This window comes from Pseudomonas sp. 34 E 7, assembly GCF_900005715.1.
Lineage (GTDB): Bacteria > Pseudomonadota > Gammaproteobacteria > Pseudomonadales > Pseudomonadaceae > Aquipseudomonas > Aquipseudomonas orientalis_A.
Window position 1 is genome coordinate 60,557 of the sequence record NZ_CVTX01000145.1, and the last position, 57,671, is coordinate 118,227.

The 57,671-nt window shown below is 59.3% G+C and carries 46 protein-coding genes (2 of these 46 running past the window's edge); 21 read left to right on the forward strand and 25 right to left on the reverse strand.

The window, feature by feature from the left end; genetic code table 11:
• The 4 genes in view from BFP96_RS14850 to mnmG are tightly spaced (at most 18 nt apart) and all read right to left on the reverse strand, a layout consistent with a single transcriptional unit that may run on beyond the window.
• Nucleotides 1–357, reverse strand: partial view of a ParB/RepB/Spo0J family partition protein gene (locus tag BFP96_RS14850; RefSeq protein WP_065894359.1) — the 5' portion only. It extends 516 nt beyond the left edge of the window; 357 of the gene's 873 nt are visible here — the first part of the coding sequence; the start codon lies at nt 355–357; the stop codon falls past the left edge of the window.
• Nucleotides 358–366: 9 nt separating this feature from the next.
• Nucleotides 367–1,164 (reverse strand): ParA family protein, encoded by a 798-nt coding sequence (locus tag BFP96_RS14855; protein ID WP_057725767.1) that lies wholly within the window; start codon nt 1,162–1,164, stop codon nt 367–369.
• An 18-nt stretch (nt 1,165–1,182) separates the two neighbouring features.
• Nucleotides 1,183–1,827, reverse strand: a complete 645-nt coding sequence (rsmG, locus tag BFP96_RS14860; protein WP_065894363.1) for a 16S rRNA (guanine(527)-N(7))-methyltransferase RsmG — start codon at nt 1,825–1,827, stop codon at nt 1,183–1,185.
• The gene (gene mnmG, locus BFP96_RS14865; protein WP_065897870.1) at nt 1,824–3,716 is read right to left on the reverse strand and encodes a tRNA uridine-5-carboxymethylaminomethyl(34) synthesis enzyme MnmG; all 1,893 of its coding nucleotides are present in this window, start codon (nt 3,714–3,716) and stop codon (nt 1,824–1,826) included. Before mnmG ends, rsmG begins: the two co-directional genes overlap by 4 nt.
• Before the next feature lie 541 nt (nt 3,717–4,257).
• Here mnmG and BFP96_RS14870 point away from each other — a divergent pair.
• The 3 genes from BFP96_RS14870 (at nt 4,258) to BFP96_RS14880 (ending at nt 8,230) form a co-directional block, all read left to right on the forward strand.
• Entirely contained in the window at nt 4,258–4,764 is a 507-nt protein-coding gene (locus BFP96_RS14870) for a sigma-70 family RNA polymerase sigma factor (RefSeq protein ID WP_065936489.1), read from the forward strand.
• Nucleotides 4,764–5,708 carry a FecR domain-containing protein gene (locus tag BFP96_RS14875; RefSeq protein ID WP_065936490.1) on the forward strand — a complete coding sequence of 315 codons (945 nt, stop codon included), beginning with the start codon at nt 4,764–4,766 and terminating at the stop codon, nt 5,706–5,708. The genes BFP96_RS14870 and BFP96_RS14875 overlap by 1 nt, the downstream gene beginning before the upstream one ends.
• Before the next feature lie 89 nt (nt 5,709–5,797).
• Nucleotides 5,798–8,230 (forward strand): TonB-dependent siderophore receptor, encoded by a 2,433-nt coding sequence (locus tag BFP96_RS14880; protein WP_065894365.1) that lies wholly within the window; start codon nt 5,798–5,800, stop codon nt 8,228–8,230.
• 8 nt (nt 8,231–8,238) lie between these two features.
• On the opposite strand, the gene mnmE is transcribed toward BFP96_RS14880, so the two are convergent.
• The 5 genes from mnmE to rpmH form a co-directional block, all read right to left on the reverse strand.
• A complete protein-coding gene (gene mnmE, locus BFP96_RS14885; RefSeq protein ID WP_065936491.1) occupies nt 8,239–9,609 on the reverse strand; it encodes a tRNA uridine-5-carboxymethylaminomethyl(34) synthesis GTPase MnmE in 1,371 nt (456 codons plus the stop codon).
• Nucleotides 9,610–9,688: 79 nt separating this feature from the next.
• Nucleotides 9,689–11,371: a membrane protein insertase YidC gene (gene yidC, locus BFP96_RS14890; RefSeq protein WP_065894368.1), complete on the reverse strand. Its 1,683-nt coding sequence runs from the start codon at nt 11,369–11,371 to the stop codon at nt 9,689–9,691.
• Nucleotides 11,372–11,373: 2 nt separating this feature from the next.
• Complete coding sequence (yidD, locus tag BFP96_RS29210) at nt 11,374–11,619, reverse strand: membrane protein insertion efficiency factor YidD (RefSeq protein ID WP_003233592.1); 246 nt, start codon at nt 11,617–11,619, stop codon at nt 11,374–11,376.
• Nucleotides 11,612–12,019: a ribonuclease P protein component gene (rnpA, locus tag BFP96_RS29215; protein ID WP_020302575.1), complete on the reverse strand. Its 408-nt coding sequence runs from the start codon at nt 12,017–12,019 to the stop codon at nt 11,612–11,614. Before rnpA ends, yidD begins: the two co-directional genes overlap by 8 nt.
• Before the next feature lie 13 nt (nt 12,020–12,032).
• Nucleotides 12,033–12,167, reverse strand: coding sequence for a 50S ribosomal protein L34 (gene rpmH, locus BFP96_RS29220; RefSeq protein WP_003213577.1), 135 nt, complete (start codon nt 12,165–12,167; stop codon nt 12,033–12,035).
• Nucleotides 12,168–12,752: 585 nt separating this feature from the next.
• On the opposite strand from rpmH, the gene dnaA reads away from it, so the two are divergent.
• The 4 genes from dnaA to gyrB are packed head-to-tail and all read left to right on the forward strand — an operon-like array spanning nt 12,753 to nt 18,946.
• Complete coding sequence (dnaA, locus tag BFP96_RS14900) at nt 12,753–14,258, forward strand: chromosomal replication initiator protein DnaA (RefSeq protein ID WP_065886701.1); 1,506 nt, start codon at nt 12,753–12,755, stop codon at nt 14,256–14,258.
• A gap of 38 nt (nt 14,259–14,296) precedes the next feature.
• Nucleotides 14,297–15,400, forward strand: coding sequence for a DNA polymerase III subunit beta (dnaN, locus tag BFP96_RS14905; RefSeq protein WP_065886702.1), 1,104 nt, complete (start codon nt 14,297–14,299; stop codon nt 15,398–15,400).
• A 20-nt stretch (nt 15,401–15,420) separates the two neighbouring features.
• Nucleotides 15,421–16,524 (forward strand): DNA replication/repair protein RecF, encoded by a 1,104-nt coding sequence (recF, locus tag BFP96_RS14910; RefSeq protein ID WP_065936492.1) that lies wholly within the window; start codon nt 15,421–15,423, stop codon nt 16,522–16,524.
• 4 nt (nt 16,525–16,528) lie between these two features.
• Nucleotides 16,529–18,946, forward strand: coding sequence for a DNA topoisomerase (ATP-hydrolyzing) subunit B (gene gyrB / locus BFP96_RS14915; RefSeq protein WP_065894369.1), 2,418 nt, complete (start codon nt 16,529–16,531; stop codon nt 18,944–18,946).
• Nucleotides 18,947–19,124: 178 nt separating this feature from the next.
• On the opposite strand, the gene BFP96_RS14920 is transcribed toward gyrB, so the two are convergent.
• The 5 genes from BFP96_RS14920 to BFP96_RS14940 form a co-directional block, all read right to left on the reverse strand.
• Entirely contained in the window at nt 19,125–19,889 is a 765-nt protein-coding gene (locus BFP96_RS14920) for a fimbrial biogenesis chaperone (protein WP_083216643.1), read from the reverse strand.
• Nucleotides 19,886–21,199, reverse strand: a complete 1,314-nt coding sequence (locus tag BFP96_RS14925) for a fimbrial protein (RefSeq protein WP_065936493.1) — start codon at nt 21,197–21,199, stop codon at nt 19,886–19,888. Before BFP96_RS14925 ends, BFP96_RS14920 begins: the two co-directional genes overlap by 4 nt.
• A 24-nt stretch (nt 21,200–21,223) precedes the next feature.
• The gene (locus BFP96_RS14930) at nt 21,224–23,863 is read right to left on the reverse strand and encodes a fimbria/pilus outer membrane usher protein (RefSeq protein ID WP_083216644.1); all 2,640 of its coding nucleotides are present in this window, start codon (nt 23,861–23,863) and stop codon (nt 21,224–21,226) included.
• 19 nt (nt 23,864–23,882) lie between these two features.
• Entirely contained in the window at nt 23,883–24,608 is a 726-nt protein-coding gene (locus BFP96_RS14935; RefSeq protein ID WP_065895230.1) for a fimbrial biogenesis chaperone, read from the reverse strand.
• Nucleotides 24,609–24,697: 89 nt separating this feature from the next.
• Nucleotides 24,698–25,225 carry a fimbrial protein gene (locus BFP96_RS14940; protein WP_065886707.1) on the reverse strand — a complete coding sequence of 176 codons (528 nt, stop codon included), beginning with the start codon at nt 25,223–25,225 and terminating at the stop codon, nt 24,698–24,700.
• Nucleotides 25,226–25,450: 225 nt separating this feature from the next.
• Here BFP96_RS14940 and BFP96_RS14945 point away from each other — a divergent pair, with 225 nt between their 5' ends.
• The 5 genes from BFP96_RS14945 (at nt 25,451) to BFP96_RS14965 (ending at nt 33,917) form a co-directional block, all read left to right on the forward strand.
• Nucleotides 25,451–28,258: an ATP-binding protein gene (locus BFP96_RS14945; protein ID WP_065936494.1), complete on the forward strand. Its 2,808-nt coding sequence runs from the start codon at nt 25,451–25,453 to the stop codon at nt 28,256–28,258.
• The gene (locus tag BFP96_RS14950; RefSeq protein ID WP_065895232.1) at nt 28,255–29,451 is read left to right on the forward strand and encodes an EAL domain-containing response regulator; all 1,197 of its coding nucleotides are present in this window, start codon (nt 28,255–28,257) and stop codon (nt 29,449–29,451) included. Before BFP96_RS14945 ends, BFP96_RS14950 begins: the two co-directional genes overlap by 4 nt.
• A gap of 91 nt (nt 29,452–29,542) precedes the next feature.
• A complete protein-coding gene (locus tag BFP96_RS14955; RefSeq protein ID WP_065936495.1) occupies nt 29,543–32,788 on the forward strand; it encodes a hybrid sensor histidine kinase/response regulator in 3,246 nt (1,081 codons plus the stop codon).
• Between the two features lie 2 nt (nt 32,789–32,790).
• Nucleotides 32,791–33,438 carry a response regulator transcription factor gene (locus BFP96_RS14960; protein WP_065897826.1) on the forward strand — a complete coding sequence of 216 codons (648 nt, stop codon included), beginning with the start codon at nt 32,791–32,793 and terminating at the stop codon, nt 33,436–33,438.
• Nucleotides 33,439–33,524: 86 nt separating this feature from the next.
• On the forward strand, nt 33,525–33,917 hold the full coding sequence (locus BFP96_RS14965) for a hypothetical protein (RefSeq protein ID WP_065936496.1): 393 nt from the start codon (nt 33,525–33,527) through the stop codon (nt 33,915–33,917).
• A 91-nt stretch (nt 33,918–34,008) separates the two neighbouring features.
• Here BFP96_RS14965 and BFP96_RS14970 read toward each other — a convergent pair whose 3' ends face one another.
• Nucleotides 34,009–34,665, reverse strand: a complete 657-nt coding sequence (locus tag BFP96_RS14970) for a NeuD/PglB/VioB family sugar acetyltransferase (RefSeq protein ID WP_065936497.1) — start codon at nt 34,663–34,665, stop codon at nt 34,009–34,011.
• A 487-nt stretch (nt 34,666–35,152) separates the two neighbouring features.
• Between BFP96_RS14970 and BFP96_RS14975 the strand changes: the two genes are divergently transcribed.
• From BFP96_RS14975 to BFP96_RS14985, 3 genes are all read left to right on the forward strand, one after another.
• Nucleotides 35,153–36,277 carry a DegT/DnrJ/EryC1/StrS family aminotransferase gene (locus BFP96_RS14975; RefSeq protein ID WP_065895302.1) on the forward strand — a complete coding sequence of 375 codons (1,125 nt, stop codon included), beginning with the start codon at nt 35,153–35,155 and terminating at the stop codon, nt 36,275–36,277.
• Nucleotides 36,278–36,395: 118 nt separating this feature from the next.
• Nucleotides 36,396–40,727, forward strand: a complete 4,332-nt coding sequence (locus BFP96_RS14980) for a glycosyltransferase (RefSeq protein ID WP_170876012.1) — start codon at nt 36,396–36,398, stop codon at nt 40,725–40,727.
• A gap of 90 nt (nt 40,728–40,817) precedes the next feature.
• A complete protein-coding gene (locus BFP96_RS14985) occupies nt 40,818–41,486 on the forward strand; it encodes a class I SAM-dependent methyltransferase (RefSeq protein WP_065886714.1) in 669 nt (222 codons plus the stop codon).
• A 26-nt stretch (nt 41,487–41,512) separates the two neighbouring features.
• Here the strand turns inward: BFP96_RS14985 and BFP96_RS14990 are convergent, their stop codons facing one another.
• Nucleotides 41,513–42,235, reverse strand: coding sequence for a response regulator transcription factor (locus BFP96_RS14990; protein ID WP_065936498.1), 723 nt, complete (start codon nt 42,233–42,235; stop codon nt 41,513–41,515).
• A gap of 431 nt (nt 42,236–42,666) precedes the next feature.
• Between BFP96_RS14990 and BFP96_RS14995 the strand changes: the two genes are divergently transcribed.
• Nucleotides 42,667–44,643, forward strand: coding sequence for a CHASE2 domain-containing protein (locus BFP96_RS14995; RefSeq protein ID WP_065936499.1), 1,977 nt, complete (start codon nt 42,667–42,669; stop codon nt 44,641–44,643).
• Between the two features lie 181 nt (nt 44,644–44,824).
• Here BFP96_RS14995 and BFP96_RS15000 read toward each other — a convergent pair whose 3' ends face one another.
• The 4 genes from BFP96_RS15000 to glyQ all read right to left on the reverse strand — a co-directional run bounded on the left by BFP96_RS15000 (nt 44,825) and on the right by glyQ (nt 49,221).
• On the reverse strand, nt 44,825–45,595 hold the full coding sequence (locus tag BFP96_RS15000) for a lysophospholipid acyltransferase family protein (RefSeq protein ID WP_065886717.1): 771 nt from the start codon (nt 45,593–45,595) through the stop codon (nt 44,825–44,827).
• Nucleotides 45,596–45,677: 82 nt separating this feature from the next.
• A complete protein-coding gene (gene gmhB, locus BFP96_RS15005) occupies nt 45,678–46,217 on the reverse strand; it encodes a D-glycero-beta-D-manno-heptose 1,7-bisphosphate 7-phosphatase (protein ID WP_170876013.1) in 540 nt (179 codons plus the stop codon).
• Complete coding sequence (glyS, locus tag BFP96_RS15010; protein ID WP_065936500.1) at nt 46,217–48,271, reverse strand: glycine--tRNA ligase subunit beta; 2,055 nt, start codon at nt 48,269–48,271, stop codon at nt 46,217–46,219. Before glyS ends, gmhB begins: the two co-directional genes overlap by 1 nt.
• The gene (glyQ, locus tag BFP96_RS15015) at nt 48,268–49,221 is read right to left on the reverse strand and encodes a glycine--tRNA ligase subunit alpha (protein WP_065936501.1); all 954 of its coding nucleotides are present in this window, start codon (nt 49,219–49,221) and stop codon (nt 48,268–48,270) included. The genes glyS and glyQ overlap by 4 nt, the downstream gene beginning before the upstream one ends.
• Before the next feature lie 81 nt (nt 49,222–49,302).
• Here glyQ and BFP96_RS15020 point away from each other — a divergent pair, with 81 nt between their 5' ends.
• Entirely contained in the window at nt 49,303–49,860 is a 558-nt protein-coding gene (locus tag BFP96_RS15020; RefSeq protein ID WP_065936502.1) for a DNA-3-methyladenine glycosylase I, read from the forward strand.
• 40 nt (nt 49,861–49,900) lie between these two features.
• Complete coding sequence (locus BFP96_RS15025; protein ID WP_065895239.1) at nt 49,901–50,788, forward strand: lysophospholipid acyltransferase; 888 nt, start codon at nt 49,901–49,903, stop codon at nt 50,786–50,788.
• Between the two features lie 124 nt (nt 50,789–50,912).
• On the opposite strand, the gene BFP96_RS15030 is transcribed toward BFP96_RS15025, so the two are convergent.
• From BFP96_RS15030 to def, 5 genes are all read right to left on the reverse strand, one after another.
• The gene (locus BFP96_RS15030) at nt 50,913–51,224 is read right to left on the reverse strand and encodes a tetratricopeptide repeat protein (RefSeq protein ID WP_065936503.1); all 312 of its coding nucleotides are present in this window, start codon (nt 51,222–51,224) and stop codon (nt 50,913–50,915) included.
• An 18-nt stretch (nt 51,225–51,242) separates the two neighbouring features.
• Nucleotides 51,243–52,616 (reverse strand): Trk system potassium transporter TrkA, encoded by a 1,374-nt coding sequence (gene trkA / locus BFP96_RS15035; RefSeq protein ID WP_065886722.1) that lies wholly within the window; start codon nt 52,614–52,616, stop codon nt 51,243–51,245.
• Nucleotides 52,617–52,638: 22 nt separating this feature from the next.
• Nucleotides 52,639–53,949 (reverse strand): 16S rRNA (cytosine(967)-C(5))-methyltransferase RsmB, encoded by a 1,311-nt coding sequence (gene rsmB / locus BFP96_RS15040; RefSeq protein WP_065936504.1) that lies wholly within the window; start codon nt 53,947–53,949, stop codon nt 52,639–52,641.
• Nucleotides 53,946–54,899 (reverse strand): methionyl-tRNA formyltransferase, encoded by a 954-nt coding sequence (fmt, locus tag BFP96_RS15045; RefSeq protein ID WP_065936505.1) that lies wholly within the window; start codon nt 54,897–54,899, stop codon nt 53,946–53,948. Before fmt ends, rsmB begins: the two co-directional genes overlap by 4 nt.
• A 68-nt stretch (nt 54,900–54,967) precedes the next feature.
• Nucleotides 54,968–55,474 carry a peptide deformylase gene (gene def / locus BFP96_RS15050; protein WP_005783383.1) on the reverse strand — a complete coding sequence of 169 codons (507 nt, stop codon included), beginning with the start codon at nt 55,472–55,474 and terminating at the stop codon, nt 54,968–54,970.
• Between the two features lie 135 nt (nt 55,475–55,609).
• On the opposite strand from def, the gene BFP96_RS15055 reads away from it, so the two are divergent.
• From BFP96_RS15055 to BFP96_RS15065, 3 genes are all read left to right on the forward strand, one after another.
• Complete coding sequence (locus tag BFP96_RS15055) at nt 55,610–56,386, forward strand: peptidoglycan-binding protein (protein ID WP_065936506.1); 777 nt, start codon at nt 55,610–55,612, stop codon at nt 56,384–56,386.
• Between the two features lie 63 nt (nt 56,387–56,449).
• On the forward strand, nt 56,450–57,553 hold the full coding sequence (gene dprA / locus BFP96_RS15060; protein WP_065936507.1) for a DNA-processing protein DprA: 1,104 nt from the start codon (nt 56,450–56,452) through the stop codon (nt 57,551–57,553).
• A 58-nt stretch (nt 57,554–57,611) separates the two neighbouring features.
• Nucleotides 57,612–57,671 carry the 5' portion of an L-threonylcarbamoyladenylate synthase gene (locus BFP96_RS15065; RefSeq protein ID WP_065886727.1) on the forward strand. The gene runs 498 nt beyond the window's last position, so 60 of the gene's 558 nt are visible here — the first part of the coding sequence; it begins with the start codon at nt 57,612–57,614; the stop codon falls past the right edge of the window.

A 57,671-nucleotide genomic window follows, 5' to 3' on the forward strand; every position in this document is an offset into this window, starting at 1 on the left:
GATGGCGGTTTCATCCGGCACGTCGCGCACCATCGCCGGGATGGTGTCCTTGCCCGCCTGCTGGCTGGCGCGCCAGCGGCGTTCGCCGGCGATGATTTCAAAGCGGCCGCCGCCAATGGGGCGCACCACGATCGGTTGCATCACCCCTTGGGCCTTGATCGAGTTGGCCAGCTCTTCCAGTGCCTGCGGGTCCATGTCCCGGCGCGGCTGGTATTTACCACGCTGAATCAGGTCCAGCGGCAGGTGCTGCAGCTCACGCTCGTCGGCCTGCACCGCTTGCTCTTCCAGCGAAGTGACGGTCGGACCACTCAGGAGTGCATCCAGTCCACGTCCGAGACCTCGTTTTTTGACGGCCATGGGGATTCCTTAAGTTGGCTGGGCTGCAGCGGTGCGTGAATTGCGACGTTGGCGACGCACCATCTCACCGGCCAGCGCCAGGTAGGCAATGGCGCCACGGGATGATTTGTCGTAGGCCAGCGCCGGCATGCCATAGCTTGGCGCTTCGGCCAGGCGGATGTTGCGTGGAATCACCGTGTCGTAGAGCTGGTCGCCGAAATGCTCCTTGAGCTGCGCCGACACATCGTTCATCAGGCTCAGGCGCGGGTCGTACATGGTCCGCAGCAGGCCTTCGACTTTCAGGTTCGGGTTGAGCAATTCGGCGATACGCTTGATGTTATCCACAAGGTCGCTCAAGCCTTCGAGCGCAAAGTACTCGCACTGCATGGGGATAATCACCCCGTCGGCGGCCACCAGGGCGTTGAGCGTGAGCATCGACAGCGACGGCGGGCAGTCGATCAGGATGTAGTCGTAATTCTCGCGGATGGGCGCCAGGGCGCTGCGCAGACGGCTTTCCTTCATCTGCATTTCCAGCAGCACCACTTCCGCCGCCGTCAGGTCGCGGTTGGCCGGCAGCAGTTGATAACCGCCGTGCTCGGAGTAGTGCATGGCCTGACCCAGGTCGCACTCGCCAATCAGCAAGTCGTAGACCGAGTTTTCCAGGCCGTGTTTATCCACACCGCTACCCATGGTGGCGTTGCCCTGTGGATCGAGATCGATCAACAGCACCCGGCGCTTGGTCGCGACCAGGGATGCTGCGAGGTTGATGCAGGTGGTGGTCTTACCCACGCCACCTTTCTGGTTCGCTATCGCGAATACCTTAGCCATTCTTGCTTGTGTTCCCAATCATGCCGTGCGGCGCAGTATCAGCAGATGGCGTTGGCCTTGGCAACCGGGTACGGCCAAGGCGTGTTCGCTATCGAGGTGGAAGTCCGCCGGCAATGCTAACAGCTCGTCGCTTGGATGGACGCCCTTCATTGCCAGCCAGCGGGTGTCGTGGTCGCCCAGGTGGCGAGTCCAGTTGCTGAAGTTCTCCATGCTGCTGAACGCCCGGGAAACAATTCCGTTGAAGGGCTGTTCAGGCGTAAAGGCTTCGACGCGGCTGTGGACAACGTGCAGGTTGTCCAGCTTGAGTTCGAGTTTGACCTGGGTCAGGAAGCGGGTCTTCTTGCCGTTGCTGTCCAGACAGGTCACTTGCGACTCGGGAAACAGGATGGCCAGTGGAATGCCAGGCATGCCACCGCCGCTGCCGACGTCCAACCAGCGACCGTTTTCGATAAACGGCATCACGCTCAAGCTGTCGAGCAGATGGCGCGAGACCATTTCGTCCGGATCACGCACTGCGGTCAGGTTGTAAGCCTTGTTCCATTTGATCAACAGGGCCAGGTAGCCCATCAGCAAGGCGTGCTGGGCTTCGGTCAGGTCGACGCCCAACTGGCGCGCACCTGTGGATAACTCTTCGGCGTGTTGCGAGGTGACCAACGAACTCAAGCGCTTTGCTCCAACTGACGGCCCGCGCCGCGTTTTTTCAAATGAATCATCAACAGCGAAATTGCTGCCGGGGTAACGCCGGGGATACGTGAAGCCTGGCCGAGGGTTTCCGGCCGAGTTATCCCCAGCTTGCTTTGAATTTCCTTCGACAGCCCGGAAATGCCGGTGTAGTCGATATCCACAGGCAGCTTGGTGTTTTCACTGGCGCGCAGGCGAGCGATCTCGTCCTGCTGGCGATCAATGTAACCGGCGTATTTGGTCTTGATTTCCACCTGTTCGGCGACCTGTGGATCTTCTGCGCCGCCGCCGGTCACTTCGACCAGGCCGGCGTAATCGATCTCCGGACGCGATAGCAGGTTGAGCAAGTTGTATTCGTGCGTCAGCGGCGTGCCGAATTTTTCGGCGATCGCATCGCCCTGTTCAGTGCCCGGGCGAACCCAGGTGCTCTTCAGGCGCTGCTCTTCGAGGGTAATGCTCTCGCGTTTTTTGCAGAAGGCCGCCCAGCGCGCGTCATCGACCAAACCCAGCTCGCGACCTTTTTCGGTCAAGCGCAGATCGGCGTTGTCTTCGCGCAGGATCAGGCGATATTCGGCCCTGGACGTGAACATCCGGTACGGTTCCTGGGTGCCCAGGGTAATCAGGTCGTCGACCAACACGCCGATATACGCTTCATCGCGACGCGGGCACCAGCTGTCTTTGCCCTGTGCTCGCAGTGCAGCGTTGGTACCGGCCAGCAAACCCTGGGCGCCGGCTTCTTCGTAACCGGTGGTGCCATTGATTTGCCCGGCGAAGAACAAGCCGCCGATCACCTTGGTTTCCAGGCTGTATTTCAGGTCACGCGGATCGAAATAGTCGTACTCGATGGCGTAGCCAGGGCGAACGATGTGGGCGTTTTCCATGCCGCGAATCGACTGCACGATCTGGATTTGCACGTCGAACGGCAGGGAAGTGGAAATCCCGTTCGGGTACAGCTCGTGAGTCGTCAAGCCTTCGGGCTCGATAAACACCTGGTGGCTTTCCTTGTCGGCAAAGCGATGGATCTTGTCTTCAATCGACGGGCAGTAACGCGGGCCGATGCCTTCGATCACCCCGGAATACATCGGCGAACGGTCGAGGTTCGCAGCAATGATTTCGTGGGTACGCGCATTGGTATGGGTAATCCAGCAGCTGACCTGTTTGGGGTGCTGCTCCTTGGAACCCATGAAAGACATGACCGGGATCGGCGTATCGCCGGCCTGTTCGGTCATCACCGAAAAATCTACAGAACGTCCGTCGATACGCGGCGGAGTGCCGGTTTTCAAGCGGCCCACGCGCAGCGGCAATTCACGCAGACGGTGTGCCAGGGCAATCGACGGCGGATCACCGGCGCGACCACCGGAATAGTTCTGCATGCCGATGTGGATAAGTCCGCCAAGGAAAGTCCCGGTGGTCAACACCACGGATTCTGCGAAGAAGCGCAGGCCCATTTGCGTGACAACTCCGCGTACCTGGTCCTGCTCGACGATCAGGTCGTCTGCGGCCTGTTGAAATATCCACAGGTTCGGCTGGTTTTCCAGGGTTTCACGTACCGCGGCCTTGTACAAAATACGGTCGGCTTGTGCACGAGTGGCACGTACGGCCGGGCCTTTGCGGCTGTTGAGCACGCGAAATTGAATACCACCTTTGTCGGTGGCCATGGCCATTACGCCGCCAAGGGCATCGATTTCCTTGACCAGATGGCTTTTGCCGATGCCACCAATGGCAGGGTTGCAACTCATGGCGCCGAGGGTTTCCACGTTGTGCGTCAGCAACAGGGTTTTTACGCCCATGCGTGCTGACGCCAGTGCTGCCTCGGTACCGGCATGACCGCCGCCGATGACGATCACTTCAAAACGGGAAGGGAAATCCACCACGCACCTCGTGCCTGCTTATGTAGGTAATCAGGAATTGTTGGTTGAAAGAGTTTTGCAGCTTATGGCGGCAAGTATAGGGACTTCGCCCTGCCTAAAGAACCCTTTGCACAAAATTTAACCAGCTGTGGATGGATCACGGACAATAGAAATTAAAAGAGAGAAATTTATTAAATCTTTGTTTTTATGTTTATTTCTACTGAGCATCTTTTCTGTGGATAGATTTCTACAGGCCTTTATCTACGTCGTGTACAGGGATTCAAAAGTCTGTGGTCATGTGCCAATGAGGGGCTTGGATAAGTGCTTTAAACCTGTGGATTAAACAGCTGGTTATCCACAGGCGGGTTTTTACTCAGGTTTCAAGCGTGGTTATCAACCGGGCACAAGGGCGGTTATTCACAGGGCTTAATCCACAGAAACGGCTGATTCAATGTCGACCGGCCCAGGGATTCAACGCGGATTCGCGGTCAAGACGGCTATTGTGGGAACACACGAGGGCAGTTAATAATAGCGATTATCATTAACCTACCTCGTCGCGCCTATGTCCCCTCCTTCACACACGGCAGCTGTGCAGCGCATCTATGAGCAACACCATTCGTGGTTACACGGGTGGCTCAAAGGCAAATTGCATAACGCCTGCGATGCAGCCGACGTGGCCCACGATACGTTCGTGCGTATCCTGGGTGGACGCGACGCCGTGCAGATCCTTGAGCCACGGGATTATCTGGCGACCATTGCAAGGGGCCTGGTGATTGATCGCTATCGCCGGCACGCCATTGAGCAGGCTTATAAGCAAACCCTGGCCGAGCGTCCTGAATCCACCGCCATCAGTGAAGAAGACAAGGCAATCATTATCGAAACCCTGGTGGCTGTGGATAAGACACTGTGCAGCTTGGGCGAACGTGCTCGACGGATCTTCATGCTGTCGCAGATCGAGGGGCTGACTTATCAACAGATCGCCGATCAACTGCGGGTGTCATTGACCACTGTGAAGAAACATATGGTCCGTGCCCTGACCGAGTGTTCACTGATCATGGCCAGCCTCTGATGCCCGCCCCTGATCGCAAGACATTCGAGGCGGCCGCCAGTTGGTATGTGCAGTTCCAGGCACAATCGCCGACGCCGGCTGATCGGCTGGCCTGGCAACAATGGCTCAATGGCGACCCTTCCCATCAGGCGGCGTGGAACCAGTTGGAGCAGTTGCAGCGCAGCCTCGGCGCCCTGCCCCAGGACTTCACACGCCGCGCATTGACCAGCACGCAGAAACGCCGCCAGGTGCTCAAGTGGATGCTGGTACTGGGCGGCAGCGGGTATTTGGGTTGGAACGTTCAACAACACACGTCCGTGGGTAACGTATGGGCCGACTACCGCACGCCTGTGGGTAAACATCGAAGGATCGAACTGGCCGACGGCACTCAGGTTGATCTCAACACCAGCACAGCCATTGATGTGATGTTCGACTCGCGCCAACGCTTGATTCGCCTGCGTGAAGGTGAAGTACTTATCCACAGTGGCAAACGTGGCGCCAATACGCCCTTGTATGTGGAGACTCGCCACGGGCGGGTTCAGGCACTGGGCACTCGGTTTACTGTTCGCCAATTGCCGGATTTCACCCGGGTCGGTGTGCTGGAAGATCGGGTCAATTTGTCCCCGGGCGATCAACCCGACCACAACAAGACCCTCGGAGCCGGGGAAAGCGCTGATTTTGATCGACACACGATTAGCCTCCCCCAGCGATATGGCGTGGCGCAAGCCGCCTGGGCGGACGGTCAATTGATCGTGCTCGATGCCAGACTCGGCGATGTCATCGATGAGTTGGCGCGCTATCGGCCGGGCGTGCTGAACTGTGATCCGGCTTCGGCTCAACTGCGCGTTTCCGGCGCGTTCCGCCTGGACTCAACCGACGCGGTACTGGCCAACCTGCAAGCGACCCTGCCGATCCGGGTGAAGTACTTCACGCGCTACTGGGTGTCGGTTAACCGGATCGGTTGATAAAAAATAATCCTCAGGGGGGTTATCTTTTTTTTATCACGCACGGCCCTTCAGGTAATCACGACGCTACCTTCAGGGCTTACCCATCTATGCGCCTTTCCATCCCGCTCCGTCAGCGACTTTCCTGCCATGCCATCACCTACGGCCTGCTGCTTGCCAGCACCGGCGGTACGTTGTTATCCACAGGGGTCATGGCCGCCAGCACCACCCAGCACTACGTCATCGCAGCCGGTCCCCTGGACAGTGCGTTAAGCCAGTTTGCCGCCCGGGCCAATGTGATCCTGTCCTTCTCGCCACAACAGACTTCACGGCTGACCACTTCCGGACTCAATGGTGATTATTCGGTGGATCAAGGTTTCGCCCTGCTGCTGCAGAATTCCGGGTTGCAAGCCGTCGCCCAGGCTCCCGGCAGCTATGGATTGCACACAGTCCCTACGGGCCAGCTCACGCTCGCACCCACCACCGTCAGTGCTTATCAACCGGATGGCTTCAATCAGGACATAGCGGGGGATGTGGGCTACAAGGCCCAGAACAGCCGGGTCGGCACCAAAACCAGTACGCCTCTGTCGCAGACACCCCGTTCGGTATCGGTGGTGACCGGGCAACGTATCAAGGATCAGAAATCGCAGACACTGACCGAAGTGCTGGGGTACGTACCCGGCATCTTCGCGCCGCCTTTTGCCGCGGGCGACGGGCTGGCGGGCGATCTCTTTTTCATTCGAGGCTTCAACGCCACGGACTACGGTTACGGCCTGTTGAGAGACGGACTACGTGTGCAAGGTAATCGGTACGACACCACCAGCGAGCCGTATGGCCTGGAGCGGGTCGAAGTGTTTCGCGGTCCTTCTTCGCTGCTCTACGGTGAGAACGCACCGGGCGGTTTGGTCAACCTGGTGAGCAAACATCCGACCGCCAACCCGCGAGGCGAGGTGCAATTGGGGTATGGCTCAAACAACCGACGCCAACTGGGTGTGGATATCTCCGGTCCGCTCAATGACAGCGACAATGTTCTCGGCCGCCTGGTAATGCTGGGCCGCAAATCCGACACGCAGACCGACCATGTACCGGATGATCGTGTTTACATCGCCCCTTCCCTGACCCTGAATTTCGACGACTACAACACCCTGACCCTCCTGGCCAACTACCAGAAGGACCACACCAACCTGGAACTCGGCCTGCCGGCTGCAGGCACTTTGCTTACTAATCCCAACGGTAAACTGTCCAAGCACACCATGCTCGGCGACCCGGATTGGAATACCTTTGAGCGCGAAGCCTGGAGCACCGGTTACGAGTTCAGCCACAGCTTCAACGACGACTGGCAGTTCCGCCAGAATTCCCGGTACATGCAGTCGCGCATCAACCGCCATGAAACCTGGCCGAGCGCGCTGAATAATCGGGGCTTCGGTACTCAGCTGAACATGACCGCCTACGATCGCTACAACAAATCCATGGTTTATTCCCTGGATAATCAGCTCGAGGGCAAATTCGATATCGGCGCACTGGAAAACACTGTGTTGTTTGGCGCCAGTTATGACCGCACCTCGTTCAACCAGGATTGGGACGCCGGTTTCGCCGGTACCATCAATGTGTATAACCCGGTGTACCTGCGCGAACCGCTCACGCCGATCGCGGTGCAAAACACCTTGCTCGAGCAACAGATGAAGGGCGCATACGCTCAGATCCAGAGCAAGTACGACCACTGGCTGTTCCTGCTCGGGGGGCGGCAGGACTGGGTCGACAGCGATTTCCGCGACAAGGTCAACAAGGCCAGCAGCACCGGCAGTCAAGACCGCAAGTTCACCTACCAAGGTGGCGTGATGTACCAGTTCGACAACGGCCTCACGCCGTATGTCAGCTATTCCACGGCATTCGTTCCGGTCCAGCAGATTTCCAATGCCGGCGCCCCGTTGAAACCCATCACCAGCAGCCAATATGAAGCGGGTGTGAAGTACGAGCCGATCGGCTGGGACACGGCGATGACGCTGTCGGTGTACGACTTGCGCAAACAGGACGACACCTACCTGGATGCCACCACCAACAGCTATCGTCAGGTGGGTGAGAGCCGCGCCAAGGGCGCCGAAGTTGAAATCAACAGCAACCTTACGCCCAACCTGAACGTAACGGCGGCTTATACCTACACTGACGCGCGGATTACCAAGGATTCCGCCACCTCCCTGGTCGAAGGGCGCCAAATGACCGGCGTTCCTCGCAATCAGGCTTCGGTATGGAGCAAATACCGTTTCCTGGAGGGTCAGCTCAAGGGCCTGTCCGTGGGGGGAGGTGTGCGTTATTTCGACAGCACTTTTTCCTACACGGCGCCGACGCTCTACGGGAAGCTGGATGCAGGCAGTGTCACGTTGGTGGATGCCGTGGTGGGGTATCAGATAGACCCGCACTGGTCAGTGGACCTGAACGCGAAGAACCTGTTCGACAAGGAGTATGTGTCCGGTTGCAACGATGCGGGGCGCTGCTATTGGGGTGACAGCCGCACCCTGTTGGGTACGGTGTCCTATAACTGGTAAAGACCTGGCTATTTGCCGATACAGAAACTGGAAAAGATTCGGCCAAGCAAGTCATCGGAGCTGAATGCGCCGGTAATCTCACCTAGCAGCTGCTGCGCCTGACGCAAATCCTCAGCCAGCAGCTCTCCGGCGCCCGCCAGGGTCAGCTGTGCTCGCCCGTGCTCCAACGCCGCACTGGCATGGCGAAGCGCCTCCAGATGCCTGCGGCGTGCACTGAAGCTGCTTTCCGAGGTCTGCTCGTAGCCCATGCAGGCCTTGAGGTGGTCACGTAGCAACTCCATGCCCTCACCCGCGGATTTGGCACTCAGGCTGATAGTCACATGGCCATCCTCGCTGGTTTGCATCGCGATGGTTTCACCCGTCAGGTCGGCCTTGTTCCGGATCAGGGTCACTTTGGCTGGGTCTGGCCGTTGCTCGAGGAATTCCGGCCACAACGCAAAAGGATCCACCGCCTCAGGGGCGGTGGCGTCCACCACCAACAACACACGGTCGGCTTCGCCAATGGCTTTGAGCGCGCGTTCTACGCCAATCTTCTCCACCTGGTCATCGGTGTCGCGCAACCCTGCCGTATCGACCACGTGCAACGGCATGCCATCAATGTGGATATGTTCGCGCAGGATGTCGCGAGTGGTACCGGCAATTTCGGTAACGATGGCTGCTTCGCGTCCCGCCAATGCATTGAGCAGGCTGGACTTGCCGGCATTGGGTCGCCCCGCAATCACCACGGTCATGCCGTCACGCAGCAATGCCCCCTGCCCGGCTTCGCGCAACACTGTGGATAACTCATCGCGGACCTTATCCAGCATTGAAAGGACATGGCCATCGGCGAGGAAATCAATTTCCTCCTCAGGAAAATCAATGGCCGCCTCGACATAGATACGCAGGCTGATCAGCTGCTCGGTCAAGTTATGCACACGCAGGGAAAACGCCCCCTGCAACGAACGCAATGCGTTGCGCGCAGCCTGTGCAGAACTGGCCTCGATCAGATCGGCGATGGCCTCGGCCTGAGCCAGGTCGAGTTTGTCGTTGAGGAATGCGCGCTCGCTGAATTCACCCGGACGGGCCAGGCGGCAGCCCAATTGCAGGCAACGTTGCAGCAACATGTCCAGGACAACCGGACCACCATGGCCCTGCAGTTCCAATACATCTTCACCCGTGAAGGAGTTTGGCCCCGGGAAGTAGAGCGCCAAGCCCTCGTCCAGCACACTTGCGTCGCCATCCAGAAACGGACCGTAATGGGCGAACCGCGGCTTCAACTCCCGTCCGCTGATCGCCTTGGCGGCCGCGCTGGCGAGCGGCCCGGAAATTCGAACGATACCGACGCCGCCGCGACCTTGAGCGGTTGCGACAGCAGCGATGGTTTCACGGGGAGCGCTCATCAGCAGGTTCCAGAAGTAAAGTGTCGGAAAGCAAAACGCCCCACTAGGGGGCGTCTTGAGTGGTTATCCACAGAGTAAATTACGCCTCGGCTTTTTTGGTAGCCGCTTCGATTTTACGTGTGATGTACCACTGTTGGGAGATCGACAACACGTTGTTGACTACCCAGTACAGTACCAGGCCCGCTGGGAACCACAGGAAGAAGAAGGTGAAGATGATTGGCATCATTTTCATTACCTTGGCCTGCATCGGGTCCGGCGGAGTCGGGTTCAGACGCTGCTGGATAAACATGGTTGCGCCCATGATGATCGGCAGGATAAAGAACGGGTCCTTGATCGACAGGTCGGTTATCCACAGCATGAACGGTGCCTGGCGCATTTCCACGCTTTCCAGGAGTACCCAGTACAGCGACAGGAATACCGGCATCTGTACCAGAATCGGCAAGCATCCACCCAGCGGGTTGATCTTCTCTTTCTTGTACAGCTCCATCATGGCCTGCGACATTTTCTGCCGGTCGTCACCATGTTGCTCTTTCAGCGCAGCCAGTTTCGGCGCCACGGCACGCATGCGCGCCATCGACTTGTAGCTGGCGGCCGACAGCGGGAAGAAGATCCCCTTGATCAGCATGGTCAGGAAGATGATCGACCAGCCCCAGTTACCGACGATGCTGTGGATATGTTGCAGCAGCCAGAAGATAGGCTGGGCAATGAACCACAGGAAGCCGTAATCCACAGTCAGTTCCAGGCCTGGGGACAACTCTTTCAGTACCGCCTGACTTTTCGGGCCGGCATACAGGGTGGCGCTGGTTTCAGCCTTGGCACCTGGTGCGACGGTCAACGCCGGGCCAGTAAAACCAATGATGTAGTTGCCCTGGCTGTCCTTGCGGGTTTGCACCAGGTTCGCTTCACCCTTGTTCGGGATCCACGCGGTCACGAAGTAGTGCTGCAGCCACGCTACCCAGCCACCTTGAACGGTTTCTTTCAGCGCGCCCTTGTCGATGTCTTTCATCGACACTTTTTTGTACGGCTCGTTACTTGTCCACAGGGCGGCGCCCAGGTAAGTCGCGGTGCCGGTGGCGGTGCTGGAAGAAGGGTCAGAGCTGGCATCACGCTTGAGCTGGGCAAACAGGTTGCCGCTCCAGGCCTTGTCGCTAGTGTTGTCGATCAGGTAAGTGACCTTCAAATCGTATAAACCACGGGTGAAGCTGAAACGCTTGATGTAATTGACGCCGTCGAGGCTGAATTTCAGGTCGACGTTCAACTGGTTCTGGCCATCAGCCAGTTGATAACTCTTCTGCTCGGTCGAATAAATCGGACGACCGGTAGCACGAGCGTCCGGACCATTGGTGCCGGTCAGGCCACTTTGCGCCAGATAAGTACGTTCACCGCCGTTATCGAACAGCTGGAACGGAACATCCGGATGGTCTTGGCGACGTGGATAAAGCGGCAGCTTCAGCTGGGCAATATCGCCACCCTGCGGGTCGATCGCCAGGTCGAGCACATCCGTTTTAACGTGGATGAGGTCTTTGTTGGTGACCACTGGCGTTTCCAACGGGGCACTTGTCTCGCCATTCGCGCTGGGAACATCGGCACTCGCGGACGCATTGTTACCCAGCGGGGTGTCCGGAATAGCCGGCGCAGCCTGATTGGTAGCAACATTCTGAGTCGGCAGGGCAGCCTGGCCGTAGTCCTGGTTCCATTTCAGGACCATGACGTAGGACACGATTGCCAGGGCGACGATCAGGATCGTGCGTTTAATATCCATGATTACTCGGCCATCGAAGAAGAACGGGAGGTAGGGATAGGTGGAACCGGGTCATAACCACCGGCATTCCACGGATGACAGCGACCTAAACGACGAAAGGTCAGCCAGCCACCGCGCAGAAGACCATGATTTTCTATGGCTTCTAACGCGTAGCAGGAACAACTGGGGTAGAAACGACAGTGGCTGGCCATCAGAGGACTAATGGCATAGCGATAAAACTGGATCGGAACGATTGCCAGTTTACGCATCAAGGCTGTCTACCCCTACAGTTTCGGTGCTGACTGCTGGTGCTGGTTTGTGGGTACGCGCCAGACGTTTCCAGAGCTTGCCGAAATGCTGAATCAATTCGGGGTTTTCTACATCCCCCAAGCCTTTGCGCGCGACGATAACAATATCCCACCCAACCAGAGTGTCCTGGTGGAGGCGAAACGATTCGCGCATCAGACGCTTGAGGCGATTGCGCTCAACGGAGAGCTTTACGCTCTTCTTGCCGATCACCAACCCGAGACGGGGGTGATCAAGATCGTTGTTACGCGCAAGGAGCAGGAGATTTTTCCCCGGAACCTTGCCGGTGGGGGAGTCAAAGACTGCCTTGAAGTGCCGGGGGGTTAGCAGACGCTTTTCCCGACTGAAGTCCTGACTCACCACCAGTACCGGATTATCAAACTGCCAGACGCGCACGACCTTTGGCGCGGCGACGCGACAGGACAGCACGGCCGTTCTTGGTAGCCATGCGAGCACGGAAGCCGTGAGTACGGGCGCGTTTGATGGTGCTTGGTTGGAAAGTACGTTTCATGGCGTTGTTACCTGGTTCGTCCACAACGGGCCGGAATGGCCCCCGTTTTAAGAGACCGGCGATTCTAGAGAAAGCAAGCCTCTAGGTCAATTTCCAACCAGCTTTTCCTTCAATTAGATATCTGGAGGCCACCTCGCCCTTTCCATCCGCCTGGCTTCCACGAGGAGTGACATAGATATAAAAATAAAGAAGGAAGTTATTTAAAGCTTTTCTGTAAAGCTTATAAAAGCTAGAGAGGCGTTCTTCTGTGGATAACTACGTTCAGGCCATATTCGACGTGGTGTACAGAGGATGACAACACAGGGGAGAAACGGTGCTCTGCCTGTGCTGCGCTGTCGGATAAGCTGTGGGTGGAATGGGTTGTTATCCACAGGTCAGTTACCCACAGACTTTTGCTCCTACTTGTGCAACGAGCTCAGGTACGGTTATCCACAGAGCTTATTCACAGACCGGCGGTCGCCTTTATTCCAGTTAAGGCGTTGATTTTGGGTGCCCTGTGAGCAACCTTCATGTGGATAAGTGGACGGCTGGCCGCTACAATGGCGGCTGTTTTTGCCTCACCGGCTTTCAACTTAGGGGATATCCGTGTCAGTGGAACTTTGGCAGCAGTGCGTGGAGCTTTTGCGCGATGAGCTGCCTGCCCAGCAATTCAACACCTGGATCCGTCCGCTACAGGTCGAAGCCGAAGGCGACGAGTTGCGTGTCTATGCGCCCAATCGTTTTGTTCTCGACTGGGTCAACGAGAAGTACCTTAGCCGCGTTCTCGAATTGCTCGACGAACATGGCAACGGCATCGCCCCCGTGCTTTCCTTATTAATAGGCAGCAAACGCAGCTCCGCCCCTCGCGCTGCCCCGAATGCGCCATTGGCTGCGGCTGCCTCGCAGTCCCAGGCTGCACCGGTTGCTGCAGCGCCTGCACCGACGCCCGCCAAATCATCTGCGCCTAAAAATGCACCGCAGAACGAAGAGCCGTCCCGTGACAGCTTCGATCCCATGGCCGGAGCCAGTTCTCAACAAGCTCCCGTTCGTGCCGAACAGCGCACCGTGCAGGTGGAGGGCGCGCTCAAGCACACCAGCTACCTGAACCGCACGTTTACCTTCGAGAATTTCGTCGAGGGCAAGTCCAACCAGTTGGCTCGTGCGGCCGCCTGGCAAGTGGCCGACAACCCCAAGCACGGTTACAACCCGCTCTTCCTTTATGGCGGCGTCGGCTTGGGTAAAACGCACTTGATGCACGCTGTGGGTAACCATCTGTTAAAGAAGAACCCGAATGCCAAGGTGGTCTACCTGCATTCGGAGCGCTTCGTGGCTGACATGGTCAAGGCCCTGCAACTCAACGCCATCAACGAGTTCAAGCGCTTTTACCGCTCCGTTGATGCGTTACTGATCGATGACATTCAGTTCTTCGCGCGCAAGGAACGTTCCCAGGAAGAGTTTTTCCACACGTTCAACGCCCTGCTCGAAGGCGGACAGCAGGTGATCCTCACCAGTGACCGTTATCCGAAAGAAATCGAAGGCCTTGAGGAGCGCTTGAAGTCGCGCTTCGGCTGGGGTTTGACGGTTGCCGTAGAGCCGCCCGAGCTGGAAACTCGCGTCGCGATCCTGATGAAAAAGGCCGACCAGGCCAAAGTCGACCTGCCCCACGATGCCGCGTTCTTTATTGCCCAACGTATTCGTTCCAACGTGCGTGAACTCGAAGGTGCGCTCAAGCGGGTCATCGCGCACTCCCACTTCATGGGGCGCGACATCACCATCGAGCTGATTCGCGAATCCCTGAAAGACTTGCTGGCGCTGCAGGACAAACTGGTGAGTGTGGATAACATCCAGCGCACCGTTGCCGAGTACTACAAGATCAAGATTTCCGACCTGCTGTCCAAGCGCCGTTCGCGCTCGGTCGCACGCCCGCGCCAGGTGGCCATGGCCCTCTCCAAAGAGTTGACCAACCACAGCCTGCCGGAAATCGGTGATGTATTTGGTGGTCGCGACCACACCACGGTTTTGCACGCGTGCCGCAAGATCAACGAACTTAAGGAATCCGACGCGGATATTCGCGAGGACTACAAGAACCTGCTGCGTACACTGACTACCTGATGACACCAGCGCAGCTTATTAAGGCAAGGGACTAGACCATGCATTTCACCATTCAACGCGAAGCCCTGTTGAAACCCCTGCAACTGGTCGCAGGCGTCGTCGAGCGCCGACAGACCTTGCCGGTGCTTTCCAACGTACTACTGGTGGTCGAAGGCCAGCAGTTGTCCCTGACCGGTACCGACCTTGAAGTCGAGCTGGTTGGCCGTGTGCAGCTCGAAGAGCCCGCCGAACCTGGCGAGATCACCGTGCCGGCACGCAAGCTGATGGATATCTGCAAGAGCCTGCCGAACGACGCGCTGATCGACATCAAGGTTGATGAATCGAAACTGGTGGTCAAAGCCGGGCGCAGCCGTTTCACCCTGTCCACCTTGCCGGCCAACGATTTCCCGACGGTGGAAGAAGGCCCAGGTTCGCTGACCTGCAGCCTGGAGCAGAGCAAGCTGCGTCGCTTGATCGAGCGCACCAGCTTCGCCATGGCCCAGCAGGACGTGCGCTACTACCTTAATGGCATGCTGCTGGAAGTGTCCGAAGGGATCATCCGCGCGGTCGCCACTGACGGTCACCGCTTGGCGATGTGTTCGATGCGCGCCGATATCGGCCAGCCGGATCGTCACCAGGTCATCGTGCCGCGTAAAGGTATCCTCGAATTGGCGCGTTTGCTGACTGAGCCGGATGGCAACGTCAGCATCGTTCTGGGTCAACACCACATCCGCGCGACCACCGGCGAATTCACCTTCACCTCCAAGCTGGTCGACGGCAAGTTCCCCGACTACGAGCGCGTGTTGCCTAAAGGTGGCGACAAGCTGGTACTTGGCGATCGCCAGGCCTTGCGTGAAGCGTTCAGCCGTACCGCCATTCTGTCTAACGAGAAGTATCGGGGTATTCGTCTGCAACTGGCCAATGGTCAGCTGAAGATCCAGGCGAACAACCCGGAACAGGAAGAGGCGGAAGAAGAAGTCGGCGTTGACTACAACGGCGGCAACCTGGAGATCGGCTTTAACGTGAGCTATCTGCTGGACGTGCTGGGGGTGATGACCACTGAACAGGTTCGCCTGATTCTGTCGGACTCCAATAGCAGCGCACTGGTACAAGAATCCGATAACGACGACTCGGCTTATGTTGTTATGCCGATGCGTCTGTAATCATGCTCAGCAGAAGCTAGATGTCCCTCAGTCGTGTCTCGGTCACCGCGGTGCGCAATCTGCACCCGGTGACCTTCTCCCCTTCCCCTCGCATCAACATTCTTCATGGCGCCAATGGCAGTGGAAAAACCAGCGTGCTGGAAGCCATCCACCTGCTGGGGCTCGCCCGTTCCTTTCGCAGCGCTCGCTTGTTGCCGGTGATCCAATACGAGCATTTGGCGTGCACGGTATTTGGCCAAGTTGAATTGGCTGAAGGTGGGCACAGCGCATTGGGGATATCCCGTGATCGCAGCGGGGAGTTTCAGATTCGCATCGATGGGCAAAATGCGCGCAGCGCAGCGCAGTTGGCGGAAATCCTGCCGTTGCAGTTGATCAACCCCGACAGTTTCCGCTTGTTGGAAGGTGCACCAAAAATTCGCCGGCAATTCCTCGATTGGGGAGTGTTCCACGTGGAACCCCGTTTCATGGCCACGTGGCAGCGCTTGCAGAAGGCCCTGCGGCAGCGGAACTCATGGCTGCGGCATGGTACACTTGACGCCGCTTCACAAGCGGCCTGGGACCGGGAGCTGTGCCTGGCCAGCGACGAAATAGATGAATACCGCCGTGCCTATATCAAAGCCTTGAAACCAGTCTTTGAGCAGACCTTGAGCGAGCTGCTGGACCTCGAGGGGCTGACGCTGAGTTATTACCGTGGTTGGGACAAGGAACGCGAGCTGAGTGCAGTGCTTGCGACCTCCCTGCAGCGTGACCAGCAGATTGGCCACACCCAGGCCGGACCCCAACGTGCTGATTTGCGTCTTAGATTAGGCGCTCACAATGCTGCGGATATTCTGTCCCGCGGCCAGCAAAAGTTGGTGGTGTGTGCATTGCGTATCGCGCAGGGGCACCTGGTCAGCCAGGCCCGACGCGGTCAGTGTATTTATCTGGTGGATGACTTGCCGTCCGAACTCGACGAGCAACACCGCCGCGCGTTATGCCGCTTATTGGAAGACTTACGCTGCCAAGTGTTTATCACCTGTGTAGACCACGAATTATTGAGGGAAGGCTGGCAGACGGAAACGCCAGTCGCTTTGTTCCACGTGGAACAAGGCCGTATCACCCAGACCCACGACCATCGGGAGTGAAGGCATGAGCGAAGAAAACACGTACGACTCGACCAGCATTAAAGTGCTGAAAGGTTTGGATGCCGTACGCAAACGTCCCGGTATGTACATTGGCGACACCGATGATGGTAGCGGTCTGCACCACATGGTGTTCGAGGTGGTCGATAACTCCATCGACGAAGCTCTGGCCGGTCACTGCGACGACATCAGCATCATCATCCACCCGGACGAATCCATTACCGTGCGCGACAACGGCCGCGGTATTCCGGTAGATGTGCATAAAGAAGAAGGCGTCTCGGCGGCAGAGGTCATCATGACCGTGCTCCACGCCGGCGGTAAGTTCGACGACAACTCCTACAAAGTATCCGGTGGCTTGCACGGTGTAGGTGTGTCGGTAGTGAACGCGCTGTCCGAAGAGCTGGTGCTCACCGTACGCCGCAGCGGCAAGATCTGGGAACAGACTTACGTCCACGGTGTGCCACAGGAGCCGATGAAAATCGTCGGCGACAGTGAAACCACAGGCACCCAGATCCACTTCAAGCCTTCGGCTGAAACCTTCAAGAACATCCACTTCAGCTGGGACATCCTGGCCAAGCGGATTCGTGAACTGTCGTTCCTCAACTCCGGTGTCGGCATCATCCTCAAGGATGAGCGCAGCGCCAAGGAAGAGTTGTTCAAGTACGAAGGCGGCCTGCGTGCGTTCGTTGAATACCTGAACACCAACAAGACTGCGGTCAACCAGGTGTTCCACTTCAACATCCAGCGTGAAGACGGCATCGGCGTTGAAATCGCCCTGCAGTGGAACGACAGCTTCAACGAGAACCTGTTGTGCTTCACCAACAACATTCCGCAGCGCGATGGCGGTACGCACCTGGTGGGTTTCCGTTCCGCGCTCACGCGTAACCTCAATACCTACATCGAAGCGGAAGGCTTGGCGAAGAAGCACAAAGTCGCCACCACCGGTGATGATGCCCGTGAAGGCCTGACGGCGATCATCTCGGTAAAAGTGCCGGATCCGAAGTTCAGCTCCCAGACCAAAGACAAGCTGGTGTCTTCCGAAGTGAAGACCGCTGTGGAACAGGAGATGGGCAAGTACTTCTCCGACTTCCTGCTGGAGAACCCGAACGAAGCCAAGCTGGTTGTCGGCAAGATGATCGACGCCGCGCGTGCCCGTGAAGCGGCGCGTAAAGCCCGTGAAATGACCCGTCGCAAAGGCGCGCTGGACATCGCCGGTCTGCCGGGCAAGTTGGCTGACTGTCAGGAGAAGGACCCTGCCCTCTCCGAACTGTACCTGGTGGAAGGTGACTCTGCTGGCGGTTCCGCCAAGCAGGGTCGTAACCGTCGCACCCAGGCCATCCTGCCGTTGAAGGGCAAGATCCTCAACGTCGAGAAAGCGCGCTTCGACAAGATGATTTCCTCCCAGGAAGTCGGCACCTTGATCACCGCTCTGGGCTGCGGCATCGGCCGTGACGAGTACAACATCGACAAGCTGCGCTACCACAACATCATCATCATGACCGATGCTGACGTCGACGGTTCGCACATCCGTACCCTGCTGCTGACCTTCTTCTTCCGTCAGTTGCCAGAACTGATCGAGCGCGGCTACATCTACATTGCCCAGCCGCCGTTGTACAAAGTGAAAAAAGGCAAGCAAGAGCAATACATCAAAGACGACGACGCCATGGAAGAGTACATGACGCAGTCGGCCCTGGAAGATGCGAGCCTGCACTTGAACGACGAAGCCCCAGGTATCTCCGGGGAGGCGCTGGAGCGCCTGGTCAATGACTTCCGCATGGTGATGAAGACGCTCAAGCGCTTGTCGCGCCTGTACCCTCAGGAGCTGACCGAGCACTTCATCTACCTGCCGGCCATCACCCTGGAACAGTTGGGCGATCATGCACACATGCAGGATTGGCTGGCCCAGTACGAAGTGCGTCTGCGCACGGTGGAGAAGTCTGGCCTGGTGTATAAAGCCAGCCTGCGCGAAGACCGTGAACGTAACGTATGGCTGCCGGAGATCGAGTTGATCTCCCACGGTTTGTCGAACTACGTCACCTTCAACCGCGACTTCTTCGGCAGCAATGACTATAAGACAGTCGTCACCCTCGGCGCGCAACTGAGCACCCTGTTGGACGACGGTGCTTACATTCAGCGTGGTGAACGCAAGAAGCAGGTCAAGGAGTTCAAGGAAGCCCTGGACTGGTTGATGGCTGAAAGCACCAAGCGTCACACCATCCAGCGCTACAAAGGCCTGGGCGAAATGAACCCGGATCAGCTGTGGGAAACCACCATGGACCCGGCTCAGCGTCGTATGCTGCGTGTGACCATCGAAGACGCCATTGGCGCCGACCAGATCTTCAACACCCTGATGGGTGATGCGGTCGAGCCTCGTCGTGACTTCATCGAAAGCAATGCGCTGGCCGTGTCCAACCTGGATTTCTGATCAGGTGCAAGTTCACAGAATAGTTGCGACGTTTCACAAAGAAATGGTTCGACCAGCCCCTGGGGTTAGGTAGTCATTTCAGAAGAAAGCCCGCTGATAGCGGGCTTTTTTTTGCTCATAAAACAGTGGGATGCGCGATAGTGACGTTGCCACAGTGGAGCGAATCTCGCCATGTCCATCACTGCGCTCGGTGCACGTAGGCGGTCGCGTGACCATCCAGATAATGGCCGTCGTCATCGATTAGCGTGTAGTTGACGGGCACGCTGGCCCTTGCGTCGTCGGTGAAGTGGCCCAGTGGGTAGGTTTTCTCGCTCAAAGGCGGGGTCATCATGTCGAGTGCCTTTGCCACAGGATATTCATGTCCTGTGGCACTCACGCGTAAAGAAGAAAACGAAGCGTGATAGGGGCTTGGGTTATGGCATACCAGCACCCAGGCACCGGACTGCTGTTCAATCCGAAACGTCAGGCTACTCGCCATGCTTTCCGGTTGGCTGGGCAGGTGAGCGGGACGGTAGAAAATTTTCATTTGGGTGTTCATCGCTACGGCAATGCGCGTAGGCAGCGCCGGCGCATCGGTCTTAGCTGGCGGGATTTCGTACAGGTTCAGCCAGCTCACCGACTCGCGGTCCTTGGGCAACGCGCTGCCGTCGTAAACAATGCGCAGGCCCTGCAACGCTTGAGGTTGCAGACGAAATACCGAGGGCAGCGCGATCATCGCCGAGGTTGAGTTTTCCGGCGCACGGTTGCCTTCGCCGTCGTCGACCCAGGTTTGCACCACCACCGGATACGGGTTGGTATTGGCGAGCATCAACGAGCGTTGGGTCTGGCCCTCATGGAAAATCAACCGGGTCTGCTCGGGCATCACGCCGGCATGCGAAATGGAGGACGCGCTCATCGCAAAGCATGCCCACACCAGCACTGCGTAGAACATCAACTTGATCATTGCACCTTCACCAAGACGTAAGCGGTGGCGTTCACCCTGCCCGGCTTGGCCGTTGCGCCTGGCAAAGTACTGAGGGTCGCGGTGATCGTCTGCAGGTAGCTGGTGTAGCCGGACGTATTGCTGCCGGCATTGCTGGCGCCCGCCAGCACCGGGTACCAGCCACCGGTGGCGCCCGTGCCGGTGCCTGACCATCCGAGGAAATTCATCGCGTTGCCGTTGCTGGCGTTGCGCAAGCTGATCCCCACGCCGGTCGCGACCGAAGGGTCGGTGCCGTAGCCGTTGGATACCAGGTAGGTAACCCCGCCGCCACCCGTCAACAGTCCCAGCGACTGGGCCTGGGTATACGCGCTGTAGGCCACTTGAATACCCAATGCAGTCTGGTTGTTGGCAGTGCCGGAGCTTGCGGTGTTGCTGCATTCCAGGCCGATAGTGAAGTCACTGCTGCGCGTCATGCCCTGGTTCAGTTCAGTTGCGGTGATCGGCAAGAAACTCACCACCGGCGTGACGTTGCGGGCCACGCAGGTGGCGGTGTAGCTGATCGAAGACGCGGAGCGCATGCCAAATGCGATGCCGTTGGCCGCGCCCCAGAAGTTGTAGTGGTTATTGGAGTCCGAGCCAATGGGGTCCGAGGCGATGCCGCCGCCGCGAAACTGCACATAGCCATTGGGTTGGGTACACGTGTAGCTGTAGGTGCCGCTGCCACTGGAGGCCGCCTGGCCGCCGCAATAGTTGCTTCCCGAGCCCGACGCAGGCGGCAGGCTGGACACGCGAGCCAGGTCGCCCTGGATCATGCTCAAGTGTTTGGCTTTGATCTGGATCTTGCTGCCGACCGTGTCGTACTGGGTAATTTTGGCGTCCTGCCAATAGCGTGTGAACACCTTGCCGGAGTTCAGGTGCGTCAGTTTGATCCCGACATAGGGGAACCAAGTGGCGTAGTAACCGGGCAGCCCATCGTTGACCGAAGCCCCTGAACCGTTGCCGATTTCCCAGTAGCCGCCCACCCGGTCGTCACCGTTGGTGGCGAACACCTCGTAAATACTGTCAGCGTCACTCACATCGCACTCCCACAGCACTGTCTCGCTCGTGAGCCCGGGTGCCGTTGCGGGAGAGATCACCACCGAACCCAGCTGCGTGCCGACCGGTTGCAGGTAGGTTGACGTGAGGTTGACCCGGCCAAAGGTCAGTTGCGCCGAGTTGCCGTCGTAGACCTGACTGCCGTTGTAGACGCGTCTGCAGGTTGCCTCGGCGTTTGCGCCCAGCGTGGCGCCGAGGACTAGAAGCACAGTGAACAGTGTGCGAGCAAGAGTCATGGGGAGCTCCGATTTCAAAGAGGTTCAGGGGCGACGACAATCGCTGTTGAGTTTGATCAGGGCTTGACTGACATCCTGTCGCGCCAGGTCGAACTGCATCCGGCACTGTTCGTCTGCGCCCTCGCCCCAACGCACGGTCAGGCGGCCCTTGAGTTTTTCGGTGCGCAGGTACGCCTGGCTGCCTTGGCCAACCATGCCGATCACGCTGCCGTTTTCGTCCAGTACATCGGCGCCCATGGGCACGGCCTCACCGCCTGGGCGCACGGCCTTGACCAGAATGGCGTTGCCGACACGGGTCCTGAACTCAACCTTCACAGCAGCGCCGGCGTACGGTGCGACGCGGCGCTGGCCGTCATCCAGTTCGGCTTTTTCGCTCATACCCTCGGGGTTGATGGCCACGGTGTTGTAGCGGTAAGGGGTTAGCGACGGCACCAGCGCGTAGCCGTCGCTGTCGATGGTTGCACCCATGCCGTTCATGACTTTTGCCCCGCTGGCGCCTTTGGCTTCGATCAAGGCAAAGGTATCGCCCAGGTACGGCCCGAAAGTCACCCCGCCACCGTGCACGGCCAGGGCCCCGCGCGCGCTGCCGGAGGCTTGCCAATAATCCTGCCCCTTGGACGCGCTGGCGCTGATCGAGGTGTTGGGCAGGTATTTCTGAACGTTGGCGCTCCACACGTTCTGCTTTTGATCGGCATCGCGGGACACGTCCACGCTGTAGCTCAAGGTCTGGTCGGCGCCCTGGGTGCCTGATAGCGAGGTCTGGTAAAGGTCGCCTGACCTGGAACTGTGCGTCACCGAGCTGCTCAGCGACGGCACGTTCGCACGGGCCGGACTGCCCAGCGGGAACGACACCGAGAGCAGAGTGACGGTCTCCTGGGTACCGGCGGTGCGCGTGGTGCCCACGCCATTGTTTGCCACAGTGTTGCCCAATTGATCGTTGTAGTTACCGCTGCGCCGGTTCAGGTAGCTGCCGGTGCTCTGGCGCGATACCGAGAGGTTGACGCTGACGTTGTTGCGCAAGGTGTTGGCCCAGCCAAATTGAAGCTGCGTGTCGCGTTCGCGGCCACTGCGATAGTCTTGGGTCGAACCGGATAAAAACACGCTGCCGTATTCTTTGAGGTTCTGATTGATCGACACCTCGAAGCGCGAGCGTTGCATGTAGCTCGTCGACTCCCAGGTCTGGTTGTTGCGCAGCGCCTCGCGCACACCCAGCACGTCGCCGAGGTCGCGATAGCCTTCGGTGGAATAGCGGTAGCCGGCAATCGACAAGGTGGTGTTGGTCGGCTGGAACGTGCGGCTGTAAGACAGCCGCGCCATCCAGCCATCGAGCTTGCCTTCGTTCGGCAGGTTGGCGCGCGAGTAGGTGGTGTCCAGCCCGAACGCGCCGAGGCTGCTGGCGTAGACGCCGCCCAGCACCATCGCCTGGTAGCCCTCGGCGAGGCGCAAGCCGCTGTTGGCGGTCACGCTGTTGGTCAGCCCGCGCTGGTAGGTCATCTCGCTGAACGGGTCGTGGTCGCCCAAGTCACGGCTGCGGCCCAGCGCCATGCTGTAGCGCGAAAGGCCGGGACGCAGCGATTCAGGCACCGCCGAAAACGGTACGGTAAAACGACTGACGCTGCCGTCAGCCTCGACCACCGAGACGTCAAGGTCGCCGTTGTAGCTGGTGGAATAGAGGTCGCTGATCTCGAAAGGACCGGGCGCGACGGTGGTCTGGTAAATGTCATTGCCGTTCTGGCGCACGATGACCTGCGCGTTGGTCTTGGCAATCCCGCGGACCGTCGGCGCATAACCGCGCACAGACTCCGGCAGCATACGGTCGTCGGAGGCGATCTCCACCCCGGTGTAGCTCATGCCGGAAAAAAACCGCCCTGAGGTAAACCCCTGGCCTGCGGTCATTTCGCCTTGCAGCCCGGGCAGCGCACGTTGGACGTAAGTGCGCGTGGTGTTCCAGTGACTGCCGTTGTCGGTGTCGTAACGCAAGTTGCCTTGTTGGCGCAGGCGCCACAGCCCCACGTTCAAGCCGCTGTTGAGGGCCAGGTAACTGGAGTCGGAACTGCCGCTGAAGTTGCCGGTGCGCGTGACGTGGTACTGGCTGGCGCTGTAGTTGACGAAGCCGATGGTGTCGCCGCCGTCGAGGTTCTGCGGAGCAACGTAGCCCCTTGGTGTTTTCTGCATCAGGCTCTGCGGCACCTTCAAGTCCAAGCGCATGCGCCCAAAATCGAAGGCAGTCGATGCGCCCTCGACGGCATTGCCGAGCACCAGGCACTGCGCGGTCGCTGGCGACTGGATGGCGCTTTTCAGTACGCCGCCGCTTTCCAGCAGCACGACGGGCAGACAGGGCTGAACATCGCCTGCGCCTTGGTCGGCGAAGCGCAGGTCGACGCGGTCGATAAAGCGGCCGTTGATAAACAAGTCCACCCGGTATTGGCCTGGCTCGATGGCGTTGACCTTGTTGAAGCGTGCCAGCGAACCGCCGCCGAACAGCATGTTGTCGTCGAACACATAGGCGTCGCCGGGCGTGGCCGTAGCGCTTTGCGCAAGGGCAATACCCGGGCTGACCAGGCTGAGCGCGCCAAGCAGGCTTGAGTGAACGAAACCGCGCAACCAGGGGTGGTGTGCGCGTGCACAATCCAGTTTGAATGTTGATACGCGACGAGTAGGCATGACGAATACTCCGGGCGGATCAGAGAAGCGGCAGATCAGTGACGACATCCGCACCGAAGTCGTTGACCAGGGTCAGGCGCACGGTGTCTCCCGCTGCGGCGGAGGCGCCGGCGGGCAGTGGCCAGTTGGCGTGGCTCAACGGCGCGACCATCGACGCCTGGGACAGCGTGTAGGACTTGCCGTGGCTGACCACATCGGCACGGCGCACGGTGGCGAAATAGCCGCTGTCATTGCTGGCGATCACCGCCCTGCCCTGCAGCTTGAAATGCAGCGACTGGCTCAGCGCGTCGGGGCTGCCGGCCAGCCCTTGCGGGCGGTAGAACAGCTTCATGCGGCTACTGACACTGAGCAGCAATTTGTTGGCTTGCAGTTCGCTGGTCTTGATGGCCGGCATCTGCATGAAATTGAGGTAGAACAGCGATTCGCGGTCTTTTGGCAGGTCGCTGCCGGTAAACACCAGGCGCACCACCTGGCCGGCATTGGGGTTCATGCGAAACACTTGCGGGCTGGCAATGAACGGCGCATCGGCAGTCTGGGCCGTGAGGTTCGGGTTACCCGTGTCGAGCCACATTTGGACCAGGTAGGGATGGGTATCCTGATTGGTCAGTTGCACCACTTTTTCCTGAGCTTGAGCCGGGTAGATAACGCGGGTTCCGGTCATTACGACGCTGGCGTGCGCGCAAGAGGTCATGGCTGTGCCGAGCGTCAGCGCCAGGGCCAGGGTGGTTTTTTTCAGGCGAGTCATGGTGTTCTCCGTGCAGCAGGCGCAGAGCGAATAAAGAATCGGGGGTGTGGATAAACCTGCCGGGCACGCGGCCCGGCAGATGCCTGGCCTTACAGGTAATCCAGGGCGTATTGAGCGGTGGCCGATACGGTACCGGCGGTGGCAGCACCGGCTTCGCTGATGTAGCGAACGGCGAAATCGTGGCTGGCGCTGGTGGCGCCGGAGTTCAGGGTCAGGCCCGAAACCGAGGTAATCCCGTTGAGTACCACAGCAGAACCGCCGGCGGCGTTCAGGAGTTGTACTTGCACGTTGGAGGCTGTGCCGGCGTTGGCCAGGTTGCCTGCGCTGGTCACGTTGTTACCGAGGAACGCGGTTTTGATGGCCAGGTTCGAAGTCGGTGCGGTGCAGCCGCTCACGCTGATGGTGAACGGCGTTTCGCCCGCTGTGCTACCCACGGCGGTCAGGGCGGCTGCGCTGACGGTAGGCATCAGGATCACCGGGTTCGCAGCGTTGCCATTAACCGATACGGCGCAGGTTTGATCCGATACCTGGCCAGTGAACGTGATGGTGTTCTGGCCCGCGGCGAAGGTCAGGGCGGGCGCGGCGGTCATCGCCAGGATCAAGGCAATACGCTTCATGGTGGAACTCCTCATTAACGGTGATTAGGACAATGCATGGAGGCTGTCCGGTTCGCCGACGGGCGTAACGGTGCTTGTCCAGGCGCCGCAATCTTAGGGAGAGCAAGTGCGGGGTTTAATCAGGCGATTCTTAAAAGTCACGCCGGGGGGAGCGCCGACAGCACCGTCTGCGACTTTGAGGATCGTCTTATTCCGAGGGCCCGGGCCTTGGCTTAACGTTCCCTGATGAAACTACGCCAAGCCTTACCTCCGCTCGACACGTCGCTCTCCACCCCCGCGGCGGCGAGAAAGCTACTGCGCCTGTTGTTTATCGCTCTCGTGCTGGGGTTCTACGCTGGCGTCTACAGCTACGTGAGCGCCACCTTGAGCCAGGAAATATCCCTGCGGCGCAGCTACATGAATGCGGCAATCGCCAACGCGCAAAGCTTTTTTGTCAGCCGCCAGACGCTGCTCGATACGCTACGACTGGCGGCCGTGCGCAGCACCACGGCGCCGGTCGCCAGTGCCAATGTGGTCGCCGGCGAAGAGGTGCACGTCGGCCTGGGGTCGGACAAACAGGCCTGGAGCCTCTGGCTGACGCGCCGCATGACCGACCACCTGCGGCTCAACAAAGTGAACCTGCTGTACGTCGCGACCGGCGACCGGGCCGAGGTCCTGCGCCTGAATCCTGCGCGCGAACCGGTCCAACTGATTGCTCCACATTTGCTGGAACGGCTCAACGCACAAGACAACAGCAGCGTTGACGAGCTGTGGCTCACCGACCCTGAGCGCGATGATTCGCCGCTGTACATCTTCACCCGGCTGGATGACCGCAGCCCGCAGTCGGGGTGGCTGGGCCTGGAAGTCGAGTCGCCCGACCTGCTGAGCGCCCTGCACAACGAAAACGCCGGCCAGTTCATCCTGCTCGATGCCCGCGGCGAGCTGATTTTTGACAGTGCGCAAGGCCAGTCACTGCGCCAGGAATTGGCCCAACTACCGGCGCCCCAGTCGTTCGGCCTGGTGGGCGGCCACTGGTTGCCGGATCATCTGGCGATTCGTAAACAGCTGGGCTTTTCCAACTGGCAAATCGTCTACGCCCTCGACATGCAAGCGCTGTTCTCCGCGCTGATATCCCCCGTGCTGACCTGCCTGGCGCTGTGCTTGCTCTTTACCTGGCTGATGATCTGGCTGATGCGGCGCATTGATCAGCGCCTGATCATTCCGGCCAGCAACCGTATTGAAGCGCTGGTGGAAAGCGAGGCGTTCAGCCGAGCGGTCATCCGCATCGCACCGGTTGCGCTGTGCGTGCTGCGTCGCCAGAACGGCGAGGTGGTGCTTGATAATCCGCTGTATACGCAGTGGATCGGCCACAGCCAGGAACGCGAGCAACGCAGTGCAGACTGGATTCGTCGCGGCTTTGATGATGCCGAACACAACACCTTCGACGAGCTGCAATTGGCCGACGGTCGACACCTGTATCTGAGCTTCGCGCGCACTCGCTACAAGCGCGAGGATGTGTTGATTTGCGCGTTCAGCGATATCAGCGCACGCAAGCAGGTGGAAGTGGCGCTCGACCACGCACGGCGTATGGCTGACGCGGCCAACGAGGCCAAGACCCTGTTCCTGGCGACCATGAGCCATGAAATCCGCACGCCGTTGTACGGCGTGCTGGGCACCCTGGAATTGTTGGCACGCACCGAATTGAGCGATCAGCAAAGAAGTTATCTGCAGGCCATCGAGGGCTCTTCTGCCAACTTGTTGCAGTTGATCAGCGACGTGCTGGATGTGTCGCGTATCGAGGCGGGTCAGTTGCAACTGGAGTGCAACCGCTTCTCACCTCTGGAGCTGATCGAGGAAGTGATTCACGGCTATGCCGCCGCCGCTCACCGCAAGGGCCTGCAGTTGTTTGCCTGTGTCGATCCGCAACTGCCGGATTGGCTCAATGGCGACGTCAGCCGCCTGCGGCAGATCCTCAGTAACCTGCTCAACAATGCGCTGAAATTCACCGACAGTGGGCGAATCATCCTGCGCGTCAAACTCGACAGCCGCGACGGTGAGCGCGTGATGTTGCACTGGCAAGTCTCTGACACTGGCAAAGGCATCTCCCACGAAGACCAGCAACACCTGTTTGAGCCTTTTTATCAGGCCGACGGTAATACTCACGTGGTCGCCGGCACCGGCTTGGGCCTGTCCATCTGCAAGCGCTTGATGCACCTGATGAACGGCAGCATGCGAGTGGTGAGCGAGCCGGGCCTGGGCAGCAGCTTTACCTTGCACCTGCCCCTTGAGCAGTTGTCTGCATTGGAGCCCTCGGCGGGCGCTGACGAACTGTTGCCGGAGCTGATCTGTGTGGTCTCGCCGATACGTGAGCTGGCCGAGAGCATCTGCGGCTGGTTGTGCCGCTGGGGTGCGCGCGCCCAGGTGGGGTTGCCCAAGGCTTATGACACGACCGAGGGCGCGGTGCTGGTTGAACTGCATCCCGGCCGACTGGGCGAGACCCTGGCTGCACACTGGCAAGGCCCGCGGGTGCTGGCGATCGGTGACTTGCACGATGAGGCATTGAGCAATCCGGTCGGCGTGGTCAGTTTCAATAGTCTCAAAGCCCTGCGCAAGGCGGTCGGCGCTGCTCAAGGGCAACTCATGCGCGGCGCGGCGGCACCGGCGCAAAGCTATCCGGTATTCAACCTGGGCATCCACGTGCTGGTGGCCGAAGACAACGTCATCAACCAGCTGATTCTGCGCGATCAACTCGAAGAGCTCGGCTGTACAGTCGAACTGGCCGGAGATGGGCTCACGGCGCTGGAGATGTGGCGCCAGTCGACGTTCGACCTGATCCTCACTGACATCAATATGCCGCGCATGAACGGCTACGAACTGACCGCCACATTGCGCAGCCTCGACTGCCACTTGCCGATTATCGGCGCCACCGCGAACGCAATGAGCGAAGAAGGCGAGCGGTGCCTGCAGGCCGGCATGAACCGCTGCCTGGTCAAGCCGTTTGCCTTGCGCACGCTGTACACCTGCCTGGAACCTTACCAAAGGAGTGGCAATTGAAACCCTATCGGGTGCTGATTGTTGAAGACCACCCGTTTCAGCATGAATTTTTGCGCAACCTGTTCGGTACCTTGGGTGGGTTCCAGGCGGAGGCCGTGTGGGATGGCGCTACGGCGCTGCAGCGCCTGAATGCGCAGCCCTACGACCTGGTAGTGACGGACTTGTTCATGCCCGTGATGGACGGTGTGCAGCTGATCCAGAGCATCGCCAGGCTCGACAACGCGCCGGCCCTGGCGCTGATGAGCGTGGCCTCGCGGCGCATGTTAGTGAGTGCCGGGCTGGTGGCGAAGAACCTGAGCCTGGAGGTGCTCGGGCTGATTTCAAAGCCGGTGGAGGCGTGCGATATCCTGCGCCTGCGCGCGTGCCTCGATAAGCGCCGCAGCGACCTGGATGTCGCCCGCAACCATCCGCTGCAGCCGGCTCGCCAGTGCCTGTTGGCCGCCATGCAGAGTGGAGAAATACAGGCGTGGTTCCAACCGAAAAAATCCCTGCGTGACGGCAGGGTGTGCAGCGCTGAAGCGCTGGTGCGTTGGCGACACCCGCAGCAGGGGACGTTGCTGCCCAGGGATTTTCTGCCGTCGCTGCAATGCTTCGGGCTGGAGGAAGCATTGCTGTGGCTGATGCTGGAGCAGACCATCGAAGCCCAGGCGTTCTGGCGGCGCCGGGGCTGCGAAGTGCCGGTATCCATCAACCTGCCGACCCACTTGCTCGACAGCCCTGACCTTGCCGATCGCCTGCATGACCGCGTGCTGGCATTGGGCGCCGAACCCGCCTCGATCGGCTTCGAACTGCTGGAGACATCCACCACCGAGTCGCTCAGTGATTATTACGCCGGCGCCTGCCGCTTGCGCATGAAAGGCTTCGGGCTGGCGCAGGATGACTTCGGCAAAGGCCTGAGCTCCTATTTCAACCTGGTGTCTACGCCCTTCAGCGAACTGAAGATCGACCGCTCGCTGGTTCACGGTTGTGTCGACAACGACAGCCTCGCCACCGCGCTACAGAGCATTGTCGAGCTGAGCCGCAAGCTGGGCCTGATCGTCACCGCAGAAGGTGTGGAAACCAAAGACGAGCTAGAGTTCTTGCGCAAGATCCAGTGTGATCAGGCGCAGGGCTTTTTGATTTGTGCGGCGGTCTCGCCTGAAAGATTTCTGGAATTGCTGCGTGAAGATGGCTTTAAGCCAGCACTAAATTGAAGCCAAATTGTCTACCTGTAGCGCGCCATGGAATGGCAACAGTGGCGGAGATACTCCCCGCCGCCTCATTCCTGCACCCGGGGCGTCGGTGATGAAAAATGCAAGCCTGAAGTTCGGCGTCTTCGCCTTGAGCTCTCAACGAATCAACAAGCTATTGCTGGTACTCGCCGGTCTTACCGTGCTGCTGGTCAGCATGTGCTACTGGGCGGTCGAACGGGTATTGGACGAAGAGCGGATCAAGGTCGACTTTCATTTTTCGGGCCTGATCGAAAGCATCCACGAGTACGACACGTTTTTGCGCAGCGTCGCCAGTGCGTATGACCGCAGCAACCAGAACACCCTGACCGACATCCGCCCCGTGTCCCGTGTCGAGATCCTGCAGAAAGGCCAGGAGCGCGTGTTCCAGAACCACGGCCTGGCCCTGTCCCAGCCGTTTACCCTGAGCGAGCGCAAGCATTACGACCTGCAGCAGTTGCAGGGCGGTTATTCGCTGGGCGTGCAACTGACCGATTACTACAGCGCATTCTGGGCCAGCTCGTTCTATTCGGCGCCGCAGATATTCCTGTTTTCGCCGACCGACCAGTTCAACATCGCGATTCCGGGCGTCGATGGCACGCGCAAGGCATCGGTGTTGCTCAAGAGCAACTTCTTTGACGTGACGTCGCGCCTCCACCAAGGGCTCCTCCCCCGTCACGAACAACTCAACAACCGGCGTGTGAGCTGGATGCGCGCCCCCCCAGGGCTGTTGCAGGGTTCCGAAACGATTGTGGCGTTTATCGGCCTGGACATTAATCCGTTGGTCATGCCCGAACACAGGGATGACGGCCTGCTGACGGTCGCGGCGTTGTTGGACGCCGGGCAGATCAACGACCTGGACCGCTTGCTGATACGCCCGATCGACCACCGCGTCACCCTGATCTCGCCGGCAGGCGAAATATTGCTGGGTGATGCCAAGGATTCAGCGTCACTGCCGGTGGGCATGAGTCTGGGCGCCGAAGGTTTGCGCTTCAAGGTGGTGTCCACCGGCAAGGATCAATGGGTGGGTTTGTACACCATCAGCTATGAAAACTTCTTTCGCTTCGCCAAGTGGTCATTGCTGGGCACGGCGGCGGCGTTTCTGCTCGCAGTGTTCCTGGGCTGGCGGATCAACCGCTGGTACCGCGCTGGCATCGTCGAGCCGGCGTTACGCGCCACACGCTTGCTGACCGAAAGCGAGGAATTCAACCGCGCCATGCTGCAGAGCGCGCCGGTGGGGTTTTGCGTGGTGCAGCGCAACAACAGCAAGGTGCTGCTGGAAAACCAGCGCGCCCAGGAATGGCAAGGAACCGCAGAGCTGATCGGCCTGCTCAACCGCGACTATCGCAACGAAGACCCGCGTGAGATGCAAATCGAGGTGGCCGGGCGGCATTTGCTGGTGTCGTTCAGGTTCAGTCGCTATCAGGACGAAGACGTGGTGCTCTGCGGGTTCAACGATATCACCCGGCATGTCGACGATGCGCAGTTGCTGGAGCAGGCCAAGCGTTCCGCCGACGAGGCGAGTGCGGCCAAGACGCTGTTCCTGGCGACCATGAGCCATGAAATCCGCACGCCGTTGTACGGCGTGCTGGGCAACCTGGAGTTGTTGGGGCTGACCCCGCTCGATGCCCGCCAGCAAGACTACCTGCAGACCATCGAGCGCTCCTCGGCGGTGTTGTTTCAGTTGATCAGCGATGTGCTGGACGTGTCGAAAATCGAGTCCGGGCAGATGGCGCTGGAAACCGTGGCGTTCTGCCCGCTGGACATCTTCGAAGATGCGGTCAACAGCTACGCGGCCGCCGCGCTCAACAAAGGCTTGCAGGTCTTCGCCTGTGTGGACGCGAACGTGCCGGCGCTGATGAGCGGCGACCCTGGGCGCATTCGGCAGATCCTCAATAACTTGCTCAGTAATGCGATCAAGTTCACCGACTCCGGACGGGTAATCGTGCGCCTCAAGGTGACGGACCTGGAGCCGGATCACGCAACGTTGCAATGGCAGGTGTCCGACACCGGCACCGGCATCAGCGAAAAGCAACTGGGGCAATTGTTCAAGCCGTTCTCGCAACTGGCTGGCAGCCAGCAGGCGGGCGGAGCGGGTCTTGGTTTGTCGATCTGCTCACGCTTGAGCGAGCTGATGGGCGCGCAACTGCGGGTGGTCAGCGAGCCGGGGCTGGGCAGCAGTTTCTCTCTGTATCAGCGCTTGCCCATCGTCCCCGGCCCATTGCCGGAGTGTGCGGCCATCGAGCTGCAAGGGTTGGCGGTTTACGTACGGGCACCGTTCAAGGAGCTTGAGCAATCGCTGATCGACTGGCTTAACCGTTGGGGCGCTCGCGCGCTCGCACTGCCGTCGGGTTACGAGGGTGATGAAAATGAATTGCTGCTGGACAGCGTGACCGGGCCCGGCCAGCAAGCGGTTTGGAAGGGCCGACACATTACCGCCACCGAACTCGGCGCACCGTATGCCCACGCGTTGGCGCAGAGCTGGACGGTTAACGCCTACGACATACGCGGTATTGCCCGTACGCTGTCGCAAGCGCGCCCGGGCAGCGTCAAGCCGTACGGAGCAACCGAAACCGCCATCGCCCAGCCTGTGGGGCTAAGAGTGTTGGTGGCTGAAGACAACCCGATCAACCGCGCCATTTTGCAGGAACAACTGGAAGCACTGGGCGCCGCCGTCGTTGTCGCTGAAGACGGTGAAGACGCGCTGCAACGCTGGTCGCCTGGCGCCTTTGACCTGATCATCACCGACATCAACATGCCACGGCTCGACGGCTATGGCCTGACCCGAGCCCTGCGCGAACGCGACGGGCAAATGCCGATTATTGGCGTCACCGCTAATGCCCTGCGCGAAGAAGGCGAGCAGTGCCTGGCAGCGGGCATGGACACGTGGGTGGTCAAACCCTTGAGCCTGGATGCGTTGCGCAAAACCCTGCTGCGCTATTGCGGCGAGCGCGGGGTCGAGCCGCTCGAATATCCCCGCCTGCAGCAGGGCGATATGGACGGGTGGAGTTCGTTTTCCGCGAGCATGCACCAGTTGTTCATCACCACCATGCAGGACGACATGCGCTTGACGCGCCAGGGCCTCGACGCCGCTGACAAGGAACAGGTCGTGCGGCACTTGCACCGCATGAATGGCTCCCTCGCATCGGTGCGTGCTTCGCGCTTGAGCGCTGCCTGCAATGCGCTGGAGGAGGCGCTGTACAAAGGCTCGCTAACCACGAGCCTGGTCACGCGGGTGCGCAACCTGCTACAGCGCCTGGAAGCGGTACTGGACGCCCTCGCGCTCAACCCTGGCTCACAGGGCCAACCATCGGACAGGTAGACATGAAGAAAATCAACGTAGTGATTGCTGACGACCACCCCATCGTGCTGCTCGGCGTGCGTGAAGTCATCCAGCGCGACGGACGTTTTGAAGTGGTCGGCGAAGCCACCAGCTCCAGCCAACTGATCGAAAAGCTGCAGAGCGAAAAACCGGAGGTGGTCATCACCGACTTCCACATGCCCGGCGACTCCACATTCGGCGACGGCCTCAAACTGATCGAGTACCTCACCCGGCGGTTCGTCGACACGCAGATCCTGGTGCTGACCATGATGTCCAACAGCCTGATCGTGACCCGCCTGCATGAACTGGGCGTGATGGGCGTGATTCAAAAAAACCACCTGCACGAAGAAATCGAGAACGCTCTCAACGCTATCGCATCGCGCCGTAATTATCAGAGTCCCGTGCAGGATGCCACCTCGGTGATGCACAACCCGCAGCAGGTCAACGAGCGCTTTGCCGACCTGTCCCTGCGAGAAATGGAGGTGCTGCGCCTCTTCGTCGCCGGCCACAGCGTGACTGCTATCGCGCGCATGGTTAATCGCAGCAGTAAAACGGTGAGCGCACAAAAGGTCTCGGCCATGCGCAAGCTGGAAGTCACCACCGACCAGGCCCTGGTGACCTACTGCGTGAACGCCGGGAAATTTCAGTAACCCTCATCCACTTTTAAGAACTGCCTGATGGCCGGCAGCTGACGCACCTTCGATTATGCGTTCATCGACCTACACGGATCATCAACATGAACGGCAAGTGCGTGAAGCAGAAAAACATCCTGGTGCTGTGCCGTCACGCCGGCGTCCTGCTGAAATACAGCGCGCTGTTGAACGACGTCGGCTACTTTCGGATCGGCCTGTGCTCATCGATCAAGGAAGTGAAGCGTACCCTGGCAACAACCCAACAGATCGACTGCTTTATCGTCGACGGTTTCAAGATTGGCACTGCCGACGAACAGCACATCCGCACGCTGAGTCACGGCTGCCTGATAAAGCGCTTTTTATTACTCGGTGACTTCACCTTCGCCGATCAGCCGAAAATATTTGCCTGGGCCAGGACCCATCATATTCAGTTGCTGGGGATGCTGAGGCAGCCGGTGAATGCGGGTGAGTTGGAGCGGTATTTGCGGGTGCTGTAGCGTTGCGAGGCCGGACAGGGCGCTGATTGGAAACTGACCGATCCTGCCGATAGCCCTTCCCTTTTGGACCTGGTTATCTATTCGCGTTGATTTACGGTTGAGCGGTGCGCATGGGCTTTGCTGGATTACCAAAGACTGTTGTATAGGGTGCCACGCTTTTCGTTACAACGGACCCCATCCCAACAACGGCGCCCTCACCAATAACGATTGGTCTGTCGGGTGAGCCTTCACGAATGATCGCGCCAGTTCCAATGTAGGCATGATCTTCGATGACAACACGTCCATTGCAATGCACGTTAGGGGCGAACGTCACAAAGTTACCGATCACACAGTCGTGAGCAACATACGAATAAATGTTTGCATGAAAAAAATCACCGATTTTTGCATTCGCAGTGATAGTGGTAAATGGGCAGAGAACAGCGCCTTGACCAATAGTATTGTGGCTCAAATTTACCGCATTCAACGCTGAAATAGTAAATGGAGTGATGCCCGCCGAAATAAGGTGTTCGGAGATTTCCTGTCTATGTTTACTGTCAGCGATGGCAATGTTGAAAAATTTATCCCCCTCCATGTTTAAGAAAGACTCCCTGCTCACCACATCATAGCCATTAATAGTCTGATCTTTCGAGTTATCGACCACGAAGATAACTCTGAAACTATCTTGATCTATTATGCTCGGCATTGTGTTGACCAGAGGTGCAACTTCACGGCCAAAACCGCCCGCGCCTACAATTGCGTAAATTTTCATATCAGCTCCTAAAGTGTTAGCTGAATTATCCGTGGTCTGAGCAATGCTACGGCCCAACGTTGTCAGTATCGGGAGTGTGTTGAGTATTCTAGTATGCTGTTATCGAAATAACTGACTTCTTATTTACGTACTCAAGCGTCTCGCGCATTCATTGAGCTTTGTTCAAAACTTTTTCTCCCTCTGCGTTCCAAACATATCGGGTCGGCTGAGTATTACGTAATCCATAATGTTGCCATTTCGCTTTTCAGGTCAAGGCCGGGGGCGGAGTTGCCATCGCGCGGATACACCTTGATGCCTCCAAAGAAGCTCTCCACCCTGCTCATCCAGGCAGCCAGCAGGATAATGCGTCTGGCCGGGCTTCTCGCTGAAGGATGGCGTCAGTGTGGAACTTGCCGTCAGAGGTATGGCAGTTGGAAGTTGGCGCGAATTCTGCTTAAGCCTTCCTCTGATCATACAGGACGACATTTCATTGACGGCAGTGTGTACCATGAAAAGCATCATCAAGTTGTTAGTTCCTGAGATGCCTAAAGTCGAGCAGATTCTCACTTACTGGCAGCAAATCGATGAAAACCAGTGGTACACCAACTTCGGACCGCTTGTAACCGAGCTCGAACGTCGGCTGTCGCTCTCATTCAGTCGGGAGCCAACGCAGGTGCACGTTGTATCCATGGCGAATGGCACCTGTGCGCTGCAAATAGCTTTGGAAGCGTTGAAGCTACGCCGTGGAGCGCGCGTACTGGTGCCCGGATTGACATTCGTCGCCACGGCAACTGCGATCATCCGGGCAGGGCTCACTCCCTTGATCAGTGACGTAAACGCCGAAAGCTGGTTACTGACGCCCGCTATCGCACGCGTAGCCCTTGCTGAAACGCCATTCGACGCAGTGATGCCGGTGTCCACTTACGGTTGCCCCCAGGATGTCACAGGGTGGGACCTGTTCACTGCCGAAACCGGCATTCCTGTTGTTGTCGACGCCGCAGGTGCCTGGGGTAACCAGGAGATTGGCCTGACCACCAAAGTCGCCTTCAGCCTGCACGCCACTAAGGCCCTCGGTAGTGGAGAAGGCGGTTTCGTCGCGTCGCGGCACCTTGCCTATGCCCAGAGCATGCGAGCGTTGAGTAACTTCGGTATCGATGCACACAGCGGCGGGCTCGTCTTCGAGGCGGGTGAGAACGGTAAGATGAGCGAATATCACGCCGCAGTTGCATTGGCTGCCCTGGACAACTGGCCAACCGTTGCTCAAGCACGGCGCAATCTACATCAGCGCTACACTGAACGGCTTCTGGAAAAAATTCCCGCGTTGAAACTCCAGGCCAAACCCATGGATGGCGTTTACAGCTTGATGCTGGTGCTACTGCCCCCGGGATTCCAGGCTGCTGATATTCAACTGCGGCTGCTGGGCAAAAACATCGAAACCCGCCGCTGGTACTGCCCTCCCCTCCAGGGACACCCGGCCTTTCAGGCGTGCGCGATGGGCCCGCTGCCAATTGTTGACCTCTTGGCCGAACGTCTGCTGGGTTTGCCATTCCACCTTTCATTGAACGATGCAAGCATCCAGAGAGTGATCGAGTGCCTGGCTGAGCTGCTTGCTGAAAAGCAGGTGAATCAATGACCCAAGAACAATTACTGGCACCGTATAGGCCGGCCGGCAAAGAGTCAGGCTGTCAGCCAGGCAGTGAAAGCGGCTTAAGCGAGTCCTACCTTCATCCCTTGTGCAAATTGGTGTGAGCATGACAAATCCCCTCTTGGCTGAACGCTTGCCGCTTGTCAGCATTGCGATACCGGCTCACAACCCGCGCTTCTTCGAAGTAGCGCTGAACAGTGCGATCAACCAGTGCTACGCCAATATCGAAATCGTGGTCACCGACGACTGTCGCGGCGATGGTATTCGTTTGATCACTGAACGTCTTGCCGCACAAACCACGGTGCCGGTTCGTTACCTGAAAAACGAACAGCAATTGGGCGGTCTGCTCAATCTCACCCGCGGCCTGGAAGAAGCCAGGGGTGAGTACATCAAGTTTCTCAACGACGATGACGTATTACTGACAGATTGTGTAACGCGCATGGCCGCTGTGCTGGATGCCCGCGCCGACATATCGCTGGTCACCTCGCGGCGCCGTTTGATAGATGCCCAGGGCGAGACGCTGCCGGATATCCTCGAGACGTCTAAAGTATTTGACGAGGATGTCTGCCTTCATGGCGCCGACCTGACTTCACTGCTCTGCGACTGGCCCGTTAACTTCATTGGCGAACCCACCACCGTCATGTTTCGCCGGGTTCAGGTGATAGACAAAGTCCCGAATATTTGCGCCCTTGGAGGCGTGCTCGTTGATGCGATCAACGACCTGGCGTTGTATGTGAACTTGCTGCAACACGGCCACTTGGCGTTTCTAAGTGAGCCTCTGTCGCTCTTTCGCCATCACGTCGAACAGCGCCAGAAACAGCCAGACATGCAAGACTTATTCAACGAGGGTCGTGCAAGGTTCGTCAAGCAGATACGTGCTCTGGGGCTGTATAACCCACAGCCGTTAAGGCAAGTGCGCCGAGCGCCCTTGTCAGCCGGCCAGGCCTTTCAACTGTTTCGGTTGCGAGAGGCTTACCTGGCGCCTGACAGCCTGAACCTCTATACCGCCGGCAGCATTATCCCCTTCGCCGAGCAGTGCGAAGTCCTGTTCTTGGGCCAACCTTGGCTTGAAGACGGTGAGCCGCCAATCGGAGTCGTCATCCATGCGTATTACCCGGGTGAGCTGCAGGAAATCCTGCGCCGGTTGACGCAATTGAATGAACACCTGCACCTCTACGTCACCTGCGTGGGAGGTAATGATAAAGAGGTGGGCGACCTGCTGGCAGCGAGCGGGCTGAGCTATTCGTTGTATCGGGTACCCAATCACGGAAGGGATATTTTGCCGTTCCTGCGAGTGCTGCCGTTTTTACGTGCAGACAACATCCAGACGGTGGTCAAACTCCACACCAAGCGTTCGCTGCACATGGAAAGCGCTTGGGCCCAAGACCTTTTCAATGATCTGCTAAACCCTGTGCGCTTCAGGGAATCAGTAGAGTACCTTGCCGACCCAATGCATCATCCGCTACTCGGCACTGAGCCTTACCGACAGGCGGTGGCCAAAAACCTTAGTGAGGCCAACTACTCTCACCTCCTTACTCTCGCTAAGCGTGCTGGCATTGATCCACAGCGAATAGGCCAGGCAGATTTTTTTGCCGGTACCATGTTCTTTGTGCGTAGAGAGGTGTTGGCTCACTTAGAACAGATGCATTTGACCGACGAAGATTTTGAAACTGAATGCGGTCAGTTGGACGGCACCATGGCCCACGCTTTGGAACGTTTTTTTGGCGTGTTGGCGAATGTGGGTAAAGAGCAACGCGATATCAATCTGTATCGTCGCTGGCTGGATACCCGGCAACTATCCGCCGCTGAGTTCGAAGGTTTGCCCGCACGGCTTGCGAATTGGCAGCAGCACCCAAACATTCTGGTGGTGTTGACTGATACCACAGGTGACATTGCGCAGTTACGTTCCAGCCTGGAAAGCATTGATCGCCAGCTTTACGGCGCGGCAGCCATCGCGGTGCTTTCTAACGCCGAGCCTGTCGGGGTAGCGGCAGCCGACAATTTGGTCTGGCTGCCGCTCGCTGAGTGCTGGCCAAGCCAGCTGAATGAGCTGCTGCAAGGGATCGATGTCGACTGGTGCTATTTGCTTCGGGGTGGAGACCAAATCGACCCCCACGCACTGCTGCTACTCGCCGAGGGTATAGCCCTGAACCCGGGTATCAGCGTGTGCTACAGCGATGAAGACACGCTTACCCCAGAGGGTTGCCAAGACCCGATATTCAAGCCGGACCTGAACCTGGACCTGTTGCGCAGTTATCCGTATGTCGGCCGAGCGTTGGCCTTCAACCGAACGGCCGCGCTGGATGCTAATGGCTTCGATCTCGCTTTTGCCGAACTGGCACCCCACGATCTGCTGTATCGGTTGATTGAAATTAATGGACTGGGCACTGTCGGACACCTCAGTGAAGTGCTGGTACATCATGCAATCAACTTCGGCCAGTGGCTGGTCGAACCCCAGGTCGTCAAGTACAGCGCTGCTATCGTCGAGGCGCACCTGCAACGTCTGGGCGTGGCTCATGAGTTGCGCCCAGGACCTTTGCCGATGGTCAACCGGGTGATCTACCAGCACACCTCACAGCCGCTGGTGTCTATAGTGATTCCTACTAAAGACCAACTGCCGATGCTGATGCGCTGCGTCGAAAGCGTCATGGAAAAAACCCGCTACACGAACTTCGAACTCATCATCGTCGACAACAACAGTGAAACGGTTGAAGCACAGAATTGGTTCGCGGGTATGGAGCGCCTGAACAGCGAAAAGGTGCGCATCCTGCGTTACCCCCACGCGTTCAACTATTCGGCGATCAATAATTTTGCCGTCAGCCACGCCCGTGGTGATTATCTTGTGTTGCTCAACAATGACACCGCCGTCATTGATGGGGACTGGCTTGGTTCGCTGCTCCATCACGCCCAGCGGCCGGAAGTTGGGATAGTCGGCGCCAAATTGCTCTTTCCCGACGGAACCATTCAGCATGCAGGTGTGGTGCTCGGCTTGCGTGGCTTGGCAGACCACGCATTCGTCGGTGCCCCGATGCAGTCCAATGGTTACCTGCACCGTCTCCAGGTTGACCAGAATTACAGCGCCGTGACGGCCGCCTGCCTGATGATCCGCACCGAGTTGTACCGCCAGGTCGGTGGCATGGACGAAACCAGCCTGGGGGTTTCTTATAATGACGTCGATCTGTGCCTGAAAGTCGGCCAGGCCGGGCAACTGATCGTCTGGACGCCTTATGCGCTTCTCATGCACGAAGCTAACGTCAGCCAGAATAAGGTCGACAAGGCGAAGTTGAACGTCAAGCAAGAGCGTTTCAAGCGCGAGCAGTCGGTGATGTACGAGAAGTGGCTGCCTCAGCTCGCTGGCGACCCCGCCTACAACCCAAACCTGACCTTGGAACGTGGCGGCTTTGGCTACGAATGCCGTAGCGAGGTCGCTTGGCAACCGCTGGCCGGTCGCTCTTTGCCTTACGCGCTGTGCTGTCCCTCCGACCCTTTCGGCATTGGACATTATCGTGTTCGCCAGCCCTTCGCGGCCCTTGAAGCCGCAGGCCTGATAGGTGGCACTGTAAGCAATTGGCTGCTTCGCCCCGTGGAGCTGCATCGCCTGGCGCCAGACACGATCATTTTCCAGCGGCAATGCAGTACGCCTCAGCTGGAAATCATGCAGAACACCCAGGCCTTCTCTAAGGCATTCAAGGTTTTTGAGCTGGATGACTACATTCTTAAATTGCCCAGCAGCAACCCAAGCCGAGAACTGTTTCCCAAAGATATCGCCAAGCGCCTGAAAAAAGCTGCGGGTATGTGCGACCGGCTGGTGGTGTCGACCCAGCCACTGGCCGATGCGTTAAAGGGTTTTAACGCTGACATTCGTGTGGTGGAGAACCGCCTGCCAATTCACTGGTGGAGCGGGCTGACGAGCCATCGCCAACAAGGCCGCAAACCTCGGGTCGGTTGGGCGGGCGGGTCGAGCCACGGTGGCGACTTGCTCGTGATCGCCGATGTCGTTCGTGAACTGGCTGGCGAAGTGGAATGGGTATTTATGGGCATGTGCCCACCTGAACTTCGTCCGTATGTCCATGAGTTCCATAACGGCGTAAATATCGAGAGATATCCTGCACAGCTGGCCAACTTGAATCTGGACCTGGCGTTGGCGCCTTTGGAAGACAATTTCTTCAACGCCTGTAAAAGCAACTTACGGCTGCTGGAATACGGCGCCTGCGGCTTCCCTGTGATCTGCTCGGACATCCTTTGTTATCGTGGTGATTTGCCAGTGACTCGGGTGCGGAACAAGTCAAAAGAATGGATTGCCGCTATCCGCGAGCATCTTGCTGACCCAAGCGCCAGCGCCGCTGCCGGAGAGGCTCTACGCAGCGCTGTCGTCGATAAATGGATGCTCCGGGATGAACACCTGGTTGCCTGGCGAAATGCCTGGTTCAGGGATTGACTGCTCCGCTTGTTATTTCAATGTCTTATCAATTCTGGAAGTCTTTTTCAGAGCTTCCCTCGTAATCATTAGAAGTAAGCGGAGAGAACCATGATAACTATTCAAGCGCTCAACGAATTTACCAGTGGCCCGGAGTTGACTGACAACATCACGCAGATCTGGGAGTTTATCGGCCAGCATTTCGAGCAGGCGCAGGCCAGCTTGCCGCCTGAGCTCGCAATGGAGCGTCGCGAGTTGTCGTTCCATGATCAAGTGCGTTTATTGGGCTACCTTACGTTTCTGATTGCCGAGCTACCGGGTGATTTGGTGGAAATCGGCGTGTGGAAGGGCAAATCGTTGATGCTGATGAATGAGGTATGCAACCACGAGCGTCGCGTCATTGGTATTGACCCGTTCGAATTGCCAAACCAGTTCGAAGAGTTTAGTTATTACAAGGACCTGATGCTGCCTGATGCACAGGTGGTCCGTGGCTTTTCGGAACTGAGTGCCGAACGTTTCTATAACCTCGAGCCCTCCGTTGCGCTGTTGCATATCGATGGTGGCCACACGCGGCGCAACGTGGTGCTGGATTTCCTGCTGTATTCGCCAAGCGTAGTCTCGGGCGGCTTCATCGTATTAGACGACTACCGCGATTTTCAGCACTCGCCAGAGGTGGGTCCGACGGTCGACCTGCTCAGAGCCACAGGTTTCTTTGAAGGTTTCAATGTGCTGGGCAGTGTGCACGGCTTCGAGAACAGCTACGTTCTGCAACGGATATGAGCGTTCCACGTGGAACATCAACTTTTTCAGTCCGGAGTCACTGCCGATACACTCTCCAACCGATACCCATACCCATAAATCGTCAATAACTGCCACCCCCTGTCCGCAGTCAGCCCCAGCTTATTGCGCAGCCGATAGATATGCGTATCCAGCGGGCGCGAGGAGACCATTTCTTCGTGAGTCCAAAACCGTTCATACAGGTATTCGCGCGACAGCGGCCGCGCCAAATTGGCGAACAAGCAACTGGCCAAACGGTATTCACGTTCAGTGAGATTGATAGGCTTGCCCGAGCGGGTCACAGTCAGTTCAGCGTCGTCAAAGGTCAGGTCGTTGAAGCTCTGCACTTCCTGGGTCGCCGACTTCTTTAGTCCATGGCGCCTTAGTACCGCCGTCACGCGAGCTTTCAGCTCATTAGGGCGAAAGGGCTTGCTGACGTAATCATCTGCCCCACTGTTCAGCGCCGTGACGATATCGCTCTCGGCATCCCGGCTGGTCAGCATGATAACGGCGGGCGGCGATTCCATGTGTTCACGCGTCCAGCGAAGAAGCGCGATCCCGGTGATGTCCGGCAGTTGCCAGTCGAGTATCAACAGGTCGAAGGTTTCCCGGCGCAGTTGGCGTAGCAGGTCTTCGCCGCGCTCAAAGCAATGCAGGGTCCAAGGCTGTTCGACGTTACTGGGGATCTGTCGCAGTGTCTGTTCTACCCGGCGCGTTTCTGCGGGTTCGTCATCCAGTATTGCGACACGCATGGGTGGGTCCTTTCTTCTTGAAGAGTACGGCAGTCGTCGGCACGTACTGCGCAGATGCCAGTCTTGAATCTGAAGAATTGTGCTCGGATTCGTCGACCCCCTGGATCTATCGGTACGATGGGGCTAATGAGCGGTTTTACACTTTAAAGTCCTCCGTACCGACAGGGGAAAGATACCGGCTCCCGACGGTTAGGAAAAGGATCAGCCGACGCATGCGCTGACGTAAACGGCTGTGTGCTGATCTCAGTGGCTCTTTGGAATGAACATCAGACAGAAAAATTTTTCCTGCGTGCCGAAAAATGAGCTTCACTGGGCTCAAAGCTTCGTTCTCTGAAGTGCGCTGGTCGGCCCACGACGACAATAGCCAGCAGGGAGGAACCGCGACCCATGACAGTTCATATCACCCACCAACCACCCAGGCACATTGACCGATGACGCTCTGGAGCACGGCCGATAAACGTCAACCTACCCAGGCCCAGCGCTTGTTTCATCGTCTCGTGCGTGAGTGGTTGTGGATCGGTTTGCTGTTGTTGCCCATCACCGCTTACCTGTCGCTTAGCCCGGGCCTGGCCTTGAATAGCCCGTTATACGACAGCCTGCGCCGCCTCACTCCACTGCCCGTGGACTCACGCATCCTGCTGGTGACCATCGATGAGGACAGCCTGAAACAGCTGGGGCCATGGCCCTGGCCGCCTAACGTGCACGCCGATCTGATCGGGCGCCTGAGTGCGGCGCAACCAGCAGGTATTCTGTTCGATGCAATCTTCAGTGACCCCGCCGCTCCCGCGAATGACAAGCGCCTGGCCGAAGTCGTGCGCGCGGCGCAGACTGATTTACCCCATGTGTCCTACGCCAGCGTGTTACGCGGTGAAGTGCCTGCCGAGCAACTGCGCAATCGCCTGATCCTGGTGGGGGCGACGGCGTCCGGGATGGGCGACCGGTTTGTCACGCCGCTGTCTTCCACGCCCGGTACTACAGAGGGGGTGGAGATTCAGACGAATGTGCTCGATAGTCTGTTGCAGGGGCACAGTACTGTCGATCTGCCCGGCTGGCTGGCGGCGCTGATGGCGACGTCACTGGTGGCGTTGTTGCTGGGTTTGCTGCTCTACCGTCCGCGTTATGCGTTGTGGATGACCCTGGGCTGCATGGCCGCAGCGGTGCTCGGCGCCTGGGCCCTGTTGCGTCTCGGCCATTGGTGGTCGCCTGCGGCCAGCCTGATCGGGTTGCTGCTCAGCTACTTGATCTGGAATTGGCGCCGCCTCAGCGTGATCATCGCTTACTTCGGCTGGGAACTGGCGCGCCTGGATAACGAACCCAAAGTGCTGCCTGAGCGCCGCCGTGCGCCCGCCAGCCAGGGTGATGTATTGCAGGCGCGTATCTTTGCCCTGGAGCAAGCCGTAAGCCGCACACGGGATACCCGGCGGTTCATGGCCGATGGTCTCGAATGCTTACCGGTGGCCACATTGATTACCGACCCCAAGGGCAATATCTTGCTGGCCAACCGCGTTGCCCGCGAGGTATTCGGCAATGACCTTGTCGCCGAGAACCTGCTGGAGCAGTTGGCCGACCTGGGTTATCCGCCGTTGCACAATGGCGTGCGCGTTGCCCTCTCTGAGCTGGTGCTCGTGGAGTTCCGTGATATCCACCAACGCAGTCTGCGCATGGAGCTTGCGCCCTTGCTGCCGGCCGAAGGTGACACGGCCCTGGGTTGGCTGCTGAGCCTCACGGATTTAAGCAAGGAACGCGAAGCCCAACAGCATCGCGAAACCATGCTGCGCTTCCTCTCCCATGACCTGCGTGCGCCGCATTCGGCAATCCTCGCCCTGTTGGATCTGCATGAGAGCGAATCGCCCGTGTTCGGCCAGATCGAACAACAGGTCCGCCGTGCGTTGAGCCTCACCGAGTCCTTTGTGCAACTGGCGAAAGCGGAGGCTGATGGTTACCACTTCCAACCTACCCTGTTTGCCATGCTGGTGATGGACGCTTTCGATCAAGTCGCGGTTATCGCCCAGCTCAAGGGCATCCACCTGGTTCACGATCTGGATGAAGCGGACGAAGGCATGGTGAACGCCGATCAATCGCTGCTCACTCGAGCGTTATTCAATGTGCTGGAAAATGCGATTAAATATTCTCCCGCCAACACCCGTGTCAGGTTAAGCCATGGCAGCGCGCAGGGCTGGCTGGAATGCCGCATCAGCGACCAGGGGCCAGGCATTGCCCCGCAGGATCTGCCGGAACTGTTCAATCAATATCGGCGCTTCGACTCGGCCCAGGGCAGTGACGGCTTGGGGTTGGGCCTGACGATGGTAAAGGCCGTGGTGGAACGCCACGGTGGGCGTGTGACCTGCGAAAGCGAGTTGGGCACGGGCTCGACGTTCATCCTGCGACTGCCACTGTTGGACGACTGAAAAGCGACCTCTTGCGTGTGCATTAAAAAACCGGTCACCAGGACCGGTTTTTTAATGAGGAAAAAACTTATGCACGTTTTTGGTGATTTTATAAGTTTCAGAAATATGTAGCCAGATCAGCCAGTTATGATCAAAAAACTCCAATTTGCCAACAAACCGTACACAGGTTATCCACAGAAGTTCAAACAGCGGGTGTCTCCACCACCACCGGCTCCGGCGGCAATGAGCCCATGGCCCGTTGCTGCGCTTCATTCCATGCCGCGGCGCGGTCATTCAACGCAGCAATCGCGCGTGGGCCTTCGCCTTCTGCGTACATGGGTTCGCCGATCACCACGGTAATGGTGCCTGCGCGTTTGGCCCAGCCGGTCTTGGGCCAGAACTTGCCGGCGTTATGGGCAATCGGCAGCACCGGCAGGTTGGCGTTGACCGCCAATGCAGTGCCGCCGCGCGAGAATTTGCCAACGGTGCCATAAGGCACACGCGTGCCTTCGGGAAAGATCAGCACCCAAACGCCATCCTTGAGCAGCTCGTCGCCCTTCTTGGCGACGTGCTTGAGCGCCGCCTTGGGATTGTCACGGTCGATCGCAATCGGACGCAGCATCGCCATGGCCCAGCCAAAGAACGGCACGTACAGCAGCTCACGCTTGAGCACCTGGCTCAGCGGCGAGAAGTACGCCGAGAGGAAGAATGTTTCCCAGGTGCTCTGATGGTTCGACAGAATCACGCAGGGCTGCTCCGGAACGTTTTCCGCGCCCTTGATCTCGAAGCGGATGCCCAGGAACACCTTGGACAGCCACAGCGCACAGCGGCACCAATACACATTGATAAAGCGATAGCGCGCCTTGAACGGCAGGAAAGGTGCAATAAAAAAGCTCAGGGTGCACCAGAGAAACGAACTGGTGCCCAGCAGCAGGTAAAAGAAAAAGGTTCTGATGGCCTGCAAGATCGACATGGCGGCATTTACCGTTGCGGGACACGGCCCGCCTGTTAAAAGCGCACTCCCGAACAATCCCTGGTCAGGAAGTCGAGGGCGGCTAGTTGTTGATAAGTTCTGCGGCAACCGCCGCCAGATCGTCAAAAATCAAAGTGCCTACCGGCAGGTTTTTCGCCTGGGTCTTTTCGCCTTTCCCGGTCTTTACCAAAACTGGCTGAGAGTCGACGGCTTTGGCCGCCTCCAGGTCACCGAGACTGTCCCCGACGAACCATATCCCAGCCAAGGGCACCTTGTAATGTTCTGCAATAGTTTTCAGCATGCCAGGCTTGGGTTTGCGGCAAGCGCAGCCCTCATCCGGCCCGTGGGGGCAGTAAACCACCAGCCCCACCTCACCGCCCTGCTCGGCGACCAGCCTGCGCAAGCGCGCGTGCATGGCGTCCAGGGTGGCAATGTCGTAATAACCGCGGGCGATGCCGGACTGGTTAGTGGCAATGGCCACTGTCCAGCCGGCTTTGCTCAACTGCGCGATGGCCTCGATCGAACCGGGCAGTGGAGTCCATTCCGCCACCGACTTGATGTAAGCGTCGGAGTCGTAATTGATCACCCCGTCCCGATCGAGAATCAGCAGTTTCAACATGATCAGCCCAGTACGGAAATGTCAGCGATATTGATGAACAGGCCACGCAGACGCGCGAGCATGGCGTAGCGGTTTTTCCGCACGCCGGCATCGTCGGCATTGATCATCACCGCTTCGAAGAACGCATCCACCGGCTCACGCAACGACGCCAGACGCGCCAGCGCTTCAGCGTAGTTACGCTCGGCGATCAGCGGCTTGACGGCGTTCTCGGCCTTGACGATGGCCGAGTTCAGCGAGAACTCCTTGGCATCGGCAAACAGGCTTGGGTCCACGTCGGCAGTGCCCAGGTTGTAGGCCTTGCTCAGCAGGTTCGATACGCGTTTGTTCACGGCGGCCAGGGCATCGGCTTCCGGCAACTTGCGGAACGCCTGTACGGCCTGTACGCGTTGATCGAAGTCCAGCGCCGAACCCGGCTGCAGGGCACGCACCGACAGGTAGACGGAAACGTCCACGCCTTCGTCTTCGTAACGCGCACGCAGGCGGTCGAACACGAACTCCAGCACTTGCTCGGCCAGGCCCGCTTGCTTGACCTTGGCACCGAACTGGCCGACGGCAAACACCACGGCCTGGGTCAGGTCGAGGTCCAGCTTCTTGTCGATCAGGATACGCAGCACGCCCAGGGCTGCACGGCGCAGCGCATACGGGTCCTTGCTGCCGGTGGGCAGCATGCCGATGCCGAAGATGCCTACCAGCGTGTCCAGCTTGTCGGCGATGGCAACGGCCGCACCGGTCAGGGTGCTCGGCAGCTCGGCACCGGCACCACGTGGCATGTACTGCTCGTTCAGCGCCAGCGCCACATCGTTGGGTTCGCCGTCGTTGAGGGCGTAGTAGTAACCGGCCACGCCCTGCATCTCGGGGAACTCGCCGACCATCTCGGTGGCCAGGTCGCACTTGGACAGCAGGCCTGCGCGTGCGGCCCAGGCGGCGTCGCCACCAATGCGCGGCGCGATGTAGGCCGCCAGCTTGGAAACGCGTACGGCCTTGTCGTAGACGCTGCCGAGTTTTTCCTGGAACACCACGTTTTGCAGACGCAGGTTGAAGTCTTCAAGCTTCTGCTTCTTGTCCTGCTTGAAGAAGAACTCGGCGTCGGTCAGGCGCGGGCGCACGACTTTCTCGTTACCGGCGATGATCTGTTGCGGGTCCGTGCTTTCGATGTTGGCCACGGTGATGAAGCGCGGCAGCAACTTACCGTCCGCGTCCAGCAGGCAGAAGTATTTCTGGTTGTCCTGCATGGTGGTGATCAGCGCTTCCTGCGGTACGTCGAGGAAGCGTTCTTCGAACGAGCACACCAGCGGCACCGGCCATTCGACCAGGGCGGTCACTTCGTCGAGCAGGCTTGGCGGCACGATGGCGGTGCCTTCCTGCAGGCGGGCCAGCTCTTCGGTGCGCTTGCTGATCAGCTCGCGACGCTCATTGGCATCGGCCAGCACGTAAGCGGCGCGCAGGTCATTGACGTAGTTGGCCGGCGCGGTGATGCGCACGCTCTCGGGATGGTGGAAGCGGTGACCACGGGAATCACGGCCTGCCTTCTGGGCGAGAATGGTGCAATCGATGACCTGGTCACCGAGCAGCATCACCAGCCATTGGGTTGGGCGTACGAATTCTTCCTTGCGCGCACCCCAGCGCATGCGCTTGGGGATCGGCAGGTCGTTCAGGGAGTCTTCCACGATGGTCGGCAACAGGCTGGCCGTCGGCTTGCCGGTGATGACCTGGCTGAAGCGCAGTTTCGGCCCGCTCTGGTCAATCTCGCTCAGCTCGACGCCGCACTTTTTGGCGAAGCCCAGTGCCGCCTGAGTCGGATTGCCTTCGGCGTCGAATGCGGCCTGGCGCGGCGGGCCGTCGAGGTTGATGTTGCGGTCCGGCTGCTGGGTTTCCAGCGCGGTCAGCAACACCGCCAGGCGACGTGGCGCGGCGTAGACTTTTTTCGCCGCAAACTTCAGGCCGGCGCCGTGCAGGCCTTTTTCGATACCGGCCAGGAATGCATCGGCCAGGGTATTGAGTGCCTTGGGTGGCAGCTCTTCGGTGCCCAGTTCAACCAGGAAATCTTGAGCACTCATTGTGCAGCCTCCAGCTTAGCCAACACTTCATCACGCAAATCCGGGGTTGCCATCGGGAAGCCCAGCTTGGCGCGTGCCAGCAGATAGGCTTGGGCGACGTAACGCGCCAGGGTGCGCACACGCAGGATGTATTGCTGGCGCGCGGTTACCGAGATGGCACGGCGCGCGTCCAGCAGGTTGAAGGTATGGGAAGCCTTCAACACCATTTCATAGCTCGGCAACGGCAGCGGCTGGTCGAGTTCGATCAGGCGCTTGGCTTCGCTTTCATAGAAGTCGAACAGTTCGAACAGCTTGTCGACGTTGGCGTGTTCGAAGTTGTAGGTGGACTGCTCCACTTCGTTCTGGTGGAACACGTCGCCGTAGGTGACTTTGCCGAACGGGCCGTCAGCCCACACCAGGTCATAGACCGAGTCCACGCCCTGCAGGTACATGGCCAGGCGCTCGAGACCGTAGGTGATTTCGCCGGTCACCGGGTAGCACTCGATGCCGCCCGCCTGCTGGAAGTAAGTGAACTGGGTCACTTCCATGCCATTGAGCCAGACTTCCCAGCCCAGGCCCCAGGCGCCCAGGGTCGGCGATTCCCAGTTGTCTTCAACGAAACGGATGTCGTGGACCAGCGGGTCCAGGCCGACATGTTTCAGCGAGCCCAGGTACAGTTCCTGGAAGTTGTCCGGGTTGGGCTTCAACACCACCTGGAACTGGTAGTAGTGCTGCAGACGGTTCGGGTTTTCGCCGTAGCGGCCGTCAGTCGGGCGACGACTGGGCTGCACATAAGCGGCGTTCCAGGTTTCCGGGCCGATGGCCCGCAGGAAGGTAGCGGTGTGGAAAGTGCCGGCGCCTACTTCCATATCGTAGGGCTGAAGTACCACACAACCTTGCTCGGCCCAGTATTGCTGGAGGGCGAGGATCAAGTCTTGGAAGGTACGCACGGCTGGCGTAGGCTGGCTCACGAAATTCACCTGTTACTTGGGCTGCGATTTAAAGAGCGGGAGTATACCCGATTCGGCCCCGCCACCACTCCCTGGAGCCTTATGCCACGCTGCTTTTGGTGTTCTGAAGATCCGCTGTACATGGCTTATCACGATCAAGAGTGGGGAACGCCGCTGCGCGATGCGCAGGGACTGTTCGAGTTGCTTTTGCTCGAAGGGTTCCAGGCGGGCTTGTCCTGGATCACCGTTTTACGCAAACGCGAGCATTACCGGAAGGTGCTGTTCGGCTTTGATGCGCAGCGTCTGGCCAGGCTGACCGACGCTGAAATCGAAGCGCTGATGCAGGACCCGGGCATCGTGCGCAATCGCCTGAAGCTCAACGCCACACGCCGCAACGCCGCGGCCTGGCTGGCGCTGGAAGACCCTGTGGGGTTGCTCTGGTCGTTTGTCGGCGGCAAGCCCAAGGTCAATCACTTCACGGACCGCAGCGACGTCCCGGCGATTACACCCGAAGCCCAAGCGATGAGCAAAGCCTTGAAGAAAGCCGGCTTCACCTTTGTCGGGCCGACCATCTGCTACGCGTTCATGCAGGCCTCGGGCATGGTCATGGACCACACCCAGGACTGCGACCGCTACGCGGACCTGGTCAACGCCGGGTAGAATGCGCGCTTTGCGTACCACACACGATCAGGAGTGACCTGTGGAAAAGTTTAAAGGCGCCTTGCTGGTAGGCGCTCTTCGGTTGTTTGCCCTGCTGCCCTGGCGCGCCGTACAGGCCGTCGGTACGGGGATCGGCTGGATCATGTGGAAAACCCCCAACCGCTCCCGCGAGACAGTGCGGATCAACCTGTCCAAGTGTTTCCCGGACATGGACCCGGCCGAACGCGAGCGCCTGGTAGGCCGCAGCCTGATGGACATCGGCAAGTCCCTGACCGAAAGCGCCTGCGCGTGGATCTGGCCGGCCCAGCGTTCCATCGACCTGGTGCGCGAAGTCGAAGGCCTGCACGTGCTGCACGATGCCCTGGCCTCGGGTAAAGGCGTGGTGGGCATCACCAGCCACCTGGGCAACTGGGAAGTGCTGAATCATTTTTATTGCAGCCAGTGCAAACCGATCATTTTCTATCGCCCGCCCAAGCTCAAGGCTGTTGACGACTTGTTGCGCAAGCAACGCGTGCAACTGGGCAACCGCGTGGCCGCCTCCACCAAGGAAGGCATCCTGAGCGTGATCAAGGAAGTGCGCAAAGGCGGCCAGGTGGGTATCCCTGCCGACCCCGAGCCGGCTGAATCCGCCGGCATCTTCGTACCGTTCTTCGCAACCCAGGCGCTGACCAGCAAGTTCGTGCCGAACATGCTCGCCGGCCACAAGGCGGTGGGCGTGTTCCTGCACGCCCTGCGCCTGCCGGACGGCTCGGGCTACAAAGTGATCCTGGAAGCGGCCCCGGAAGACATGTACAGCACTGACACCGCCACGTCCTGCGCGGCGATGAGCAAGGTGGTGGAGCGGTATGTCGGCGCCTACCCGAGCCAGTACATGTGGAGCATGAAACGCTTCAAGAAACGCCCACCGGGTGAGGCGCGCTGGTACTGACTCAAGATCACCACAGAAACCAATGTGGGAGGGGGCTTGCCCCCGATAGCGGTGGTTCAGTCAACCATGTATTGGCTGACACACTGCTATCGGGGGCAAGCCCCCTCCCACATTTGGGTTTTGCTCAGGCCTGGCGGTCGAGTTTCTTCAGGAATACCGTCATTTCTTTTTCGGCCTGTTTGTCGCCATGGGCCTGGGCCGCTTCGATGCCCTTCTCCCACGCCTGGCGAGCGGCCACGCTATCCCCCAGCCCTTGCTGCGCCTTGCCCAGCAACTTCCACGCCGCCGAATATTTCGGATCGAACTCGACGCAGCGCTGCAAATGCTCCGCCGCCTTGGCGTTGTCCTTCAGATCCAGATAACCCTTGCCCAAGCCAAACCGCAGCAGCGAATTATCCACACCCTTGGCGAGCATTTTCTCCAGGGATTCGAGCATGTCGTCCACTCCGTCAGATCAGAAAAAGCTCAGGCCCACGTGGAACAGCTTCTCCACATCGCGGATATGTTTCTTGTCCACCAGGAAAAGGATCACATGGTCACCGGTGGCGATCACCGTATCGTCGTGGGCAATGATCACTTCTTCATCGCGAATGATTGCGCCAATGGTGGTGCCCGGCGGCAAGCCGATATCGCGGATGGCCCTGCCGATGACCTTGCTTGATTTGGAGTCGCCATGGGCAATCGCCTCGATAGCCTCCGCCGCGCCACGGCGCAGGGAGTGCACGCTGACGATGTCGCCACGGCGTACGTGAGCGAGCAACGTGCCAATGGTGGCCAATTGCGGACTGATGGCGATGTCGATATCGCCGCCCTGGATCAGGTCGACATAGGCCGGGTTGTTGATGATGGTCATCACTTTCTTCGCCCCCAGCCGCTTGGCCAGCAGCGAGGACATGATGTTGGCCTCGTCGTCGTTGGTCAGCGCCAGGAAGATATCGGCGTCGGCGATGTTTTCTTCCATCAGCAGGTCGCGGTCCGAGGCACTGCCCTGCAACACCACGGTGCTGTCGAGCGTGTCGGACAAATGCCGGCAGCGCGTGGGGCTCATCTCGATGATCTTCACCTGGTAGCGGCTTTCGATGGCCTCTGCCAAGCGCTCACCGATCTGCCCGCCGCCGGCGATGACGATGCGTTTATAGGTCTCGTCGAGCCGGCGCATTTCGCTCATCACCGCACGAATATTCGCCTTGGCCGCGATGAAAAACACTTCGTCATCGGCTTCGATCACGGTGTCGCCCTGGGGCAGGATCGGCCGGTCACGCCGAAAAATCGCGGCGACGCGGGTTTCAACATTCGGCATGTGTTCGCGCAATTGACGCAACTGCTGACCCACCAGCGGCCCGCCGTAGTAGGCCTTCACCGCAACCAACTGCGCCTTGCCCCCGGCGAAGTCGATCACCTGCAAGGCACCCGGAATTTCGATCAGGCGCTTGATGTAGTGCGTGACCACCTGTTCCGGACTGATCAGCACATCCACCGGAATGGCATCGTTGTCGAACAGGCCGGCGCGGGTCAGGTAGGCGGCTTCGCGCACACGGGCGATCTTGGTCGGGGTGTGGAACAGCGTGTGGGCGACCTGGCAGGCGACCATGTTGGTCTCGTCGCTGTTGGTGACCGCGACGAGCATGTCGGCATCGTCGGCGCCGGCTTGACGCAGCACGGTGGGGAACGACGCACGGCCCTGCACCGTGCGGATGTCCAGGCGGTCGCCCAGATTACGCAGGCGCTCGGCGTCGGTGTCGACCACGGTGATGTCGTTGGCTTCGCTGGCCAAATGCTCAGCCAGCGTGCCGCCCACCTGCCCTGCCCCGAGGATGATGATTTTCATCCGGTCACTCCCTTAAAACCATTCAGCCGCGCGCGGCGGCGATCTTGATCAGTTTGGCGTAGTAGAAGCCATCATGCCCGCCTTCCCGCGCGAGCAATTGGCGACCGTGCGGTTGCTTGATGCCGGCCGTGGTCGCGAGGTCCAGTTCCCGTGCGCCGCTGGTGCGGGCGAGGAAGGCTTGAATGACCTCGGTATTCTCGGTGGGCAAGGTGGAACAGGTGGCGTAAAGCAGAATGCCGCCGACTTCCAGGGTGGGCCACAGCGCGTCGAGCAGTTCGCCCTGCAGCACGGCCAGGGCGGCGATGTCGTCGGGTTGGCGGGTCAGCTTGATATCCGGGTGGCGGCGGATCACGCCGGTGGCCGAACAGGGCGCATCCAGCAGGATGCGCTGGAACGGTTTGCCGTCCCACCAGGTGGCGGTGTCGCGGCCGTCGGCGGCGATCAGCTCGGCGCTCAAACCCAGGCGTGCGAGGTTTTCCCGTACGCGCACCAGGCGTTTGGCTTCCAGGTCGACCGCTACCACACCGCCCAGGTCCTTTTCGACTTCCAGGATGTGACAGGTCTTACCGCCCGGCGCGCAGCAGGCGTCCAATACGCGTTGACCGGGTGCCAGGTCGAGCAGGTCGGCGGCCAGTTGTGCGGCTTCGTCCTGCACGCTGATCCAGCCCTCGGCAAAGCCCGGCAGGCTGCGCACGTCTGTGGCAGCCTGGAGCACGATACCGTCGATGCTGTACACGCACGGCGCGGCGTCGATGCCCGCCTCGCTGAGCAGCTGCAGGTAGGCGTCGCGGCGGTGATGGCGACGGTTGACCCGCAGGATCATCGGCGGATGGGCATTGTTCGCCGCGCAAATGGCTTCCCATTGCTGCGGCCAGAACGCCTTCAGGGATTTTTGCAGCCAGCGCGGATGCGCGGTGCGCACCACCGGGTCATGTTCCAGCTCGGCCAGCAGCCCTTCGCTTTCGCGCTGGGCGCGGCGCAGCACGGCATTGAGCAAGGCCTTGGCCCAGGGCTTTTTCAGTTTGTCGGCGCAGCCCACCGTTTCACCGATGGCGGCGTGGGCCGGTACGCGGGTATAGAGCAGTTGATAGAGACCGACCAGCAGCAGCGCTTCAACATCGGCGTCGGCTGCCTTGAACGGTTTTTGCAGCAACTTGGCCGCCAACGCCGACAGCCTTGGCTGCCAACGCGCCGTGCCAAAGGCCAGGTCCTGGGTGAAACCGCGATCACGGTCTTCAACCTTATCCATCTGCGTGGGCAGCGAACTGTTCAGCGATGCTTTGCCGTTGAGCACGGCGGCGAGGGCCTTGGCGGCGGCCAGACGCGGGTTCATTGGGCGACCACGCCGAGAACGGTGCCCAGGGCAAACTTCTCACGACGGCTGTTGAACAAATCGCTGAAATTAAGCGCCTTGCCACCGGGCAATTGCAGACGGGTCAGGCACAGCGCTTGTTCGCCGCAGGCAACCAGAAGACCGTCCTTGCTGGCGCCGATGATTTCTCCGGGCGCGCCGTTACCGTCGGCCAGGGTCGCAGCCAGCACTTTCAAGGCTTCGCCGTTGAGCGTGCTGTGGCAGACAGGCCATGGGTTGAACGCACGCACCAGGCGCTCAAGCTCCACGGCCGGGCGGCTCCAGTCAATGCGGGCTTCGTCTTTGTTCAGTTTGTGGGCGTAGGTGGCGAGGCTGTCGTCCTGCACCTCGCCTTCCAGGGTGCCGGCAGCAAGACCGGCGATGGCCTGGATGACGGCCGGCGGCCCCATTTCAGCCAGGCGATCGTGCAGGCTGCCGCCGGTGTCTTGGGCAGTGATCGGTGTGGTGACTTTGAGCAGCATCGGGCCGGTGTCCAGCCCTGCTTCCATGCGCATGACCGTTACGCCGCTTTCGCTGTCGCCAGCTTGCACTGCGCGCTGGATCGGCGCCGCTCCGCGCCAGCGTGGCAGCAACGAAGCGTGGCTGTTGATGCAGCCCAGGCGTGGGATATCGAGTACGGCCTGGGGCAGGATCAAGCCGTAGGCAACCACGACCAGCAGGTCCGGCTTGAGCGCGGCCAGTTCGGCCTGGGCGTCGGCATTGCGCAGGGTCGGTGGTTGCAGCACGGCGATGTTGTGCTCGAGCGCCAGCTGCTTGACCGGGCTGGGCATCAGTTTTTGCCCGCGCCCGGCCGGGCGATCCGGCTGGGTGTACACCGCGACGATTTCATAGGGGCTGGCAAGCAGCGCCTTGAGGTGTTCGGCGGCAAATTCGGGTGTACCGGCAAAAACAATGCGCAGTGGCTCGGTCATCGGAGTTCTCGTTAAAAGCAGTCACAAAAGAAAAAGGCTTGCCGCAGCAAGCCTTTGGAAGGAGGGCATCAAGCTTGCTGGCGATGCTTTTTTTCCAGCTTCTTCTTGATCCGGTCACGTTTGAGCGTGGACAGGTAATCGACAAACAGCTTGCCGTTGAGGTGGTCGCACTCATGCTGGATGCACACCGCCAACAGGCCTTCGGCAATCAGCTCGAACGGCTTGCCGTCGCGGTCCAGGGCCTTGATCTTCACGCGCAATGGGCGTTCGACGTTCTCGTAGAACTCCGGCACCGACAGGCAACCTTCCTGGTATTCGCCCATCTCGTCGGTCAGCGGTTCGAACTCGGGGTTGATGTACACCCGGGGTTCGCTGCGATCTTCGGACAGGTCCATGACCACGACGCGCAGATGCACGTTGACCTGGGTCGCGGCGAGGCCGATGCCCGGGGCTTCATACATTGTTTCAAACATGTCATCGACCAACTGACGAACCTTGTCGTCCACTACGGCCACCGGCTTGGCGATCGTGCGCAGGCGCGAGTCGGGAAATTCGAGGATGTTCAAAATAGCCATAAGCGTAATTGCTGCACATGTGAGGTAGAGGCAAATCGGCGGTGGGATGGACCCAGGCAGCCGGTGTGAAACGTTCGAAAGCCGCGAAGGCTATGGCGTTTCACGCGAACGCACATAATAAAGGAGATTGACCCCATGAGGAAATCGCTACTCGTCTTGCTGCTGTGGGCCCCGCTGGCCATGGCGCTGATTCCACAGCCCGGCCAGCGCCTGGACCCTGTCACGCAAAAGGCCATACAGGGCTTCCTGCTGCACAACCGCCTGCTCGATTCCCCCGAGGACCTGGATAACGCACCCTATATCGTCGCCGCCGAAGGTGGGCGCGTGCTGGGCGCCAACGGCGAGCGCGTCTACGCCAGGGGCAGTCTGGACCCGACCCAGCCCAACTACGGGATCTTCCGCCGAGGCAAGGTCTATACCGACCCCGACACCCGCGAACTGCTTGGAATCAATGCCGACGACATCGGCACCGCGCGCTTTGTGCTGAGCGATGATCTCACCACCCTGGCCGTGCAAAGGGTTACCCAGGAGGTGCGTCCAGGCGACCGTTTGCTGCGCGCCGAACCTGGCGTGGACCTGGCCAATCTGCAAACGCGTGCATCCGCCCCCTTTGTTGAAGGCCACATCATCGACATTCCCAAGGGCGTCACACAGATCGGCGTACTGGATGCGGTGACCTTGAACAAGGGGCGCCGGGACGGTGTGGTCGAAGGCCAATTGCTCACGGTGATCAGGGCCGGCGCCTCGGTGCGCGACGCGCTGACAGGGGCCCCGACGCGACTCCCGGATGTGCGTGCCGGCACCCTGCTGGTGTTTCGCACCTATGAAAAACTCAGCTATGCCCTGGTTCTCAGCGCGTCCCGCCCGCTGGCCGTGATGGATCGTTTCGAGACTGACGATCAATCGCAATAAATAGCCTGCTAAATAAGTTACCAACAGAGTTATCCACAGCTTGTTCCGATCAAGGATGATCAGATGTTTCCTATAAACAGCAATCAAATTTCCCCGGCAGAGCTGGAAGCCCGGCTGCGCTTGCACCGGTTGCCGGAACTGGGTCCCAGGCGTTTTCACCGGTTGATCGAGGCGTTCGGTTCTGCGTCGAAAGCCATCAGTGCCCCTGCCAGTGCCTGGCGCGCGCTCGGGTTGCCGGCCGTCAGTGCCGATGCCCGGCGCAGTGTGGATATTCGTGATGGGGCCAGTGCGGCATTGGCCTGGCTGGCCCGCCCTGGCCAGCATTTACTGATGTGGGACCAGCCCGATTACCCTGCGCTGCTAGGCCAGACAGAGGGCGCTCCGCCGCTGTTATTCGTTGCCGGCGACCCATCGCTGCTGGAAAAACCGCAGTTGGCCGTGGTCGGCAGTCGTCGTGCTTCGCGCCCCGGCATGGACACCGCCGCCGCCTTTTCGCGCAGCCTGGCAAGCGCCGGTTTTGTCATCACCAGCGGCCTTGCGTTGGGTATCGATGGCGCGGCCCATCAGGCGGCATTGGACGTGGGCGGTCATACCATCGGTGTACTCGGCACCGGTCTGGAAAAACTTTATCCACAGCGCCACAGGAAGCTGGCTGCGACCATGATTGCCCAGGGCAGCGCCGTGGTTTCCGAGTTTCCACTGGACGCGCCACCCCAGGCCGGTAACTTTCCACGGCGCAATCGGATTATCAGCGGTTTGTCCCTGGGGGTCCTGGTGGTGGAAGCCAGCATCGCCAGCGGTTCGCTGATTACCGCACGGCTGGCGGCGGAACAAGGACGCGAGGTGTACGCCATTCCGGGTTCCATCCATCATCCGGCGGCCAAGGGCTGTCATCAGTTGATCCGCGATGGCGCGGTGCTGGTGGAGACCATCGAGCATATTCTTGAAGGCTTGCGCGGTTGGCAGGCGTTGTCACGCCCGGCCCCCGTACCGGTTGTGCATCCGCTGGTGGCGCTGTTGCACGCGGCCCCGCACACCAGCGAAGCCCTGGCGCTTGCCAGTGGACGGCCGCTGGCCCAGGTGCTGGCGAGCCTTACCGAGCTGGAACTCGAAGGCCGGGTGATCTGTGAAAGTGGGCGCTGGCTTGCGCGTGGCGAACGGTTGTAGCTGGGTTTTGCAACGAAGATCGGTAAACTGCCCAGAGCTTTAGTTCGGAGAGTAAACAATGGTCAACAGGTGGCGTGTGCTGGAAGCTGCACGAGAAATTCGCGCAGGTGCGGTGATT

What these genes read in the sequence shown, in the direction of transcription:
- BFP96_RS14855 (WP_057725767.1), bottom strand. Translation starts at nt 1,164, where the DNA reads ATGGCTAAGGTATTCGCGATAGCGAACCAGAAAGGTGGCGTGGGTAAG.
- BFP96_RS14870 (WP_065936489.1), top strand. Translation starts at nt 4,258, where the DNA reads ATGTCCCCTCCTTCACACACGGCAGCTGTGCAGCGCATCTATGAGCAA.
- BFP96_RS14875 (WP_065936490.1), top strand. Translation starts at nt 4,764, where the DNA reads ATGCCCGCCCCTGATCGCAAGACATTCGAGGCGGCCGCCAGTTGGTAT.
- BFP96_RS14880 (WP_065894365.1), top strand. Translation starts at nt 5,798, where the DNA reads ATGCGCCTTTCCATCCCGCTCCGTCAGCGACTTTCCTGCCATGCCATC.
- mnmE (WP_065936491.1), bottom strand. Translation starts at nt 9,609, where the DNA reads ATGAGCGCTCCCCGTGAAACCATCGCTGCTGTCGCAACCGCTCAAGGT.
- yidC (WP_065894368.1), bottom strand. Translation starts at nt 11,371, where the DNA reads ATGGATATTAAACGCACGATCCTGATCGTCGCCCTGGCAATCGTGTCC.
- yidD (WP_003233592.1), bottom strand. Translation starts at nt 11,619, where the DNA reads ATGCGTAAACTGGCAATCGTTCCGATCCAGTTTTATCGCTATGCCATT.
- rpmH (WP_003213577.1), bottom strand. Translation starts at nt 12,167, where the DNA reads ATGAAACGTACTTTCCAACCAAGCACCATCAAACGCGCCCGTACTCAC.
- dnaN (WP_065886702.1), top strand. Translation starts at nt 14,297, where the DNA reads ATGCATTTCACCATTCAACGCGAAGCCCTGTTGAAACCCCTGCAACTG.
- recF (WP_065936492.1), top strand. Translation starts at nt 15,421, where the DNA reads ATGTCCCTCAGTCGTGTCTCGGTCACCGCGGTGCGCAATCTGCACCCG.
- gyrB (WP_065894369.1), top strand. Translation starts at nt 16,529, where the DNA reads ATGAGCGAAGAAAACACGTACGACTCGACCAGCATTAAAGTGCTGAAA.
- BFP96_RS14920 (WP_083216643.1), bottom strand. Translation starts at nt 19,889, where the DNA reads ATGATCAAGTTGATGTTCTACGCAGTGCTGGTGTGGGCATGCTTTGCG.
- BFP96_RS14925 (WP_065936493.1), bottom strand. Translation starts at nt 21,199, where the DNA reads ATGACTCTTGCTCGCACACTGTTCACTGTGCTTCTAGTCCTCGGCGCC.
- BFP96_RS14930 (WP_083216644.1), bottom strand. Translation starts at nt 23,863, where the DNA reads ATGCCTACTCGTCGCGTATCAACATTCAAACTGGATTGTGCACGCGCA.
- BFP96_RS14935 (WP_065895230.1), bottom strand. Translation starts at nt 24,608, where the DNA reads ATGACTCGCCTGAAAAAAACCACCCTGGCCCTGGCGCTGACGCTCGGC.
- BFP96_RS14940 (WP_065886707.1), bottom strand. Translation starts at nt 25,225, where the DNA reads ATGAAGCGTATTGCCTTGATCCTGGCGATGACCGCCGCGCCCGCCCTG.
- BFP96_RS14945 (WP_065936494.1), top strand. Translation starts at nt 25,451, where the DNA reads ATGAAACTACGCCAAGCCTTACCTCCGCTCGACACGTCGCTCTCCACC.
- BFP96_RS14955 (WP_065936495.1), top strand. Translation starts at nt 29,543, where the DNA reads ATGAAAAATGCAAGCCTGAAGTTCGGCGTCTTCGCCTTGAGCTCTCAA.
- BFP96_RS14960 (WP_065897826.1), top strand. Translation starts at nt 32,791, where the DNA reads ATGAAGAAAATCAACGTAGTGATTGCTGACGACCACCCCATCGTGCTG.
- BFP96_RS14965 (WP_065936496.1), top strand. Translation starts at nt 33,525, where the DNA reads ATGAACGGCAAGTGCGTGAAGCAGAAAAACATCCTGGTGCTGTGCCGT.
- BFP96_RS14970 (WP_065936497.1), bottom strand. Translation starts at nt 34,665, where the DNA reads ATGAAAATTTACGCAATTGTAGGCGCGGGCGGTTTTGGCCGTGAAGTT.
- BFP96_RS14975 (WP_065895302.1), top strand. Translation starts at nt 35,153, where the DNA reads ATGAAAAGCATCATCAAGTTGTTAGTTCCTGAGATGCCTAAAGTCGAG.
- BFP96_RS14980 (WP_170876012.1), top strand. Translation starts at nt 36,396, where the DNA reads ATGACAAATCCCCTCTTGGCTGAACGCTTGCCGCTTGTCAGCATTGCG.
- BFP96_RS14985 (WP_065886714.1), top strand. Translation starts at nt 40,818, where the DNA reads ATGATAACTATTCAAGCGCTCAACGAATTTACCAGTGGCCCGGAGTTG.
- BFP96_RS14990 (WP_065936498.1), bottom strand. Translation starts at nt 42,235, where the DNA reads ATGCGTGTCGCAATACTGGATGACGAACCCGCAGAAACGCGCCGGGTA.
- BFP96_RS14995 (WP_065936499.1), top strand. Translation starts at nt 42,667, where the DNA reads ATGACGCTCTGGAGCACGGCCGATAAACGTCAACCTACCCAGGCCCAG.
- BFP96_RS15000 (WP_065886717.1), bottom strand. Translation starts at nt 45,595, where the DNA reads ATGTCGATCTTGCAGGCCATCAGAACCTTTTTCTTTTACCTGCTGCTG.
- glyS (WP_065936500.1), bottom strand. Translation starts at nt 48,271, where the DNA reads ATGAGTGCTCAAGATTTCCTGGTTGAACTGGGCACCGAAGAGCTGCCA.
- BFP96_RS15020 (WP_065936502.1), top strand. Translation starts at nt 49,303, where the DNA reads ATGCCACGCTGCTTTTGGTGTTCTGAAGATCCGCTGTACATGGCTTAT.
- BFP96_RS15030 (WP_065936503.1), bottom strand. Translation starts at nt 51,224, where the DNA reads ATGCTCGAATCCCTGGAGAAAATGCTCGCCAAGGGTGTGGATAATTCG.
- trkA (WP_065886722.1), bottom strand. Translation starts at nt 52,616, where the DNA reads ATGAAAATCATCATCCTCGGGGCAGGGCAGGTGGGCGGCACGCTGGCT.
- rsmB (WP_065936504.1), bottom strand. Translation starts at nt 53,949, where the DNA reads ATGAACCCGCGTCTGGCCGCCGCCAAGGCCCTCGCCGCCGTGCTCAAC.
- fmt (WP_065936505.1), bottom strand. Translation starts at nt 54,899, where the DNA reads ATGACCGAGCCACTGCGCATTGTTTTTGCCGGTACACCCGAATTTGCC.
- def (WP_005783383.1), bottom strand. Translation starts at nt 55,474, where the DNA reads ATGGCTATTTTGAACATCCTCGAATTTCCCGACTCGCGCCTGCGCACG.
- BFP96_RS15055 (WP_065936506.1), top strand. Translation starts at nt 55,610, where the DNA reads ATGAGGAAATCGCTACTCGTCTTGCTGCTGTGGGCCCCGCTGGCCATG.
- dprA (WP_065936507.1), top strand. Translation starts at nt 56,450, where the DNA reads ATGTTTCCTATAAACAGCAATCAAATTTCCCCGGCAGAGCTGGAAGCC.